General features: G+C 58.0%; 61 protein-coding genes and 5 pseudogenes (1 of these 66 running past the window's edge). 27 read left to right on the top strand and 39 right to left on the bottom strand.

What is annotated here, in order from left to right; all coding sequences use genetic code 11:
• Positions 1 to 295 precede the first annotated feature (295 nt).
• Entirely contained in the window at positions 296 to 877 is a 582-nt protein-coding gene (locus ACA070_RS19010) for a hypothetical protein (protein ID WP_497447879.1), read from the bottom strand.
• A 268-nt stretch (positions 878 to 1145) separates the two neighbouring features.
• On the opposite strand from ACA070_RS19010, the gene ACA070_RS19005 reads away from it, so the two are divergent.
• Positions 1146 to 2072: a Gfo/Idh/MocA family protein gene (locus ACA070_RS19005; protein ID WP_497447878.1), complete on the top strand. Its 927-nt coding sequence runs from the start codon at positions 1146 to 1148 to the stop codon at positions 2070 to 2072.
• A 16-nt stretch (positions 2073 to 2088) separates the two neighbouring features.
• Here the strand turns inward: ACA070_RS19005 and ACA070_RS19000 are convergent, their stop codons facing one another.
• Together ACA070_RS19000 and ACA070_RS18995 are read right to left on the bottom strand one after the other, a co-directional pair.
• Positions 2089 to 2250, bottom strand: coding sequence for a DUF2986 domain-containing protein (locus ACA070_RS19000; RefSeq protein ID WP_461954647.1), 162 nt, complete (start codon positions 2248 to 2250; stop codon positions 2089 to 2091).
• Positions 2251 to 2333: 83 nt separating this feature from the next.
• Positions 2334 to 3029 (bottom strand): tRNA (adenine(22)-N(1))-methyltransferase, encoded by a 696-nt coding sequence (locus ACA070_RS18995; protein WP_497451988.1) that lies wholly within the window; start codon positions 3027 to 3029, stop codon positions 2334 to 2336.
• Between the two features lie 296 nt (positions 3030 to 3325).
• Between ACA070_RS18995 and ACA070_RS18990 the strand changes: the two genes are divergently transcribed.
• The gene (locus ACA070_RS18990) at positions 3326 to 3817 is read left to right on the top strand and encodes a cupin domain-containing protein (protein ID WP_497447877.1); all 492 of its coding nucleotides are present in this window, start codon (positions 3326 to 3328) and stop codon (positions 3815 to 3817) included.
• Between the two features lie 12 nt (positions 3818 to 3829).
• Here the strand turns inward: ACA070_RS18990 and ACA070_RS18985 are convergent, their stop codons facing one another.
• The gene (locus tag ACA070_RS18985) at positions 3830 to 4747 is read right to left on the bottom strand and encodes a LysR substrate-binding domain-containing protein (RefSeq protein WP_497447876.1); all 918 of its coding nucleotides are present in this window, start codon (positions 4745 to 4747) and stop codon (positions 3830 to 3832) included.
• A 355-nt stretch (positions 4748 to 5102) separates the two neighbouring features.
• On the opposite strand from ACA070_RS18985, the gene ACA070_RS18980 reads away from it, so the two are divergent.
• Together ACA070_RS18980 and ACA070_RS18975 are read left to right on the top strand one after the other, a co-directional pair.
• Positions 5103 to 5555, top strand: coding sequence for an Ohr family peroxiredoxin (locus ACA070_RS18980; protein WP_461974581.1), 453 nt, complete (start codon positions 5103 to 5105; stop codon positions 5553 to 5555).
• 251 nt (positions 5556 to 5806) lie between these two features.
• Positions 5807 to 7012: an epoxide hydrolase family protein gene (locus tag ACA070_RS18975; RefSeq protein ID WP_497447875.1), complete on the top strand. Its 1206-nt coding sequence runs from the start codon at positions 5807 to 5809 to the stop codon at positions 7010 to 7012.
• A gap of 145 nt (positions 7013 to 7157) precedes the next feature.
• Here the strand turns inward: ACA070_RS18975 and ACA070_RS18970 are convergent, their stop codons facing one another.
• From ACA070_RS18970 to ACA070_RS18950, 5 genes are all read right to left on the bottom strand, one after another.
• Complete coding sequence (locus tag ACA070_RS18970; RefSeq protein ID WP_497447874.1) at positions 7158 to 7610, bottom strand: hypothetical protein; 453 nt, start codon at positions 7608 to 7610, stop codon at positions 7158 to 7160.
• A 55-nt stretch (positions 7611 to 7665) separates the two neighbouring features.
• A complete protein-coding gene (gene ahr / locus ACA070_RS18965) occupies positions 7666 to 8697 on the bottom strand; it encodes an NADPH-dependent aldehyde reductase Ahr (RefSeq protein ID WP_497447873.1) in 1032 nt (343 codons plus the stop codon).
• 298 nt (positions 8698 to 8995) lie between these two features.
• Complete coding sequence (locus ACA070_RS18960; RefSeq protein WP_497447872.1) at positions 8996 to 9424, bottom strand: nuclear transport factor 2 family protein; 429 nt, start codon at positions 9422 to 9424, stop codon at positions 8996 to 8998.
• A gap of 198 nt (positions 9425 to 9622) precedes the next feature.
• Positions 9623 to 10024 carry a hypothetical protein gene (locus ACA070_RS18955; protein ID WP_154911624.1) on the bottom strand — a complete coding sequence of 134 codons (402 nt, stop codon included), beginning with the start codon at positions 10022 to 10024 and terminating at the stop codon, positions 9623 to 9625.
• 132 nt (positions 10025 to 10156) lie between these two features.
• Positions 10157 to 10729, bottom strand: a complete 573-nt coding sequence (locus ACA070_RS18950; RefSeq protein ID WP_497447871.1) for a chorismate mutase — start codon at positions 10727 to 10729, stop codon at positions 10157 to 10159.
• 188 nt (positions 10730 to 10917) lie between these two features.
• Here ACA070_RS18950 and ACA070_RS18945 point away from each other — a divergent pair, with 188 nt between their 5' ends.
• Positions 10918 to 11823 (top strand): LysR family transcriptional regulator, encoded by a 906-nt coding sequence (locus ACA070_RS18945; protein WP_497447870.1) that lies wholly within the window; start codon positions 10918 to 10920, stop codon positions 11821 to 11823.
• Between the two features lie 2 nt (positions 11824 to 11825).
• On the opposite strand, the gene ACA070_RS18940 is transcribed toward ACA070_RS18945, so the two are convergent.
• Both ACA070_RS18940 and ACA070_RS18935 read right to left on the bottom strand, forming a co-directional pair.
• Positions 11826 to 12227, bottom strand: a complete 402-nt coding sequence (locus tag ACA070_RS18940) for a RidA family protein (RefSeq protein ID WP_497447869.1) — start codon at positions 12225 to 12227, stop codon at positions 11826 to 11828.
• A gap of 196 nt (positions 12228 to 12423) precedes the next feature.
• Entirely contained in the window at positions 12424 to 12747 is a 324-nt protein-coding gene (locus ACA070_RS18935) for a hypothetical protein (protein ID WP_497447868.1), read from the bottom strand.
• A gap of 219 nt (positions 12748 to 12966) precedes the next feature.
• On the opposite strand from ACA070_RS18935, the gene ACA070_RS18930 reads away from it, so the two are divergent.
• The 3 genes from ACA070_RS18930 (at position 12967) to ACA070_RS18920 (ending at position 17068) form a co-directional block, all read left to right on the top strand.
• Positions 12967 to 14511: a T6SS phospholipase effector Tle1-like catalytic domain-containing protein gene (locus tag ACA070_RS18930; protein ID WP_497447867.1), complete on the top strand. Its 1545-nt coding sequence runs from the start codon at positions 12967 to 12969 to the stop codon at positions 14509 to 14511.
• Complete coding sequence (locus ACA070_RS18925; RefSeq protein ID WP_497447866.1) at positions 14511 to 15167, top strand: DUF2931 family protein; 657 nt, start codon at positions 14511 to 14513, stop codon at positions 15165 to 15167. The genes ACA070_RS18930 and ACA070_RS18925 overlap by 1 nt, the downstream gene beginning before the upstream one ends.
• A gap of 227 nt (positions 15168 to 15394) precedes the next feature.
• The gene (locus ACA070_RS18920) at positions 15395 to 17068 is read left to right on the top strand and encodes a tetratricopeptide repeat protein (RefSeq protein WP_497447865.1); all 1674 of its coding nucleotides are present in this window, start codon (positions 15395 to 15397) and stop codon (positions 17066 to 17068) included.
• Between the two features lie 317 nt (positions 17069 to 17385).
• On the opposite strand, the gene ACA070_RS18915 is transcribed toward ACA070_RS18920, so the two are convergent.
• Together ACA070_RS18915 and ACA070_RS18910 are read right to left on the bottom strand one after the other, a co-directional pair.
• Entirely contained in the window at positions 17386 to 17685 is a 300-nt protein-coding gene (locus ACA070_RS18915; RefSeq protein WP_497447864.1) for a hypothetical protein, read from the bottom strand.
• A gap of 120 nt (positions 17686 to 17805) precedes the next feature.
• Positions 17806 to 18480 (bottom strand): NADPH-dependent F420 reductase, encoded by a 675-nt coding sequence (locus ACA070_RS18910; protein WP_497447863.1) that lies wholly within the window; start codon positions 18478 to 18480, stop codon positions 17806 to 17808.
• A gap of 392 nt (positions 18481 to 18872) precedes the next feature.
• On the opposite strand from ACA070_RS18910, the gene ACA070_RS18905 reads away from it, so the two are divergent.
• Positions 18873 to 20249 (top strand): cytochrome ubiquinol oxidase subunit I, encoded by a 1377-nt coding sequence (locus tag ACA070_RS18905; protein WP_497447862.1) that lies wholly within the window; start codon positions 18873 to 18875, stop codon positions 20247 to 20249.
• Between the two features lie 12 nt (positions 20250 to 20261).
• Positions 20262 to 21263, top strand: coding sequence for a cytochrome d ubiquinol oxidase subunit II (locus tag ACA070_RS18900; protein WP_497447861.1), 1002 nt, complete (start codon positions 20262 to 20264; stop codon positions 21261 to 21263).
• Between the two features lie 10 nt (positions 21264 to 21273).
• Here ACA070_RS18900 and ACA070_RS18895 read toward each other — a convergent pair whose 3' ends face one another.
• The 4 genes from ACA070_RS18895 to rclC form a co-directional block, all read right to left on the bottom strand.
• On the bottom strand, positions 21274 to 21804 hold the full coding sequence (locus ACA070_RS18895; protein ID WP_497447860.1) for a cupin domain-containing protein: 531 nt from the start codon (positions 21802 to 21804) through the stop codon (positions 21274 to 21276).
• Positions 21805 to 22023: 219 nt separating this feature from the next.
• Entirely contained in the window at positions 22024 to 22518 is a 495-nt protein-coding gene (locus ACA070_RS18890) for a PaaI family thioesterase (RefSeq protein ID WP_497447859.1), read from the bottom strand.
• 114 nt (positions 22519 to 22632) lie between these two features.
• Entirely contained in the window at positions 22633 to 22866 is a 234-nt protein-coding gene (locus ACA070_RS18885; RefSeq protein ID WP_497447858.1) for a DUF2790 domain-containing protein, read from the bottom strand.
• Positions 22867 to 22892: 26 nt separating this feature from the next.
• Positions 22893 to 23465, bottom strand: a complete 573-nt coding sequence (gene rclC / locus ACA070_RS18880; RefSeq protein ID WP_497447857.1) for a reactive chlorine resistance membrane protein RclC — start codon at positions 23463 to 23465, stop codon at positions 22893 to 22895.
• A gap of 215 nt (positions 23466 to 23680) precedes the next feature.
• Here rclC and ACA070_RS18875 point away from each other — a divergent pair, with 215 nt between their 5' ends.
• Positions 23681 to 24586, top strand: a complete 906-nt coding sequence (locus ACA070_RS18875; protein WP_497447856.1) for an AraC family transcriptional regulator — start codon at positions 23681 to 23683, stop codon at positions 24584 to 24586.
• Between the two features lie 19 nt (positions 24587 to 24605).
• Here ACA070_RS18875 and ACA070_RS18870 read toward each other — a convergent pair whose 3' ends face one another.
• A complete protein-coding gene (locus tag ACA070_RS18870) occupies positions 24606 to 25610 on the bottom strand; it encodes a LacI family DNA-binding transcriptional regulator (protein ID WP_497451987.1) in 1005 nt (334 codons plus the stop codon).
• 227 nt (positions 25611 to 25837) lie between these two features.
• Here ACA070_RS18870 and ACA070_RS18865 point away from each other — a divergent pair, with 227 nt between their 5' ends.
• The 3 genes from ACA070_RS18865 to ACA070_RS18855 are packed head-to-tail and all read left to right on the top strand — an operon-like array spanning position 25838 to position 29360.
• Positions 25838 to 26977, top strand: a complete 1140-nt coding sequence (locus ACA070_RS18865) for a Gfo/Idh/MocA family protein (RefSeq protein WP_497451986.1) — start codon at positions 25838 to 25840, stop codon at positions 26975 to 26977.
• On the top strand, positions 26974 to 28071 hold the full coding sequence (locus ACA070_RS18860; protein ID WP_497451985.1) for a sugar phosphate isomerase/epimerase family protein: 1098 nt from the start codon (positions 26974 to 26976) through the stop codon (positions 28069 to 28071). The genes ACA070_RS18865 and ACA070_RS18860 overlap by 4 nt, the downstream gene beginning before the upstream one ends.
• Before the next feature lie 56 nt (positions 28072 to 28127).
• Entirely contained in the window at positions 28128 to 29360 is a 1233-nt protein-coding gene (locus ACA070_RS18855; protein ID WP_497447855.1) for a nucleoside permease, read from the top strand.
• An 18-nt stretch (positions 29361 to 29378) separates the two neighbouring features.
• Here ACA070_RS18855 and ACA070_RS18850 read toward each other — a convergent pair whose 3' ends face one another.
• From ACA070_RS18850 to ACA070_RS18830, 5 genes are all read right to left on the bottom strand, one after another.
• Positions 29379 to 30050: a class I SAM-dependent methyltransferase gene (locus tag ACA070_RS18850; RefSeq protein ID WP_497451984.1), complete on the bottom strand. Its 672-nt coding sequence runs from the start codon at positions 30048 to 30050 to the stop codon at positions 29379 to 29381.
• 109 nt (positions 30051 to 30159) lie between these two features.
• Complete coding sequence (locus ACA070_RS18845; RefSeq protein WP_497447854.1) at positions 30160 to 30690, bottom strand: glyoxalase superfamily protein; 531 nt, start codon at positions 30688 to 30690, stop codon at positions 30160 to 30162.
• Between the two features lie 246 nt (positions 30691 to 30936).
• Positions 30937 to 31398, bottom strand: coding sequence for an L-alanine exporter AlaE (gene alaE / locus ACA070_RS18840; protein ID WP_497447853.1), 462 nt, complete (start codon positions 31396 to 31398; stop codon positions 30937 to 30939).
• Positions 31399 to 31545: 147 nt separating this feature from the next.
• Positions 31546 to 32496 carry an EamA family transporter gene (locus ACA070_RS18835; RefSeq protein ID WP_497447852.1) on the bottom strand — a complete coding sequence of 317 codons (951 nt, stop codon included), beginning with the start codon at positions 32494 to 32496 and terminating at the stop codon, positions 31546 to 31548.
• Complete coding sequence (locus ACA070_RS18830) at positions 32493 to 33764, bottom strand: MFS transporter (protein WP_497447851.1); 1272 nt, start codon at positions 33762 to 33764, stop codon at positions 32493 to 32495. The genes ACA070_RS18835 and ACA070_RS18830 overlap by 4 nt, the downstream gene beginning before the upstream one ends.
• A 125-nt stretch (positions 33765 to 33889) precedes the next feature.
• Here ACA070_RS18830 and ACA070_RS18825 point away from each other — a divergent pair, with 125 nt between their 5' ends.
• Complete coding sequence (locus tag ACA070_RS18825) at positions 33890 to 34348, top strand: winged helix-turn-helix transcriptional regulator (RefSeq protein ID WP_497447850.1); 459 nt, start codon at positions 33890 to 33892, stop codon at positions 34346 to 34348.
• Between the two features lie 24 nt (positions 34349 to 34372).
• On the opposite strand, the pseudogene ACA070_RS18820 reads toward ACA070_RS18825, so the two are convergent.
• Positions 34373 to 34588: pseudogene (locus tag ACA070_RS18820) on the bottom strand (NapC/NirT family cytochrome c); the annotation flags it as partial.
• A 50-nt stretch (positions 34589 to 34638) separates the two neighbouring features.
• Between ACA070_RS18820 and ACA070_RS18815 the strand changes: the two are divergent.
• The 3 genes from ACA070_RS18815 (at position 34639) to ACA070_RS18805 (ending at position 37023) form a co-directional block, all read left to right on the top strand.
• Positions 34639 to 34791, top strand: coding sequence for a hypothetical protein (locus tag ACA070_RS18815; protein ID WP_497447849.1), 153 nt, complete (start codon positions 34639 to 34641; stop codon positions 34789 to 34791).
• Positions 34792 to 34831: 40 nt separating this feature from the next.
• The gene (locus ACA070_RS18810) at positions 34832 to 35407 is read left to right on the top strand and encodes a response regulator transcription factor (RefSeq protein ID WP_497447848.1); all 576 of its coding nucleotides are present in this window, start codon (positions 34832 to 34834) and stop codon (positions 35405 to 35407) included.
• A 794-nt stretch (positions 35408 to 36201) separates the two neighbouring features.
• Entirely contained in the window at positions 36202 to 37023 is an 822-nt protein-coding gene (locus ACA070_RS18805) for an SDR family oxidoreductase (RefSeq protein ID WP_497447847.1), read from the top strand.
• Positions 37024 to 37066: 43 nt separating this feature from the next.
• Here the strand turns inward: ACA070_RS18805 and ACA070_RS18800 are convergent.
• Both ACA070_RS18800 and ACA070_RS18795 read right to left on the bottom strand, forming a co-directional pair.
• Positions 37067 to 37490, bottom strand: a pseudogene (locus tag ACA070_RS18800) (MAPEG family protein).
• Positions 37491 to 37567: 77 nt separating this feature from the next.
• A pseudogene (locus ACA070_RS18795) lies at positions 37568 to 38521 on the bottom strand (hypothetical protein).
• Between the two features lie 199 nt (positions 38522 to 38720).
• Here ACA070_RS18795 and ACA070_RS18790 point away from each other — a divergent pair.
• Entirely contained in the window at positions 38721 to 39677 is a 957-nt protein-coding gene (locus ACA070_RS18790; RefSeq protein ID WP_497447846.1) for an AraC family transcriptional regulator, read from the top strand.
• A 54-nt stretch (positions 39678 to 39731) separates the two neighbouring features.
• Here ACA070_RS18790 and gfa read toward each other — a convergent pair whose 3' ends face one another.
• Complete coding sequence (gfa, locus tag ACA070_RS18785; RefSeq protein ID WP_497447845.1) at positions 39732 to 40310, bottom strand: S-(hydroxymethyl)glutathione synthase; 579 nt, start codon at positions 40308 to 40310, stop codon at positions 39732 to 39734.
• 64 nt (positions 40311 to 40374) lie between these two features.
• On the opposite strand from gfa, the pseudogene ACA070_RS18780 reads away from it, so the two are divergent.
• Positions 40375 to 40611, top strand: a pseudogene (locus ACA070_RS18780) (hypothetical protein); the annotation flags it as partial.
• 153 nt (positions 40612 to 40764) lie between these two features.
• Positions 40765 to 41094, top strand: a complete 330-nt coding sequence (locus tag ACA070_RS18775) for a DHCW motif cupin fold protein (RefSeq protein WP_497447844.1) — start codon at positions 40765 to 40767, stop codon at positions 41092 to 41094.
• A gap of 82 nt (positions 41095 to 41176) precedes the next feature.
• Here the strand turns inward: ACA070_RS18775 and ACA070_RS18770 are convergent, their stop codons facing one another.
• The 3 genes from ACA070_RS18770 to ACA070_RS18760 form a co-directional block, all read right to left on the bottom strand.
• Entirely contained in the window at positions 41177 to 42502 is a 1326-nt protein-coding gene (locus tag ACA070_RS18770) for an epoxide hydrolase family protein (protein ID WP_497447843.1), read from the bottom strand.
• A gap of 78 nt (positions 42503 to 42580) precedes the next feature.
• Positions 42581 to 43486, bottom strand: coding sequence for an alpha/beta fold hydrolase (locus ACA070_RS18765; protein ID WP_497447842.1), 906 nt, complete (start codon positions 43484 to 43486; stop codon positions 42581 to 42583).
• A gap of 11 nt (positions 43487 to 43497) precedes the next feature.
• Positions 43498 to 44211 (bottom strand): SDR family oxidoreductase, encoded by a 714-nt coding sequence (locus ACA070_RS18760; RefSeq protein WP_497447841.1) that lies wholly within the window; start codon positions 44209 to 44211, stop codon positions 43498 to 43500.
• Positions 44212 to 44404: 193 nt separating this feature from the next.
• On the opposite strand from ACA070_RS18760, the gene ACA070_RS18755 reads away from it, so the two are divergent.
• Positions 44405 to 44995 (top strand): TetR/AcrR family transcriptional regulator, encoded by a 591-nt coding sequence (locus ACA070_RS18755; RefSeq protein ID WP_462027622.1) that lies wholly within the window; start codon positions 44405 to 44407, stop codon positions 44993 to 44995.
• A 119-nt stretch (positions 44996 to 45114) separates the two neighbouring features.
• Here ACA070_RS18755 and ACA070_RS18750 read toward each other — a convergent pair whose 3' ends face one another.
• From ACA070_RS18750 to ACA070_RS18740, 3 genes are all read right to left on the bottom strand, one after another.
• Positions 45115 to 45477 (bottom strand): hypothetical protein, encoded by a 363-nt coding sequence (locus tag ACA070_RS18750; RefSeq protein ID WP_497447840.1) that lies wholly within the window; start codon positions 45475 to 45477, stop codon positions 45115 to 45117.
• 133 nt (positions 45478 to 45610) lie between these two features.
• Entirely contained in the window at positions 45611 to 46303 is a 693-nt protein-coding gene (locus tag ACA070_RS18745) for an RES family NAD+ phosphorylase (protein ID WP_497447839.1), read from the bottom strand.
• Positions 46297 to 46701, bottom strand: coding sequence for an antitoxin Xre-like helix-turn-helix domain-containing protein (locus ACA070_RS18740; protein WP_497447838.1), 405 nt, complete (start codon positions 46699 to 46701; stop codon positions 46297 to 46299). The genes ACA070_RS18745 and ACA070_RS18740 overlap by 7 nt, the downstream gene beginning before the upstream one ends.
• Before the next feature lie 246 nt (positions 46702 to 46947).
• Between ACA070_RS18740 and arsN2 the strand changes: the two genes are divergently transcribed.
• The 3 genes from arsN2 (at position 46948) to ACA070_RS18725 (ending at position 48631) form a co-directional block, all read left to right on the top strand.
• Entirely contained in the window at positions 46948 to 47382 is a 435-nt protein-coding gene (gene arsN2 / locus ACA070_RS18735; protein WP_497447837.1) for an arsenic resistance N-acetyltransferase ArsN2, read from the top strand.
• A gap of 114 nt (positions 47383 to 47496) precedes the next feature.
• Positions 47497 to 47967, top strand: coding sequence for an anti-virulence regulator CigR family protein (locus ACA070_RS18730; protein ID WP_497447836.1), 471 nt, complete (start codon positions 47497 to 47499; stop codon positions 47965 to 47967).
• Positions 47968 to 48139: 172 nt separating this feature from the next.
• The gene (locus ACA070_RS18725; protein ID WP_497447835.1) at positions 48140 to 48631 is read left to right on the top strand and encodes a hypothetical protein; all 492 of its coding nucleotides are present in this window, start codon (positions 48140 to 48142) and stop codon (positions 48629 to 48631) included.
• A 189-nt stretch (positions 48632 to 48820) separates the two neighbouring features.
• Here ACA070_RS18725 and ACA070_RS18720 read toward each other — a convergent pair whose 3' ends face one another.
• Both ACA070_RS18720 and ACA070_RS18715 read right to left on the bottom strand, forming a co-directional pair.
• On the bottom strand, positions 48821 to 49255 hold the full coding sequence (locus tag ACA070_RS18720) for a GFA family protein (protein WP_497447834.1): 435 nt from the start codon (positions 49253 to 49255) through the stop codon (positions 48821 to 48823).
• Positions 49256 to 49303: 48 nt separating this feature from the next.
• Positions 49304 to 50245, bottom strand: coding sequence for a carbon-nitrogen hydrolase family protein (locus tag ACA070_RS18715; protein ID WP_497447833.1), 942 nt, complete (start codon positions 50243 to 50245; stop codon positions 49304 to 49306).
• A 104-nt stretch (positions 50246 to 50349) separates the two neighbouring features.
• Here ACA070_RS18715 and ACA070_RS18710 point away from each other — a divergent pair, with 104 nt between their 5' ends.
• Positions 50350 to 51039: a winged helix-turn-helix transcriptional regulator gene (locus tag ACA070_RS18710; RefSeq protein WP_497447832.1), complete on the top strand. Its 690-nt coding sequence runs from the start codon at positions 50350 to 50352 to the stop codon at positions 51037 to 51039.
• A 58-nt stretch (positions 51040 to 51097) separates the two neighbouring features.
• Here the strand turns inward: ACA070_RS18710 and cls are convergent, their stop codons facing one another.
• From cls to ACA070_RS18695, 3 genes are all read right to left on the bottom strand, one after another.
• Positions 51098 to 52453 carry a cardiolipin synthase gene (gene cls / locus ACA070_RS18705; protein ID WP_497447831.1) on the bottom strand — a complete coding sequence of 452 codons (1356 nt, stop codon included), beginning with the start codon at positions 52451 to 52453 and terminating at the stop codon, positions 51098 to 51100.
• Positions 52454 to 52586: 133 nt separating this feature from the next.
• Positions 52587 to 53147, bottom strand: coding sequence for a lipid-binding SYLF domain-containing protein (locus tag ACA070_RS18700; protein ID WP_497447830.1), 561 nt, complete (start codon positions 53145 to 53147; stop codon positions 52587 to 52589).
• A gap of 292 nt (positions 53148 to 53439) precedes the next feature.
• The gene (locus ACA070_RS18695; RefSeq protein ID WP_497447829.1) at positions 53440 to 53802 is read right to left on the bottom strand and encodes a DUF6463 family protein; all 363 of its coding nucleotides are present in this window, start codon (positions 53800 to 53802) and stop codon (positions 53440 to 53442) included.
• 169 nt (positions 53803 to 53971) lie between these two features.
• Here ACA070_RS18695 and ACA070_RS18690 point away from each other — a divergent pair.
• Positions 53972 to 54064 (top strand): annotated as a pseudogene (locus tag ACA070_RS18690) (LysR family transcriptional regulator); the annotation flags it as partial.
• Positions 54065 to 54139: 75 nt separating this feature from the next.
• Here ACA070_RS18690 and ACA070_RS18685 read toward each other — a convergent pair.
• Positions 54140 to 54392: the 3' portion of a hypothetical protein gene (locus ACA070_RS18685; RefSeq protein WP_497447828.1), read on the bottom strand. The gene runs 110 nt beyond the window's last position; the window shows 253 of its 363 coding nt (coding positions 111-363); its start codon lies beyond the right edge, outside the window; its stop codon occupies positions 54140 to 54142.

The raw sequence follows: 54392 nt of genomic DNA, 5'->3' as shown, positions 1-54392 counted from the left end.
AAAAACGTTTTTGAGCGCGATAGGTACTAAAAATCGGACTGGAAATCGCGTTTCTACGCGAAATCCACATCTGCTGACGAGCCGATAAATTTCAGATTTAACGTAGATGCGCATACGCCTGCTATTGGATGGCGGAACAGAAGGACGTGTGCGCCAGGAATACTGGAGAGGATGACGGGGCAAGCCTTGTTCGGTGACATGGGCGATTTCCTTATCGACGATGAAGCACAGATCTTACGACCTTATCCTTCTTTTTGCTCAAAAAGTACCTCTAGCCAACGTCCCGTTTATCTAACTACGTTAGCTTAAATCGCTCTAACGCATAATCCTTACCTGCCAAGGTAAGTTCAAAAGTGGTGGCGCCAAACGTACCCCGTGTCACTTTTTGCGTCACAAGACGTTTAGCCTGGAGTTGCTTTAGACCGGCTTCAACTTCTAACGTACTGAGTGAGACAAGTTTGCAGACCGAGTTTAAATTTGCAATTTTTCTGAAGTTTGCATGATAGGCCAACGCTTCCATCAGTAGGGTTTGGTTATCCGTCAATCGTGGAAACTGAGGGTTGTTCATTTTGTAAACTTTTCGCTCTATCTCATGTAGCTCGCCGTAAGCTCCATCAACGTTGCGGGTGTAGTAAATCGCTACAGACAGCGTGCTGATTAAAATCGCGATAATCATCAGCAGCGACCAATTTGGCATTGGCGTTTCCAGCAAAAGCCAATCCAGGAAACGTAGCAGCCAGCTCGTGGTATCTGCCAACAATGTCTGGTCGAAGTATGTGTCGAACAGCTTTATGCCAGCCCAGGCGACAAGGAAAATTCCAGCCCAGTAGGTCATCGCCTTGAATGTGAACGGGGAATGCTTGTCTTGTGCTGCCATGCTATTCGTCTCTGGTGCAGAACAGATGTTATCAGCATAGCAGTGGAAAACCGGCCCTCTGGCAGCTGACCTGCAAGGTCAGCAATTGGCCGATTGCTACCCATCACGAAGGGCTGCAATCCACCCAAAGCGTTCGTCAGTCGGGATACCAGTGTTCAAGCTGGCGTGTCAGATGAAACTTAAGCACATCATCAATGACTTCCCCGCCACACAAACGTAATCTTGCCGATTCGCGTATCAAGATAAAACAAAAAATCAGGAGTCATTGATGCAACCGATCCGTCTCGGTCTGGTGGGCTACGGCAAGATTGCCCAGGATCAACACGTCCCTGCTATCAACGCCAACCCCGCGTTCCAGTTGGTGTCTGTCGCCACGCAAGGGCAGCCCTGCGCCGGGGTAGAGAACTTTCAATCCCTGAGCGAACTGCTTGAAAACGGCCCGCACGTCGATGCGATTGCGTTTTGTACGCCGCCGCAGGGACGATTCGCGCTGGTGCAACAAGCGCTGGCCGCTGGTAAACACGTGCTGGTAGAAAAACCGCCGTGTGCCACATTGGGTGAAGCGATGGCGTTGGTGAGTCAGGCACAGGAGCAAGGCGTCAGCGGTTTGTTCGCCTGGCATTCGCGCTACGCGCCCGGCATCGAAGCCGCCCGTGACTGGCTGGCCACCCGCACCCTGCAAAGCGTACAGATCGACTGGAAGGAAGACGTGCGCAAATGGCACCCCGGCCAGGCATGGATCTGGCAACCCGGAGGCCTGGGTGTGTTCGATCCCGGCATCAATGCGTTATCGATTGCAACCCATCTGCTGGCGCTTCCGCTGTTTGTCGAATCTGCGGAACTGCGAGTCCCCAATAACTGCCAGTCGCCTATTGCCGCTTCCATCAAAATGTCTGACGCGCGCCACCTCGATGTTCGCGCGGAGTTCGACTTCGACCACGGTCATGATGAACTCTGGAGCATCGAGATTCGCTGCACCGAAGGCATCCTGCGACTGGATAACGGTGGTGCGTTGCTGAGTATCGACGGCGTGCGTCAGACCGTATCGGAGGAGGGCGAATACGCGGCGGTGTATCGACATTTCCAACAGCTGATTGGCGCCAAGGCCAGTGACCTGGACCTCCAGCCGCTGCGACTGGTTGCCGACAGTTTTTTTGTCGGCAGTCGGGTGTCGGTTGAGCCGTTCTACGATTAGTGGCTGCTCGGGTAGATCAACTCTCAGGGGAAATGATTGAGTCGTCACTGGACTCAGCAGCCAGTTTCAATCGGTCCGCTTTACTGATGTATTTCGACTTGCTAGCCGGTGCCAATTTGGCACTGGCCTTTTTGGCGTGAGCCTTCAATAACTGCTTTATTTTTTTTTGACGATTCATGTTTTTCGCTCAGCTAGAAAATTCTTGAATGATGCTTGCCTGATCGCCGCTCGGCGACTGTTCGTACAAACCCTGGACCCGTTTCAAGCCAGCAACTCGGTGATCCATCGGGCTTGCCGGGCGACGTCCTGCATCTTCTCCTTGGGCACGGCCTGTCGCGCCCGGGCGAAATGGGTCAGGGTCTGCTGCTTGTGGCGCAGTATGCGCTGCCACTTGCCCAGGAACGCCGGGGTGCGTGCCTGCATCTGCAACGGGCCGAAGTACAGCTCCTCGGCGGTGTACATCACCGGGCCGGCGCGCTCGGCGACGATGATTTCGTAGTCGAAGCGGTTTTCCCGCAGCAGTTCCTCGCAGAGGATGCGGTAGTCATTTTCCATCAGCCATTGGCGCAGTGGCTGCTCCCCGCCGTTGGGCTGCAGGATCAGGCGTTCCTGGCCGTTAAGGTGCGCCTTGCCGCTGTCGAGAATGTCGCGGATGGTCTCGCCGCCCATGCCGCAGATGCTGATCGCCGTGATCCCGTCTGCCGGCTCGATCGCCGCCAGGCCATTGGCCAGGCGCACGGTGATCCGCTGCTCCAGGCCGCTCTCGCGCACGGTGCGTTCGGCCGAATGGAACGGCGTCAATGCCACTTCGCCAGCGACCGCCGCCGCGATGGCGCCACGGCGTATCAACGCCACCGGCAGGTAGCCGTGATCCGAGCCGATGTCGGCCAGGCGTGCACCTGCTGGCACATGCGCCGACACGCGCTCCAGGCGCATGGACAATGTCTGTTCGTTCAACTGCAGTTCCTTTTCACCACGAATGTCCCGCACCCTGGACCGGATCGGGGCGCCATTCTGTCGAGCAATGCCGTGCATTTCAAATTCCTGCGACCACGGCCATGACTCGACCCGTATCTACGGCACGAAACGTAAATGAATCCGAGCTCTTTTTGCCTCTGTCCGTGACGTTTGAAACACACGCCTAGCGTAGTGAATTGATTACATTGCGTATCAACTGAAATGCGCTTCAGCGGCATTATCACAACAGGGGTCTACAACTACATTAGAGATAACATTTTTCTCAGGTGCCTCTCATGATTCAGCACATTATGAAAACCGCTTGCCTGACGACCCTTCTTGTCGTTGCAGCAATGTCGTCTGTTCAAGCACAACCATTGCCGCTCGATAAAACCGGTGCTTTGTATAATGAAGACGTGGAATGGCGTAACTTTCCAGCGTTTCCGAAAGAAGTAAAACTGGCTGTTCTAGTCGGTGATCCTGCCAAGCCAGGCCCCTACGTTGTGCGCGTTAAAGTACCGAGCGGCACGAAACTCATGCCTCACACACATCCTGAAGACCGTATATATACCGTTATGTCCGGTGTGTTTTATATTGGTTTTGGGAGTGTGTTCGATCCGGACAAACTGGTTGCTTATGGCCCGGGGAGTGTAATAGTGCTCCCGGCTAATACTCCGCATTTTCATTGGGCCAGATCGGGAGAGTATATCTCTCAGGTTTATGGAACAGGTCCGCTAGGTCTTGAGTACATTGACAGTCGTGACGATCCTCGTCATTCGTCAAAGTAATCGCTGCGGTATTCACCCCTTGGCCCGGTGACGCAAGCGCGAGTAAGAAATCAGCATGCTGGTCAGCTCCTGTGTGACTTGAGTGAAGGGTGACACTCGGCGGCTGATCAAGCACACCTCACCTGACTCCAACGGCTCCCGGATCGAAATGCTGATAAGCGACGAGCAAAACAGCTTCATGCCGGGAAGCATGCTGGGTTCAACGGTCAGGTAATCCGTCTCGGAAATGATGTGCAGGATTTCCAGCAGCGATTCGGTGGTGATCACGATCTTCGGAGGAGGTAAGCCTTGGGCCCTGAACAGCTCGATCAGATGCTTCTCCGCGCTACCGACGACGCCAGCCGGCCGGACGCTGATCCATCCGCAATCAACCAGGTCGCGCACTGATCGAGCCTCCGCCATTGGATGCCCCTTGCGCGCAATCACGCTGGCTTTTGAGCTGTAAAGCCGCTCGATGTGCAGGTCGATATCGCAGACATCGGGGCTCAGTGGACACATCACAAAGTCGAGCCGTCCCGCGCGAATCATCTCGATCAGCATCTTCGATTTTCCGCTGGCGATGTGCAGCTGCACTTTTGGAAATCTGCGGGTAAAACTGCTGAAGACCGGCATCAGACACGCTGCCAATGGTTCCGCGGTAACACCCAATGCGATCTGACCTTCGGGCGTTCCATTCCATTGGCGGACGTCTTGTACCGCGCGGTCGCAATCCAGAATGATCGAGCGTGCCCGGGTCAGGAACACCTTGCCCGCCAGGGTCAGACTGATGCCTTGATTGGAGCGCACCAGCAAGGTGACCCCCAGTTCTCTTTCCAGACTTTGAACCGACTCGGTCAGCGTGCTCTGGGCAGCGTCCAGCTCGCGTGCCGCTGAACGAAAACTGCCCTTGTCGACCACTGAGCAGAAGGCTCGAAGCTGGATCAGTTTCATGAAGCAGTGATCCAGTTGTTGCCGTTGTGGCCATGGGAAGCGTGATCGGCAGTTATAAACAGTGTGTGGCTGCTTCCGGTGTTCATGGCTGAGTCTCCAAGCGGCAAGGTTAGCGGCGATTTGTTGTCGTAATCGATTAGATCGTATGCGATGTATAAATTTTCCCCCAAAGACTCAATGATGTCAAAGCTGACGTTGCGCCTTGGCGACGAGCGGTGGAGGACGGAAAAGCCGAAGGTGATCGGTTTTTCCGTTCTTCTCGGTGCCTTGGTCGTGCCTATAAAATCAATGCTGTCAGATAGTTACGTATCTTTCGTGCTATTTGAAATCTTATAAAAACTTCAAGGAATCACCCATGAGCAACATTGAAAAAGTCCTGGTTACCGGTAAAACTCACACCACCCTGAGCAGCGCCGGCAACACCCCGCGTGGGCACAACGGCAACCTCGACATCGAACTCTCAACGCCCGGAAGCGCCAAAACAGCCCACCTATTCGCCGCCACTCAACCGCACCCGACGGCCGAGCAGTTGTTCGCCGGGGCATGGTCGGCCTGCTACATCGCAGCCGTTGGCCTTGCGGCCAAAGAGTTGAAGGTGACGCTTCCAGCCGACGTGTCCGTTGATATCGAGATCGATCTGGGTCAAACCGGGAACGCTTACCTTCTGCAGGCCCGGTTCGATGTACGGCTGCCAGGTCTGCCGCATGAAGTTGCTTGCGCTGTCGCCCATGCTGCGGATCAGATGTGCCCCTACTCGAAAGCAACGCGGGGGAACATCGACGTTGCGTTTAACGTCCAGACGTCATGATTGAACTGGCTGCTTTGTTACCCGAACTATAAAAAAACAGCGATTACAACTCCCGCTATAAATACCCATTTGTCGTCAGGATCCCATCAATCAAAGAAGGGATCTGCGCGTGGCTTCGCGCCTCAGGAGCCTGTATGTCAAGACACATCAAACAACTTTCTTTAACCAGACGTAAGTTTTGCAGCGCTGCGGCAGTGACATGTGCTGCGGCACCGCTAGGGTTACTCGGTTTATCAATCAGGACTGATGCAATGACTAATAATCCAATAAAAACAAAGAATGTTTCTGCTGAAATACGCCCCTTTCATTTCAGTGCCCAAGAGTCAGAACTTTCAGAGTTGCGCAGGCGTATAGAAGCAACGAGATGGCCGGACAAGGAAACCGTCAATGACTCCTCTCAAGGTGTGCAACTGGCGACGATCCAGAAACTCGCCAAACACTGGGCGACCCAATATGACTGGCGAGTGATTGAATCCAAAATAAACGCAGTTCCAAACTTCATCACCCACATCGATGGCCTGGATATACATTTCATTCATGTCCGCTCAAAACACGAGAATGCGTTACCGCTACTGATGGCGCACGGTTGGCCTGGGTCGATCATCGAATTGATGAAAGTCATCGGCCCACTCACCGATCCTGTGGCACACGGAGGCAGCGCCTCCGATGCGTTCAGCCTGGTGATTCCATCGATGCCGGGTTACGGCTTTTCGGAGAAACCGACCGAGGCCGGCTGGAATCCCGAGCATATCGCCGATGCCTATATCGAGCTGATGAAGCGTCTCGGATACACCCGGTACGGGGCGCAAGGGGGCGATTGGGGTTCTATCGTTGTCGATCTGATGGCTGTAAAGGCGCCACCTGGCCTGATCGGTATTCATTCGAACATGCCTGGCGTCATCCCGCCTGAACTTGATGCCGCGTTGTTCCGCGGTGACCCGGTACCCAGCGGTCTTTCTGCGGAAGAGAAGCAAGCGGCAGATCAACTGGCCAACACCTACAAGCACATTGGCTACGCAATCATGATGGGTGACAGGCCTCAGTCGCTGACAGGTCTTAATGATTCGCCCGTTGGCTTGGCGGCCTTCATGCTTGATCACGATCCTAAAAGCTACGAGATGATCGCTCGTTCCATTGACGGACAACCGGAAGGCCTCACACCCGATGACGTCCTCGACAACATCACGTTGTTCTGGCTGACCCAAACGGCCGTTTCCTCGGGGCGGCTCTATTGGGAGAACAAGTCGACATTCTTCGCCGTCAAGGGCGTCAACATCCCGGTTGCGGTTAGCGTGTTTCCTGATGAGCTGTATGCAGCTCCGAAAAGTTGGTCGCAGAAGGCCTACCCGAAACTTGTGCATTACAACAAGCTTCCCAAGGGTGGGCACTTTGCTGCGTGGGAGCAGCCAGCGCTTTTCTCGGAGGAAGTCCGGGCCGGATTCAAGTCGCTGAGGTAAGTGACAAGCCGGCAGGCATCGGAGACCTGATGTTGTAATGATCGGGGTGGCTCGGTTCGGATCGTTGATCGTCATGCGTGAAAATGATCCGGACCGCGCAACCAGTAGCTTAAACGCGACCCGGAAGAAGAGCACCAGTTTCTGGCTACTTCACTGCGCCTCCTTGCCTGATATCGCCGCAAAAAATATCGACGTTGCCACTCTCCGGAGCCGTTCGCACGACGATGGAATAGTCACCGGCAAGCAGATCCTGAAGTGCGATCGGTGCGCTTCTTGAGAACGACCAACCGCGTATGGCTTCGCGCGTGGTGATGACCTTGTCATTCATTGCAAAGGCGACTGGCCCGGGTTGCTGGCAGATGCCTTTATGGATGAAGGAGTAGAGACGCAAGGGCAGAGTTACTCCGCTTGGAGCGCCACTGATGAAGAAGCTGAGTCCGGTTTGTTTGTCCCAGCTTGTCAGCGTTACATTGCCGATCTGCCCGGTGTTCTGCCGGGTGGCAACCAACGGGACAGACACGCCATGGTCTGATGAAGTGGTGCAGCCGAACAGGCTTGCGCTGATCATGAGGGCTGCAAGTGAGTTTCTGAAGTTCATTTCCAACTCCTGCGTAAGAACTGCAATGAGTGTTATCCATATCAGCGTCAGTCCGTCATTGACTCGCATCCAGCACAACGCGGTAACGTGCCTTGCCGCTGCGCAAGTGATCGATGGCTTCGTTGATCCGACTCATGGGAAAGAGTTCGACCTGCGGCAGGATCTGATGACGTGCGCAGAATTCCAGCATGGTCGCCGTGTTACTCGGCGAGCCGACCGGCGAGGCGGACAAGGTCTTTTGTTGAGGGATCAGGTTGAACACATGCACCGGAATAGCGTCGGGCACGATGCCGACAAAGTGCAGGCGCCCCTTGCCGCGCAGGGTGGCAAGCATGGCCGTCCAGTCGAGGTTGGCGTTGGCGGTCACCAACAGGAAATCCAGGGTGCCGGCAATGGCGTTCAGCGCGTCGCTGTCGGTCGAGGCGATGACGTTGTGCGCGCCGAGGCGTCGGGCTTCGTCGGTCTTGTTCAACGACGAGGTAAACGCCGTGACCTCGCAGCCCCAGGCATTCAGGAAGCGCAGTGCCAGATGACCGAGGCCGCCGATGCCCACCACACCGACCCGGTCAGTGGGTTTGACGTCGAATTCCAACAATGGGTTGAACACCGTCGAGCCGGCGCAGAACAGCGGCCCGGCCATCGACGGGTCGAGTTCGCCCGGTATCGCCAGCGCCCAGGCCCAGTGTGAACGCAGGCGGTCGGCGAAGCCTCCGTTGCTGCCGATAATGGTGGGTTTGGCGGTGCCGCACAGATGGTGAGCGCCGCCGATGCACGAGGAGCAATGCATGCAACTGCCCTTGTACCAGCCAATGCCCACCCGTTGTCCCACTTCGAGCCCGCGTACCTGCGCACCCACTCGCACAATGCTGCCGACCACCTCGTGGCCAGGCATGAAAGGGTAGTTGCTGACGCCCCATTCGTTATCGATCATCGACAGGTCGGAGTGGCAGACGCTGCAATACTCCACGGTGACTTCCACCTCCTCATCCCCCAATGGCCCGGGGTCGTAGCTGTAACGCTCCAGCGGCGCGCCGGCCGCCGTTGCGGCCCAGCCGGTGAAGGACGTGACTTCGGTGCTATCGCTCATGGGATACCTCCAGATCAGGAGACACGGGGTTTGGCTGCTTGGGTGTCGCAGCGCGAGCAAGGCAAGTGCAACGACCGCATGAAAGGATAGTCCGGGATCCGGGAACCAAGGGATAACCCGACTATCAGTTCGCCAGGAGTGGTTCAGTGATGGCGGTCAGTTGTTGTGTGGTCCGAATTCGGCGGGTTATGCGTCTGAGCAAGTTGGCGACATCCTGCTCATCCCTGCTCATAGCGGTGGCCTTGTGAACGAGGTGCTCGGGTTGCCCGTAGCACCTCGCCCAAACGATGCGGTGCAATCAGGCTTTGCTGGCCGCCAGATACGCGCCAAGGCGTTGTCCCATTTGCTCGCCCAAGGCTTGCAAGGCGCTGAATGGGCGGACCATCACTTCGAACTCAACGATTTTTCCCTGTTCGTTGAACCGGATCATGTCGATGCCCTTTAACTCTTTACCGCTGACTTTGGCGCTGAACTCCAGCACGACGCTCAAGCCGTCTGCTGTCGACAGTTCCCGGTGGTAGGCGAAATCCTCAAATACATTGACGACCGTGTTGAGAATCATCGATACCACGGCCGCTCCCGGGTAAGGCTTGTGAGCCATCGGCGAGCGGAATACCGCTTGAGGGTCCAACAAACCGGGCAGGGCGCCCAAGTCACCCTTTTGGATCATGTCGTGCCATTGCTTCAGGGATTGTGCGGCGTTGGGATGCAGGTTCAGTTCAGACATTTTCAACTCCTGTATTTTTGTTGTTCTGTAAAACGCGTCAGTGTTGCGCATGCAGTTTTGCCCGATGGCTTGCCGCAAGTCTTCAATAGTGCCGCCAAGATCGAACGGCGGCTATACGGATGATCTAAAAGTAGCTCACGAAAAAGCCCGGCTGATTAGGCCGGGCTTCTTGTTGGGTACCGCTGTAAAGCCATTCATTCAGGCGACACGGTTTTCGATCAGACGGTCGGAACCACCTTCAGCGACGCGGTTTTCGATCAGGCGGTCAGAGCCACCTTCAGCGACGCGGTTTTCGATCAGGCGGTCGGAACCACCTTCGGCGACGCGGTTTTCGATCAGACGGTCGGAACCACCTTCAGCGACGCGGTTTTCGATCAAACGGTCGGAACCACCTTCAGCGACGCGGTTTTCGATCAGACGATCCGAACCACCTTCAGCAACGCGATTCTCGATCAAACGATCCGAACCACCCTCAGCCACACGACTTTCAATCAGACGATCCGAGCCGCCTTCAGCGACAACCGGGTGAGCAGAGGTAGCGGCGAAAGCGTTAACTGCAAAAACCGAGAAAGCGATGCTGAGAAGGATTTGGCGTTTCATGATGGTGTGCTCCGGGGTGTAGTTGTTTTGGTATGGAGCCAATCTTACGCCGCGGATTTTTTATGAGAACTTCATTGAGTTAATGGTGACTATTGACGCAGTCAATGGCTGCGCGGAACGGGTGTCGCCCTGTCACTGATCAGCGATACACAACTCCCCGGTAGCGCGTATCAACGCCTGGCCGTGCAGTTGATCCTTGATCAGACCGGCTCGCGCCTCGCCCAGCCAGTCCGGGCAGTTCGGGTCTTTGCGATAGGGCGCGAAATCGGCGTATTGCTGAAGCAGACGGCTTTGCAGCTCATCCAGCTGTGGGCGGATCTGCTTGGCAAGGTCCGGCCGCGGGGTGTCAGGCGCCTTACCGGCCGCCCGCCAAACAGCGAGCAGCCCGTACTGCACCAGCTTGTTGGCTTCGATCTGTGCGTCGATCAACTCGGCGACCTGATCCGGGTCCAGTTTTCGTTTGACGGCCATCTTCCTGGCATTCGAGATGACCTGCGCTTCACGGACGCTGTCCTGAATCGGTTTGCCACTGTCCCACTTGGTCAGCGCGACGAGATCACCAATGTTCAGGCGCTCGTTCATCGTCACCAGTAGTGGTTGCAAACTGTCTGGCACCGGGGCGGGTGTGTTCGCCTGTGCGCCGCCAGCCAGTAAACCGACCAGGGCGCAGGTCAGCAGTTGCGGGATGCGTGGGAAGCAGGGCATAAGCAAAACCTCATCAGACTCAGGACTTACAAATTCAGGTGTTGTGTATCACAGATGGACGGCAAGCATACAACGCTGAAGTGCCCGCTGAGTTAGACTGAAATGCAGAACAAACATACTGATTCCAGTCATTACTGTGCAGATTCATCGACAGTGCGGGTGCATGTTCAAGAGGCGGGTAGACTACAGTGAACCAACTTTTAGCAATGCGTGCGTTTGTACGTGTTGTGGAAACAGGCTCTTTCAGCCGGGCTGCAGACCAACTGGCGCTTCCAAGGTCGACGGTCAGCAAGTTGATAACCGACCTCGAAAAGCATCTTGGCATCAAGCTGATGCACCGAACCACCCGTGCGGTCGCCGCCACATCGGACGGGCTGGAATATTACAGTCATGCGATGCGTCTGATTGCCGAACTGGAAGCAGTGGACACCGCCGCGCGGGGTAAAAAGCTCAAGCCTGGCGGGCACCTGAGGATCGATGCGCCGGCCTCATTCGCCAATTGTCTGCTGATACCCGCGTTGCCTGATTTTCATCGCGAGTATCCCGATATCACTCTCGCTTTAGGCATCAGCGACCGGCCAGTGAATATCGTTGGCGAGGGCGTGGATTGCGTCATTCGTGCCGGTGAACTGGATGACATGACGATGATCGGGCGCAAGATCGTCGACCTTCAATACGTCACCTGCGCAACCCCTGCTTATCTCGACCGCATGGGTACGCCTGCTTCTCCCATCGATCTCCAGACAAACCATGTCCAGGCAGGCTACTTCTTTGCCGCGACGGGTAGACCGGAACCCTTGATTTTCGAGAGCGACACTCATCGATACGAAGTCGGTGACTGCGAATTTTCGACCAATGACGGTAACGGACTTAAAGAAATGATGCTCGCGGGCCTGGGTATCGGGCAGCACTTCAGGCGCATTGTTCAGCCCTATCTGGACGCTGGCGAGTTAGTTGCTGTTTTGGAGGACTGGTCTCGGCCCGCCATGCAGTTTCATGTCCTCTATCCACCCAATCGACACCAAAATGCCCGGCTGAAGGTTTTTATCGACTGGGTGATTCAGACATTCAGGGACGAGTCGCCCGCTCATTGAACTCAAGGAACAATGGCGGTAACGCGGATTTCAATACGCATCGTCGGAAGACCCAGCGCCGCGACCCCGAGCTGCGTCCAGATGGGGGCGTGGTTGGGCATGTATTGGCGATACAGCCTGGCCATCGTCTCATTCACTATCGGGGGGAAACCTCCGACATGGTAAGAATTGACGTGGACCACGTGCTCCCAACTGGCACCTGCCGTCGCCAGGGTTCGTTCTAGATTGCGAAATGCCTGAGCAATCTCGTCCTCGATAGATTCGGGAATCTGTAAATCGTCATCCCAACCGCCCTGGCCTGAAGTCTCCACTCGATCGCCCATTTTTAAAGCTTGCGAGTAGTGCAAAGCGTTGAGCAGAGTTTCGCCATAACCGGGCGTGACAAAAAACTCGGGCTTGTTCATTGTGTTCCTCTATTCAGTTCGGTGCTCGGTAGAGCTTCTACCTGCGGTTGATGCTAATAGACTGAATAGCGGATCAATAGCCGTTAAAGCTGTCATGACTATCCACGTGTATGGACAGTTGGTTAAACGTTGTGCACGAAAAAGCCCGGCTGATAAGGCCGGGCTTTTCGTTGAGTATTACGGTGAAGCCAGTCATTTATGCGGCGCGGCTTTCGATCAGACGGTCGGAACCACCTTCAGCAACGCGGTTTTCGATCAGACGATCCGAACCACCTTCAGCCACGCGGTTTTCGATCAGACGGTCGGAACCACCTTCGGCGACGCGGTTTTCGATCAGACGATCGGAGCCACCTTCAGCCACACGATTCTCGATCAGACGGTCGGAACCACCTTCAGCCACACGACTTTCAATCAGACGATCCGAGCCGCCTTCAGCGACAACCGGGTGAGCAGAGGTAGCGGCGAAAGCGTTAACTGCAAAAACCGAGAAAGCGATGCTGAGAAGGATTTGGCGTTTCATGATGGTGTGCTCCGGGGTGTAGTTGTTTTGGTATGGAGCCGATCTTACGCCGCGGATTTTTTATGAGAACTTCATTGAGTTGATGGTGACTATCGACGTCGGCAATGGATGGCCGAAGCCTAATTCCACCGGGTGATGGCCTCTGGCTACGCGTTGCTTGATTGGATCCACAGTGGCACCCTCAGCGCCCGCTGTACCAAGGAGCCAGGTGATCAAGGAATGAGTGGATACGTCCCCAACCCCCCGAAAAACTACCGATACGACGAAGCCAAACCCGTCGACATCCATGCCCGACGCTGGGCGGAATACGAGAAACACGGCAAGGCACCGTTGCCTGCGAAAGAAAAAGTCAGGGTCGCGCTGCGCATTGGGGTGTTCTTTGACGGGACGCTCAACAATGCCGGCAACTCGGCTTCCGGGCTGCTTTGCGGCGCGCATCATCCAATCCAGCCAGCGGATGTTGATGCGAGTTGTAAGCCTTATATGGCAGATCCTGAAGGTAGTTATGGGAATGATGTCAGTAATGTCTTCAAGCTTTATGAGCTTTATCCGACATCGGAAGTAGCCGGCAGCGATGGCTCAGCCAAACTCGTGCTTCGCAGTTTGTATGTCGATGGAATCGGTACGGATGCAGGCGCTGAAGACAGCATGGGTGCCGCGGCCACCGGGCGAGGTGATGCCGGTGTAGCGGGGAAGGTGCAAAAAGCGTTTGTCGCCATGAAAACACTGATCAAGGAGGCAATAGATCGCAATCCCGACAGCGAGATCACATCCCTCACCTTCGACACCTTTGGATTCAGTCGAGGTGCTGCCGCTGCCCGACATTTCGCTAATGAAATCGTACGTTGCAAACAAGGTCCTTTGGGCGAAGTGCTGCGTAGTAATCCCAAGGGCTTCAGTTCCAGTTTTGGTGGTCAGTACAACAGTGAAATCATCATGGGGTTTATCGGTCTATTCGATACGGTCCCATCGGTCGCGGGGTTCACAAACATCGGCAACATCCAGAGCCCGGTAGCGCCAGGGATCAAGCTCTACCTTGATCGAAAGTACTTTACTGATGTTGTCCAGTTGACCGCGCGAGATGAAATTCGAGCCAACTTTGCGTTAAGCACGGTCATTCCCGCACACACAGAAATATCCGTTCCAGGCGTGCATTCGGATATCGGTGGCGGTTATCGGGAGGAAGTGGAGGAGTGCGTGCTGGTCAGCCCTATGCAGGCCCTTACGATCCGAGAGGGAACGGATATTCGAACCACTTCAATTTATCGTGACGCCCAGCAGCAAAAAGCCAAGTGGATCGCCAACGGCTGGCCAGAGACAATGCTGGAAATTGTGATTCCGAAACCGAGCATCTTGCCGAAGGCAGAGCAGACCATCGGGCTCAAGCAGGTCAGGGTGTACGCAGGTTTGCAGCTAAAGCGTCCGGTCAGTGGCAAGCTGTCGGTGGTGTATCTGCATTTGATGCATAAATTGGCGAAAGAGAAGGGTGTGCAGTTCATCGATGTGCCAAAAACCTCCCAATATTCAATTCCGTCAGAGCTAGAGGCTCTCCGCGACAGATTTCTTGGTGGTAACTACGAAATCACTGCCCCAGAAGACAAAATGCTCAAATTACACTACATCCATATGTCCGCTAACTGGAGCAATCCAATAGGATTAAGTCGAGAGCGTGGCGTAAATCTCCGCTACACCAATGCGCCTACTGCGAATGGCGTGCGAGTGCGTCATCCCCACGTGCAAGATTCAAACTGGAGAACATTTTGATGCGTGTCTTGGGAATGTTGTTAGGGATGCTTTTGGTTTCAGGCTGCCAAGCCACGAACCTTGTATCGCCCAAAACGGAACTCACGAGAAAGTGGTGGAGCCTCAGCTTCAACGAGCCTTACTACATGAAAGCTTGGGTCGAAGACAGCGAGGTTGAAGACATCAACGGTAAGCTATTTCACCGTACAGGGGGCGGTACGGCAGCGGGTGGAGAGCCAGAAAACAATGCGGAGTCTGCTCGTGGGTGGGGCGAAATAACCGGAGGCATTCGCGAAGTGGTGGGTGCCGAATTACCCAAACGGATCTTTGTTCGCTGGCAGTCCATAGTCGAACCCCAAACGTACCGAATATGGGTCGACATTCCTGAAGAAGCCCGGCAAATCATGCGCGCTACATGGAAAGAACCTTGCCCGGCATCACCGGATGAGCCCGCAGGCAATGTCGCGTTGGTTTATGTTGGTGTGGCACCCGGTGGAGTTGTCCAAGTGTGGGTAGCGGATAAATGCATGAAAGCCATCAAGGTGGCTCGGGCGCAAGCAGAGATAGAACCGATGGGCCCAGACCAAGGCAAAAGCCAGGGGCAATATGCCTATCCCGTCAGCGACAAGGCGAAGCGCTACATCGGCCAATATGGCATCCCTTACGGCAGTTGGTAGAAAGCAACACATAACGGGCACCACTGGCGCCCGTTTTCATTTACTTCACAGCCCCGGAAAAACGGGCGGCGCAAACCTGTCGTCGGCTGTACCGCTCAACCAGGAGCGCAGGGCTATGCTTTAGCTCCTCAGCAATCAACGGTCTCCAGGAAATCAGACCGCGTCATCCATCCTCGTCTGCAAGCATTTCCTGCGAGGCTTCATGCTCTGATCGAGAGGATAAACCGATGCACGACTATTACGATTTGGGCACCTACAGCCGCCCGGTAACGACCCATTCGCCACAGGCCCAGCTCTGGTTCGATCGCGGTCTGATCTGGTGCTACGGCTACAACCACGACGAATCCATTCGCTGTTTCCACAAGGCCATCGAACACGACAGCGATTGTGCGATGGCTTACTGGGGCATCGCCTACGCCTCGGGCCCCAACTACAACAAGCGCTGGGATGCCTTCATTGAACAAGAGTTGAAAGAAGCCGTGGCACACGCCCGGCTGGCGACGCACACCGCGCTGGCACATCTCGACGGTGCAAAACCGGTGGAGCAGGCGCTGATCCGGGCGCTGGAAAAACGCTATCAGGCTGATGATGCGACCAGTCTTGAGCAACTCTTCGCCTGGAACGACGCCTACGCGGCCGCCATGCGTGATGTCTATCAAGCCTTCCCTGATGATCCCGACGTCGTTGCGCTGTTTGCCGAAGCGCTGATCGACCGCACGCCCTGGCAATTATGGGACCTGAAAACCGGTGCGCCGGCACCGGGCGCCGACACACTGGAGGCTGTGGTCGTGCTGGAGCAGGCGCTGCGGCGGATGGAGCAGCACGGCGATGCGCCGCACCCGGGCGTGCTGCATATGTACGTCCACACGATGGAAATGTCTCCTTATCCGGAGCGAGCGTTGCGAGCCGGCGACGTCCTGCGCGATCTGGTGCCGGACGCCGGACATTTGCGTCATATGCCGTCGCACATCGACGTGCTTTGTGGTGATTACCGGGGGGCCATGATCACCAACAGCCGGGCGATCCAGGCCGACAGTAAATACCTGCAACAGGAAGGGCCCCTCAACTTTTACACCCTGTACCGAAGCCACAACTACCACTTCAAACTCTATTCGGCGATGTTCCTCGGGCAGTACCAACCGGCCCTTGAAGCCGCCGATCAACTGACTGCGACCATCAAGGAAGAACTGCTGCGCGTGGAGCAGCCGCCCATGGCCGACTGGCTGGAAGGCTTCGTGTCGATGAAGGTCCACGTGCAGATCCGCTTCGGCAAATGGCAAGACATACTCGCCACGCCGCTGCCGAACGACCAGGCACTGTACTGCGTAACCACGGCGATGCTGCATTACGCCCGAGGCGTGGCGCACGCCGCCTGCGGGCATGTCGCCGCCGCAGAAACCGAACAGCAGCTCTTCATCAATGCCCTGAGCCGAGTGCCGGAAACCCGTTACCTCTTCAACAACACCTGCCTCGACATCCTGGCGGTCGCCGGCGCCATGCTGCGCGGGGAAATCGAGTACCGCAAAGGCAACCACGACAGCGCGTTTACCCACCTGCGCGAGGCGCTGGCACTGGACGACAATCTGCCTTATGACGAGCCATGGGGCTGGATGCAACCGGTCCGGCATGCACTGGGTGCGCTGCTTCTGGAACAGGGCAGGGTAGAAGAAGCCTTGCAGGCGTACCGGGCCGATCTCGGACTGGATAACACACTCAGCCGTGCGTCCTGGCATCTGGACAATGTGTGGAGCCTCCACGGTTATGTGGAATGCCTGAAACGCCTGGGACGGGACGCTGAAGCCGCGGCGGCCAAGACTCGGCTTGACCTGGCCATGGCGAGGGCTGATGTGGAAATTACGGCATCGTGTTTTTGCCGAGTCGGGGAGCGGTGTTGTAAGTGATGCATAAAACATCGACGGTAGAGGCTAATGCCGTTTCGTTAATTCGTTACGCGATCTTTAGCAGGGTGAACGCAGACAATAAGGGCCGTTAAGCTGATTTCGATGGGGCGCTCTGGCCGAAGATTGCTGATGAGAAAATGAGACTGCGTGTCGCCGAATGGCATTGCAAGCAAAGGTGCACTACCGTGTAGGTGTAATCCCTCGTGCCGCAGTCCTATTCTGGTTGAGAGGTGGGTTTCATGAACAACATCATCTACATCGTCGGGTTAGTAGTGGTCGTCGTGGTAGTCCTGTCGTTCCTCGGATTTGCATAGGTTTCAATTCCTGCACTCCGCCAACACCACCTGGCAGGTATTCGGCGTGCCACCGGATCGGCCGGCATAGCGGATGCAATTATCCAGGGATTTTTGGCGCGCCATGCTCAAGGTGTTGCCCCAGGCAAGGCCACCCTCGCCGGCGGTGGGAAGCGCTTTTGCATAGCAGGCCGAGCCCACACTTGAGGTTGCATAGCGAGCGGTGGACGTTTTGCCTGAACATCCCGCGACCAGCGCCAGGCTGATGGCGAGCAGGGAAGGGATGAGCCATGACGAGCATTGACGTGCTGTTTTAACGGTCATCCCGTTTCCCCTGTATCAAGAGGCGTGTTTGGGTCCTGCTCTATTCAGATTAGACGGTGTTGGGCCGGGGCTTGTATCGGTTTCAAAATGCAACGAGATTAAGTATTGCGGGATTGCTCGCTAAGGGCCCAGCCGTTGCTTGAGTTCGGCTTCACTCCAGACGCCGCTGAGCGGGCCGCTCGGCAAACCTTCATTGGCTCGTGCCAGCGGGAAAAGCACTGGCACAAATCCGGCGTCGCGCACTAACCGGGCACCGACATCCCGGGCTTGGGCATCGTCGGCGAAAACGGGAATCGCCTTGCCTTTGCCTGACAGGTCTTTCATTGATGCGTAGCCGATGGCGTTGAACGCCCGCACCAGGTGCACTCCGGGCAGATATTGCTGGTCCGCCAAGGCGACTCCCTGATCCAGCGCCTTGCGCCCGACGTCACCGTCTCGGCCGCTGAAGGGGTTGCTGGTGCTGAACAGCACTTTGCCGTCCAGCTTGCCTTTCAGCTGTTCGGACAGCACCGGCATTGCGCCGTAGGGAACGCTCAACACGATCACATCGCCCCATGCCGCGGCATCGCCAACCGTGCCCGCCTGAGCGTTGGGGCCAGCCGTCTTGACCAGGTCCGTCAGCTCCTCGGGGTGGCGTGACGAAAACATCACCGAGTGCCCGGCCTTTACCCATAGCGTGCCAAGCGTACCGCCGACCTTACCGGCGCCAATCACGCTGATCTTGAGCGTATCCGCCATCGCCGGGCTGGTGCAGAAGACCAGGGCGGCGAACATCAGAGAGAGGATTCTGGACATGTACTGCGCTCCTCGGTTGGAAAGCGATCGTGGAATAACCGTAGTTGAGCCGACGTATAAACGATGAGCACGAGCAGGGATATTTGATGAGCGGCGTGAGGCAGGTTCAGCAGGGGAAGCTATTGTCTATGTGTCCGCCTTGCCAGTTGCCGCCCAACCAGCTCGTCCCTGAGGAGGCTGGCGAAGTGGACTCTGCTTTGATCATTTTGCGTTTGTGACCTGAAGCTCGCGAGGGAAGCCTTCAAAGATCGACCACGATCGCGGCCTCTTGAATTCGCTTGTGCTGCATCGGACAGGTGCCATGCTGACTCTCGCCAAAGTCTTTGACTGCCTAAGTAACCCTCTTTCGACAGTCCCGTTCTGCGAGACTGCGCAAGCGGTGAGTGGACGGCATGGACGCGCTTGATTCGGCGCTGATGGCGGCGCGTGTCCAGTTTGCGATCACCATCAGCTTTCACATTGTGCTGGCTGCACTCACCATTGGTTTGTCCAATTTTTTATTGGTGCTCGAAGCGCAGTGGCTGTGGCGTGGGCGACAGATCTACCTCGACGTCTATCGATACTGGCTAAAAGTATTTGCCCTCACGGTGGCGGTGGGCACCGCCTCGGGCCTGATTCTGGAGTATCAGTTCGGCCTCAATTGGTCGCGGCTTTCGACTCGGGCCGGTGACATCCTCGGCCCCTTGATGTTTTACGAAGTGCTGGCCGCCTTTTTTCTAGAGGCTGGTTTTCTCGGCATCATGCTCTTCGGAATGAAGAAGGTCGGACCACGGATTCATTTCTTCGCCACCTGCGCGGTGGCCGTCGGATCGCTGATGAGCGCGTTCTGGATCCTGTCGGCCAATTCCTGGATGCAGACACCCGCCGGTTACTCGATTGACGCCGAGGGTCGTTTCATTGCCGAGAATTGGTGGGCGATCATTTTCAATCCATCGTTTCCTTATCGGCTTGCGCACATGACGTTGGCGGCGTTCCTCGGCAGCGCCACGCTGGTGGCCGGCATCAGCGCCTGGCAGTTGTTGCGTGCGCCTGAGAATCCGCGAGCCCGGCTTGTCTATTCCATGGCGCTGTGGACGATTGCCTTGCTCATCCCTGTGCAGATCGTGGTCGGAGATCTTCATGGCCAACACAGCCTCATCGTTCAGCCGCAGAAGGTCGCCGCCATCGAAGGCTCCTGGACTCGCCCGCCTGAGGGGGCGGGTGAACCCTTACGCTTGTTCGCCCTTCCAGACATGATTGAGCGACGCAACCATTGGGAAGTGGCGATTCCACGCCTGGGGTCGCTCTACCTTAAGCACGATCTGAGTGGCACCATCGCCGCGCTGGACGAGTTCCCGCCTCAAGACATCCCGCCGGTGCCAGCGGTCTTCTTCGCTTTTCGGATCATGGTCGGCCTGGGCCTGTTGATGCTGGGGCAGGGCCTGGCCAGCCTGGTATTGCGCTGGCGAAAACGGTTGTACGCAGCGCGCTGGATGCTCCGAGTGTGTGTGTTGATGGCTCCGGCCGGATTTTTGGCGATGTTGAGCGGCTGGGTGGTGACCGAGGTCGGACGCCAACCTTTCACCGTCTATGGTTTGCTGCGCACGGCTGACAGCCTGTCTTCGGTGTCTCGACAGCAGGTGGTAGGCGCGACGTGGACGATCCTGGCGTTTTATGGGGTGATCTTCGGCGTGGGGTTATGGGTGCTGCTGCGATTGCTGCGTGAGCCACCTCACGAGAACGAGCCCGGGCCTCAACCTACGTTGGCTGACGAGACGGGTAAACCGTGAGGGCCTGCATCCATGTTGGGCATTGACTGGATAACCCTGCTGTCCGCTGCGGCCCTGGGTTTCTCGGTGTTGAACTACGTGCTGCTGGACGGCACTGATCTGGGTGTGGGCGTACTGCTTGGCCTTACCCGATGCAGTCGGCACCGTCGTTCCATGGCGGTGACCATCCTGCCGATCTGGGACGCCAATGAAACCTGGCTGGTGCTGGGAGGCGGTGGTCTGCTGGCGTTGTTTCCGCTGGCTTACGCCATCCTGCTGCCGGCGCTGTATCTGCCGTTTGTCGCGATGTTTCTGGCACTGGTTCTTCGCGCGGTGGCGCTGGAATTTCGCGACTACTCGCCCAGCGATCGTATCAAACGCGGGGTCGATGGCTTGCTGCTGGTCGGGTCGCTGCTGGCCGGGGCCACTCAGGGGATTGTGTTGGGTACGCTTGTCCAGGGCGTGCCAAACCAGGGCGGGCAGTACAGCGGGGACGGCTGGGAGTGGTCAGGTCTGTTTCCGCTGTTTTGCGGCGCGGTGCTTGTCGTCGGCTACACGTGGTTAGGCGCCTGCTGGCTGTATTGGCGCACTGTTGAAGACTTGCAACAGCGATCAGGTCGACAGGCGAGGGCGCTGGCCATCATCACCCTGGTGCTGTTGGCCGTGTTGGTGGTCTGGACAACGACACTGGACGCCCGATATGCGAGTCGGCTTTCCAATCGACTTGTCTGGCTGCCAGCCGCAACATCGCTCATTGCGCTGCTGATCGGCTTCACCTTGGGGTTTCGAAGCCGCTGGCACTGTCTGCCGCTGTTCGCTGCATTGGGAATCTTCGTGTTGGCGTTCGCACTGATGATCGCAGCGCTGTTCCCGTTGATTATTCCGCCGAACCTGACCTTGCAGGCAGCCGCCTCAAGTCCCACCAGTCAGATGTTCATGTTGGTCGGTTTCGCCGTGCTGATCCCGGTGACGCTCATCTACAACACTTACGGCTTCAAAGTCTTCAGCGGAAAGGTCCGCGCCGTTCGTGACTGACCGCAGCCTCTCAACGCTGGCCGACCCAATACTGGTGGACGGCGCCCTGCGAGCCTTGCACCGGGTCCTGATCGGGAAACGGCAGCGTGTCGATCCTCGCCAATTGAGCCTTGGTGGGCGCCTCGCGGCAGATATCGGCCTGCTGACCCGGCGGATAAGCCCCGACCACCAGAAAGTCGTCGCTGGCGTCCAGATTGCAGTGGCCGGTGCCAGCCGGCAGTAACAAGACATCGCCCGGACTGACTTCAACTGCCTGTCCATCCGGGCCGCCCAGCATCAACCGGGCGTTACCGCTGACGATCCCGAGAACTTCATGACCTTCGGTATGGTAATGGTGGTAGCCGTATACCCCGTATCGCCATTGTGGTGGCCAGCCATTGGCCCTGAAAGTTTGCTCGAACAGTGCAGCCGGGTCGTCGCCCTGAACGGCAATCGCGTTGGGGTAAATGAGTACCGGCAGGTGCGGGTTGTTGGGCACCCATTCTTGGCGCTCGAACATCAGGGTTTGTACGGTATCTGCCACAGCGTGCGAGTTGTTCATAAAGGCTCTCCGAAACCTGGCTGCGCCATTGTATTTTTCAGACGTCGATCTGCAATTCCAGATTCCCGTTCTCTAATCTGGCCCGCCTCCAAGACACTTTTAAATGAGCGCTATTGTCCTGTTGCCATTCGTCACGACTGGCCCTTATTAGCCAATCTTAGCCCTGCAGGAAGACAAGACATGCGCCTGAACAGACGGTCTCTGGAGCATGCAAACGACCTACCGATTATGCGCAACCGCCGCCAATTGTTCGGTATCCACCCGAACAAACACGGAGTCTCCAACAGCCGTGAGCACGTCCCCGGCGTAGACCTCGCAGATGACGCGCGTTTTGCGCCCGACATCGCCTTCCACTCGTGCACGCAGGGTCAGCGGTACGCCCATTGGTGTCGGTTTGATGAACTTGATGCCAAGGTTGCCGGTGACGCAGTTGATGCGGGGGAGGCTGGCGACTTCGCGGTTTTCTATTCGGTAGTGGTAAGCCATCGCCGTCCAGTTTGAATGACAGTCAACCAGCATCGCGATCAGCCCGCCGTACACCAGATCCGGCCAGCCGCAGTACATGGCATCCGGCACGTGCTCGGCCATGACATGCACGCCGTCCTCATGCCAGAAGCTCTTGATGTGGAGCCCGTGCGGGTTGTCGCTGCCGCAGCCATAACAAACGCCATCAGGCGCGGCGGTATCTTGCAGGGAGGTGTCGAGACTGGACATAGCGGGATCTTCCTCAAACAAATTAACCAAACCTGTCGGATTTTAACGCTGCAATCGGACCGCGGTCACTCGTGCAGCGACGGGCCTACAAGGCGGGTCGTGTCAGGTCAGTCTTCAACCCCCCGCACAGCCATCGCCCATTACCGAGTAAGTCGCGACATGCCGAGTTCCGTGTGAGTCTTCATACACCCATTCCACCGGCACCACGCCGCACTCCCTGCTGGTGTCGGTGACGCTGATGGTTTTCGCCACATCCAGCGCCACACCGGTGCGGGCGGGTTCAGCCGCGGTGGCGGCAAATGCGCTGCCGGTGAAGAGGGTGAGTAACAAAACGGCCAGGGTTTTCAAAATGATTTTCCAGAGTCCAAAAGTGGTCAGGCGTGTTCTTGCAGCAAACGGCGGGCGGAATCGGCCATCACCGGCAGGGCACCGGCGAGCATCAGCACATCCTTGAGCACAAGGCGTCCGCCGCCGGACAGGTAAGGGAAGCCGTGCTGGGCATCACCGGCGGCCGCGACCCAGGCTTCGGGTGTGGTGATCAGGAAACTCAGGGTCACCAGCGGCGTGGCAAAGGCCAGGGCACCGCCGAGCAGGCCGGTTTTGCGTGAGAGCGGGTTGGAAAGCACCAGCACGCCGATCAGGATTTCCACCACACCCAGGCCATGGGAGAAGGTGTAGGTGTTGTTGGCGGTCTGCCAGGCGCGCTTGTCCAGGTTCAGTTCACCTTCATGGGTCAGGTGCGTTTTGTAGTCCTGCGGGTGCTCATAGAAGAACGACAGGAACGGGCTGTTGGCGACAAACGGGGTGATGCTGTCGGCCTCGTACGGGACGAATTTCAGCGCGCCGATCCACAGGAAAACGATGGCGATAGCGAGGCGCATCAGGTGAGTGCCAAGGGTGTCGAACTTGCCGATGAGGCGCAGCCCGGCGGTGAAGGAATGCAGCATGGGACTTCTCCAGCAATTCACGTTGTGTGGGAATGCGGGAAGTCTGCCGGTTGGCTAGGCAGCGCTTTTGTGCGTCGCGCTCAGGTTTTTGCTTGATCGTCTCAAATGTCCGGAGCCACGATCCGCCGCACCGGCGCTCGACGAAATCGCTTAGTCTTGTCCCTCCCCAAGGCTCGACGTGTTCGATCCGCTCATTTCGTCTGCGATGCGCTCCTATGAAGTCGATCGATAAACTCATCTCATTGGCCAACGTGCGCGGCAGCCTGAATTTGCGCTGCCAGTTTCAGGGCGACTGGGCGCTGGAGCACGAGCAGGAAGCCCTGGGAGTGGCGCCTTATCACATTGTGCTGGCGGGGGAGTGCCGGGTGGAGTTGCCTGGCGGTCAGCGCTTGCCGATGCGCGCGGGCGATATCCTGCTGCTGCCGTCAGGCACCGCCCATGTCATTCACAGTCCGGGCAAAACCGTTGCACCTAGCAAACCCCACGTCGAGACCGGCGGCGTGTTACAGGTGCGTCGCATCGGTAATGCCAGCCCTGATCTGGACATGCTCTGCGGGCGCTTTCATTACAACCGCGCCTCGCTGCTGTTTGCCGCGTTGCCCGCGTACCTGGTGATTCCCCGCGATGCGTTACCGGCCAATGGACCGCTGGCGGCATTGGTCGCGATGTTGCGCAGTGAGGCGGACGGTGAGCAGGCGGGCGCACGATTCTTGCTCGACGCACTGTCCCAGGCACTGTTCACCTTGATGCTGCGGGCGCACCTGGCGACCCACGGCCAAACCAGCGGAACCTTGGCATTGTTGGCGGACAAGCGTTTGGGGCTCGCCTGGCAGGCCATCCTCGCCGACCCCGCGCACGGCTGGACCATCGAGGCCCTGGCCGACGCCGCCAGCATGTCGCGAGCCACCTTTATGCGCGCATTTGTGAAGGTAGCCGGCGTGTCGCCCTGGGTGCTGTTGACTCAGATACGGATGGAGCTAGCGTTCAGCTTGTTGAGTCATTCCCATTTGGGGTTGAGCGACATTGCCGCGCAGGTCGGGTATCAATCCCAGGCGGCGTTCAGCAAAAAATTCAAGGAAGTGTATGGCGAGGCGCCGGGGCGGGTGCGCAAAGGGATTTAGTGCTCGCCCGGGAAAAATGTCAGCGCTCCCTGACCACCGCCGTGCTGTTGCGCAAGGTCAATGTGAACGGCAACACCACGTGCCGTTGTGCGAGCGGTTTCTTCTCGATCAGCGCAATCAACATCTCGACGGCTTTCTGGCCGAAGGTTTCGGCCGGTTGCGAGATGGTCGTCAGGGGCGGATCGCAGTACGCCGCGAAAGGGATGTCGTCGAAACCCACCAATGAAATGTCCTCGGGGACTCGCAAGCCCTGTTGCTTGATGCGTTTCAACGCACCGATGGCCATTTCATCGTTTTCGCAAAACAGCGCCGTGGGGCGGTCGGGCAACGCCAGCATCGCGGCGGCGCCGTCATCGCCGGCCTTCAGGCTGAAGTCACCGTGGCAGATCAGCGCGGGATCCGACGCGATACCGGCCTGATGCAAGGCGTCCTGATAACCGGCCACGCGATCGCGGGTCAGCGGGCTGCTTTTCGGGCCTTTGATCAGGCCGATCCGGCGGTGGCCCAGTTCAATCAAATGCTCGGTCATGGCCTTGGCGGCTGCGCGGTTGTCGAGGCTGATGGTGGGATGACGCCCGCCTTGAATCACCTCGCAGGCATTGACGATTGGCGGCAATTCGGCACTGGGGAAGGGCGCTTCGAACGGGTCGTAGGCGCGTAGTTGGATCACGCCATCGGCCTGATGGGCGTATACCAATTCGGCAAACTCCCGTTCGATTTCCTCCCGGCCCTGGGTGTCGCACAGCAACAGCCGATAACCGGCGAGCTGGGCGGCTTGCTGCGCGCCGCTGATCACCTTGGCGAAAAAGGTGTTGGCGATGGTCGGCACCAGAATCACCAGGTTGCCGGTTCTGCGTGAGCGAAATTGCACCGCCATCAGGTTCGGCCGATAACCGGCTTTTTCCACGGCGGCGTTGACCTTGTCGCGCGTGTCGGGGAGCACGCGCTCAGGCGACTTCAGTGTTCGGGACACCGTGGCGACAGAGACGCCGGCCAGCCTGGCTACTTCGCGGATATTGGACAAGACCACCTCGTTATCGAACTGCGCAGCGGCGAGCTTAGCGCAGGTCGGTGCCACCCTGAAATTTTCCTGGCGATTCATTCGGGGTTTGACACCTCGTCAAACAGGGCCTAAATTTCCGCCATGATGTAACCGGTTACATCGGCTTGAGGTTTCATCCCTTTAAAGCCGTCTGAAGCCGCCTCAAACAGAGAAGAATTACGATGAGTGTTCCACTGCAAAAAATAAGAATGGGCTTTGTCGGTGGCGGGGAGGGTGCCTTCATCGGTCAGGCCCACCGCCAGGCCGCCGGGCTCGATGGCCGTTTTGAGCTGGTGTGTGGTGCGTTCAGTCGCGACCCCCGCAACAATCAGGACAGCGGTGCCGCGCTGGGTTTGTCCGCTTCGCGTTGCTACGGCGACTGGCGGCAGATGCTCGAGGCCGAGCGCGCATTGCCCGCCGATCAGCGCATGGAATTGCTGATCATTGTCACCCCCAATCACCTGCACGCCCCGATTGCCAGCCAGGCGCTAAGCGCGGGGTTTCATGTGTTCAGCGAGAAACCGGCGGCGTTGAATCTGGCCGAGTTGCTGCCGCTCAAGGCTGTCCTTGAAAGCAGCGATCGCCTCTATGGCCTGGCCCACACGTACCTCGGTTATCCGATGGTCTGGCAGGCGCGGCAGATGGTTCGCGACGGCGTGATCGGCACCGTGCGCAAGGTAATCGTGGAATACCCCCAGGGCTGGCTGAGCGAGGATGTGGCGGGGCAGGGCAACAAACAGGCAGGGTGGCGCGATCTGCCTGAGCAGTCCGGGCTGGGAGGCTGCATCGGCGATATCGGCACCCATGCCTTTTCATTGGCCGAATTCGTCGCGGACCAACCCATCCAGCACCTGTGCGCGATGTTGAATACCCACATTGCCAGTCGGCAACTGGACGATGACGCGGCGATGCTGTTCAAGATGGCCGACGGTGCGAGCGGTGTGTTGATTGCCAGCCAGGTGTGCGCGGGCGAAGAGAACCCGTTGAAGATCCGCGTCTACGGCGACAAGGGCGGCCTGGAATGGCGTCAGGAGGAACCGTCGAGCCTGATCCATCGTTCCCTTGATCAACCGATGCGCGTGCTGCGTTCCGGTGTCGGCCAGCCGTGGTTGTGCGACGCCGCGACCCGGCGCATGCGTCTGCCGGCCGGGCATCCCGAGGGGTATCTGGAAGCCATGGCCAACCTCTACGCTGATTTCGCCACTGCTATTCGCAGCAACATCGACGGCAACGCAGCCCCCGGCGTACCGGGCATCGACGTCGGGTTGCGCGGCATGGCCTTCATCGAAGCCGTGATTGCCAATCATCGTGGCGACACGAAATGGACCGAACTGGTCTGTCCCCAATGAACCCGGAGCACTCACCCGTGAACCCTACTTCTCAAACAGGCCTGCGCGGTCCGGGGATCTTCCTCGCGCAGTTCATGTCCGCCGAAGCGCCCTTCGACACCCTGGCCAATATCGCCCAGTGGGCGGCGTCCCAAGGCTACAAGGCCATTCAGCTGCCGACCTTGGGCATGCAGTACATCGACCTGGCGCGCGCCGCCGAAAGCCAGGATTACTGCGACGAATTGAAAGCTGTCTGTGCCCAAGCGGGCGTCGAGATCAGTGAGTTGTCGACGCACCTGCAAGGCCAATTGGTGGCGGTGCATCCGGCGTTCGACGCCTTGTTCGACGACTTTGCCCCCGCGCATTTACGCGGCCAGCCGCAGGCGCGCACCGAGTGGGCCATCGAGCAGTTGAAGCTCGCCGCCCGTGCCAGTCAGCGCTTGGGATTGAAGGCCCATGCGACCTTTTCCGGTGCGTTGCTATGGCCCTATGTCTACCCATGGCCGCAACGTCCAAGCGGGTTGGTTGAGCAAGGCTTCGCCGAACTGGCGAAACGCTGGTTGCCGATTCTTGATTGTTTCGAGGAGGCCGGTGTCGACCTGTGCTACGAAATCCACCCCGGCGAAGACCTGCACGACGGCGCCTCGTTCGAGCGTTTTCTGGAGGCGGTGGATCACCATCCGCGCGCGGCGATTTTGTATGACCCCAGCCATCTGCTGCTGCAGCAAATGGACTACCTCGGCTTCATCGATCGCTACCACGAGCGCATTCGCATGTTCCACGTCAAAGACGCCGAATTCCGGCCCGATGCCCGTTCGGGCGTGTACGGCGGTTACCAGGGTTGGGTCGAGCGGCCGGGGCGTTTCCGTTCGCTGGGCGATGGCCAGATCGACTTCAAGTCGATCTTCAGCAAATTGACCCAATACGACTTCAGCGGCTGGGCCGTGCTCGAGTGGGAGTGTTGCCTCAAGCATTCCGCCCAGGGCGCTGCGCAAGGGGCGGCGTTCATCGAGCAGCACATGATCACCAAGACGCAGAAGGCGTTCGATGACTTCGCCAGCGTGCAGTCGGACGAAGGTTTCAATCGACGATTGCTGGGGTTGCCCGACGCCTGATCACAACGTTGTTCGCTCCTCTCTACAACAAGAAAAACAATAAGACGGTGACTGTTATGTCCACGATGACCGCGCGATTGAGCGCCATGATGTTCCTGCAATTCTTTATCTGGGGCGGATGGTTCGTCACCCTCGGTACGTTCCTCGTCAGTAACCTGGGCGCCAGCGGCGGGCAGATCGGCATGGCGTTCTCGACCCAGTCCTGGGGCGCGATCATCGCGCCCTTTGTGATCGGCTTGATTGCCGACCGTTTCTTCAATGCCGAACGCATCCTCGCGGTGCTGCACCTGGTGGGTGCCGTGTTGCTGTATCAGCTGTATCGAGCGCCAGACTTCAGCACCTTTTACCCCTACGTGCTGGCGTACATGATGATCTACATGCCGACCCTGGCTTTGGTGAATTCAGTGGCGTTCCGGCAGATGCGCGACCCGGCCCTCGAGTTCTCGCGCATTCGTGTGTGGGGCACTATCGGTTGGATCGTGGCCGGTGTGGTGATCAGCTTCGTGTTTGCCTGGGATTCCCAGGCCACGATTTCCTCAGGCGGGCTGCGCAATACCTTTCTGATGTCGGCGATTGCCTCTCTGGTCCTCGGCCTCTACAGCTTCACCTTGCCGCGCACCGCGCCTCTGAAGCCTGAAGTGGGTCGCAGCGGCCTCAAGCAAATGCTCGGGCTCGATGCCCTGAGCTTGCTGAAGGACCGCAGTTACCTGGTGTTCTTCATCGCCTCCATTTTGATCTGTATTCCGCTGGCGTTTTATTACCAGAATGCCAACCCGTTTCTGGCGGAGATCGGCGTGACCAACCCGACGGCGAAGATGGCCATCGGGCAAGTTTCCGAAGTGCTGTTCATGTTGCTTCTGCCGCTGTTCATCCACCGCTTCGGCATCAAGATTGCGCTCTTGGTGGGCATGCTGGCGTGGGCCTTGCGCTACTTGCTGTTCGCCTACGGCAACAATGGCGACCTGGCGTTCATGCTGTTTACCGGCATCGCCTTGCACGGCATCTGCTACGACTTCTTCTTTGTGTCCGGCCAGATCTACACCGACGCCAAAGCCCCGGAACGCTTCAGAAGCTCGGCTCAAGGCCTGATTACTTTGGCGACTTATGGCCTGGGCATGCTGATCGGATTCTGGGTCGCAGGGCAGGTGACCGACCACTTTGCGCTGACGGGCAGCCATGACTGGAAGAGCATCTGGCTGTTTCCTGCCGGGTTCGCTCTGGCGATATTTTTCTGCTTTGCGCTGGCATTCAAGGGGCGGCAGGCCGCGGCTGTTCAATCGACCGTCTGAGCAGCGCTTAGCCCACACTTACCGTCGCGGCTCGGCCACCAACAGCAACGACTGCGGCACCTGGCTTTGCGGGTGCTGCGGCTCCTGCAGGCCGGCCAGCCGAAACCCGGCCATGTCCAGCGCATTCAGCCAACTGGACAAGGTGCGGAAATACCACGGCATCGGTTGCCACTGACCCTTGAACCCGACGAAGGACTCTTCCCGCCAACCATCCTGATAGTCGCCCGCCGCCACGGCCCACGGATGCAGCGTCTGGATCACTAGCGCACCGCCCGGGGCGAGCAGGGCGTTCATGGCGGCGAGCAGCGGGATGATGTCCTGGTGCAGCAACGCGAAGTTGGCGCAGATCAGGTTGTAGTCGCGGCCGACGTCCACCTTCGCCTCCACCAATGCTTCATAGCTCGCCAGATGCACCGTTGAAGAGCCCGCCGCCCGCGCCGCCTCGACCAGCGTCCCATCGCCATCCACACCAACCGCCGTGATGCCCCGTTTAGCCAGCGCACGCAACAGCCAGCCTTCGCCGCAGCCCAGGTCGAGCACCCGCTCCGGCTGGCGGCCCAGCACCGCTAGCTGGATGGCCTGGTCGGTCACCGTGAGGCGGCTTTCGATAGCGCCGCTGCGGATGGCTTCGATCCAGGCGTGGGCGTTGTGGTGCCAGCTGTCGAGGAGGGTGGATTCGGGGGCGGGCATGTTGGTGTCTGGCGTTGTGGGTTGGTTAGAAGGATAGGACAAGTATCAGGATTGACTGGCTTATGCAGGTCGTGAAGCGGACTGGGTCACCCCAGCCCGCCAGGCAGAATCAGCTTTGGCAGAACCGGATTCGATTGCCGAATGGGTCATAGACTTCCAGTACTTGCCCCCAGCCTTGCTGAACAATATCTGGCCGTCCATACCCGTAGCGTTTGCCGTGTAGTTCGTCGCGCAGCAGTTCGATATTTTGCATCGGGACAAATATCGTCGATCCCGGGCTCGCATCGCCATGATGTTCGGAAAGATGAAGCTGCAAACCGTTTCGGCTGATTCCCAGGTACAGCGGCAGATCTGCTTCGAAACGGTGCTCGAATTCGACGCTGAACCCTAGAAAATCAAGATAGAACTCGCGGGCCTTGGTTTCGTCAAACATCCGCAATATCGGGATGGCTTTGTCGAATGTAATGGCGGGTTGGGTGGGTGTCTGGGGAAGCATCGCAGACGCGGTGTTCCAGTCCTTGTAGCCCAGTTGGTGCGCTACCAGTTCAAGCGCGGTTGAGTGAGACGCCTCTTGATTGCGCGCCTCTAGCGAGGCACGCAGCCTCTTCGCCATCTGCTTGGCTTGTTCGATTGAAAACATCGTTCCTCCTGTAGCCGAGGCATTCTGGTGCTCGCGTTGCCAAACCTCGACTCTCAAGAGATGCGACAGGATTTGGAGAGAGAAGAAATGCTTTCACCTTTCCTTTCGGAAGCGAGCGGCGGGCAGCATCGGCCCGCGCTGATAATACACAGCCGCTATTGAGTGCGGAAGTTATTACCGGAGGCTCATCACCGGCATGGGGCATGAATCGGTCACGGACGGCCGTTATTGGCCGATAGAGAACACTCAGCTGTTCAGCGACATTGGCCTATCGCCACCCGGAGGCAAGCCAAACAGCTTCCGTACCCCGTTAAGAAACGCCCCATAAGGTCGTCCTAGAAAGAGCATCATCAAGGCCGCGCCGAAAATGCCACGCACCAGCCCGCCTCCTGATGCACCACTGAAGGCAATGATCGCCGCATAGATGGGCACTTGGAAACTGACGAGGGCAATACTGTCCCACAGCAATATGGAAACCGGACTCTGACCGGCTCGCTTCATTAACCAATCCCGCCATATGCCGTAAGGTCTCGCGACTGGAACCATCAGCGCCGCTCCCAGAAGGCGAGCATGAAGGACCTGATCCCACGTCATGCCAGCAATGAAACGTTCATTGATGATGCCGGTGGTCGTGAAAAACAGGATCAGTGCAGTTGTGTCTGCAAAAAATGCAGTCCGACGCATCGGCTGTTGCAGGCGTTGATGCAAATCACCTCTCCTATTATGGCTTGAGCAGAAAGCGAGTCCCGACCGAAAGTGAATATCTGATTTCGCCCAATGCGCAGTTGTCTGCCGGCAGGCAGGGATGATGAATACGGATTTTGCTTGAATCGGAATCTACCAATAACCTTAGCTTCAAAACCGGATGTCAGTTGGTTTTGGGGGACCGGGTCGCCTCCCTGAGAAATCGCTGTTGTCGAGTCTGCCAGAACGCCTGAGCACCGCACCGAGTACACGCTGTCCGTACAAACCAACCCCAAGACCCGACACGATAAGGACGACGGCGACGATTTTGTTGAGTGACAGGCTCTCATTGAAAATCATCACTGAACCGAGCAGTCCGAATACCGGTACCAATAACGACAAGGGCGCGACGGTAGACACGGGATATTGTTTCAGAAGTGAATTCCACACCCAGTAGCCGAACAGTGTGTTGGGGTAGACCTGGAACAGGATCGACAGGCCGGCACGGTAGTCGAGTTGATTCACCAACGCGCTGTAACCGGTCGAGCCGTTGACGGCGTAATCAAGCGCGAACAGCGGGATGGGCGAAAACGCGCTGGACCACACCAGGAAAGCGAAGACCTGAGCGGTCCTGGCTTTTTTGTTGATCACATTGGCCACACTCCAGGCGACCGCTCCCAGCAGCACCAGGATCAACCCGGCCGTCGTGACGGTTCCGTCAACAATCGAGAGGACGCTCAACAAGCCACAGAAGGCGATACCCATACCCGCCAGTTGGTAGCGGGAAATCGCTTCCTTGAAGATCCAGGCGCCCAGCAGAAGGGTGAAAAACGCGCTGAACTGAAGCACCAGCGAAGCAATGCCGGCGGAAAGTCCAGCCTTGATACCAAGGTTGACCACGCCCCAAAGTCCGATACCGAAGACCAAACCGTAGCCAATGATGTAGCGCCACTGCACATCGGGTTTCGGAATGAAAAAGATCGCTGGAAGTGCGCAAAGGGTGAAGCGAATGCCAGCAAGGATCAGCGGGTCAACTGTGGTGAGGCCCAGTTTGATCACCGAGAAATTCAAGCCCCAAATGGCAGTGATCGAGATGGCGAGTAGCAGGTGTCTGGCTTTCATACGGATCTTCCTTGAAGGGTCGTTGAGAAACGGCTGGTAAGAACCCACAGCACTAAAGCTGCGGCGCTGATCAAGGCGCCCAGCAGGCTGGTTGCCATCCAGCCCCAGAGCGCATAAACCTGGGTCGCGGCTGCCGCCCCCAGCGCGCTGCCGACCGAGTAGAAGCACATGTAGGCGCCGACCATGCGACTTTGCGCGTCGGGTCGTGCGGCAAAAATGAGGCTCTGGTTGGTGACGTGTACGGCTTGTACCGCGAAGTCGAGCAAGACCACTCCCAGGACCAGCGCGATCAGGGACGACTCGGCAAAACTGATGGGCAACCAGGACAGCGTCAGGAGCCCCAGCGAAAGGCCGGTAGTTCGTTGTCCCAAACCTTGATCGGCCCAGCGACCGGCTCTTCTGGCAGCCAGGGCACCGGCGACGCCGGCCAGGCCAAACAGGCCGATGGTCGTGTGTGAAAGCGACAGCGGCGGCGCGCTCAACGGCAGCACCATGGAGGTCCACAGCACGGAAAAAGCGGCAAAGATCAGCAAGGCCAGCAGGCCCCTGAGTCGTAAAACCGGCTCGGTCATGAACAGCTTGAAAAGCGACCCGATGAGCGCCGGGTAGGAGTCCTGGTTGCGTGGCGACACGGCGGCAGGCACCACCTTCCAGAACACCGCCGCGAGGATCAGCATCAACCCTGAGGAAACGAAGTAAACAGCGCGCCAGCCCGCCAGATCTGCGATCAGCCCAGAGGTAAAACGCGCCAGAAGAATACCCAGGACAACGCCGCTGGTGACGGTTCCCACGGCCTGCCCACGTTGTGATGGCGTTGCCAGCACGGCGGCATAGGCCACCAGCACCTGAACCACCACGGCCAGTAAGCCCATCACGATCATGGCGCCCAGCAGGGCCAGCCATTGCTGTGAGGCACCGACCGCCGCCAGCGCAATTGCGGACAGCATCACTTGAGTCAAAATCAGCTGTTTACGGTTGACCCTGTCGCCCAGCGGTACGATGAACAGCAACCCCAGCGCGTATCCAGCCTGAGTGGCCGTCACCACGACCCCGATCAATCCTGAGGTGACGCCCAGGCTTTCAGCCATTGAGGCGAGCAAGGGTTGGGCGAAGTAAACATTGGCGACGGCCAGTGCGCAGGTGACGGAAAACAATAACGTGAGCGACGGAGAAAGCCCCGCAGGCCGGTCGATCCTGCTGCGTTCTCCCATATCCGTAGGCGGCAGTTGCGAAGGCTGCCGGGAGAAACGTTGGGCGTCTGCTGTCATGTGCGCCTCCATGGCGTTAAACTGGTTTCAATTGAAAACTGGTTTCGATTATTGCTGAATCAAGTTTTAAATTGCAACCAGATTGCTCGGCAGGCTTGGCAGTCCATATCCAAAAGGTAAATACGATGGTCGAAGGCACTTCACCGCAAAGCAGCGAATGCCCCGTAGCAAGAACACTCGAGGCCATTGGCGATCGCTGGTCGCTCATGATCATCCGCGACGCATTTGACGACATTCGCCGGTTCAGCGAATTTCAAAAGAGCCTGGGCGTAGCCAAGAATATTCTGGCATCGCGACTGAAAGCGCTGGTTGAGGTCGGTGTGTTCGATGTGCGACCGGCGTCAGACGGAAGCGCCTACAAGGAGTACGTCCTTACGGACAAAGGGAGGGAGATCTTTCCGGTGGTGATCAGCATGAGGCAGTGGGGCGAACGTTTTCTGTTCGAGGCGCAGGAGACGCGTTCGGTGCTGCTGGACAACGAATCCGGCCAGCCTCTGATGCCGATGGATGTTCGCTCATCAAGCGGTCAAAAACTTGGACCGTCTGACTGCCACAGGGTGAGAGTTGTTGACGGCGGGTCGTGAATCGATAGCCGACTTGCCGCATTCTTACCAGCCTTTCACTCCGCTCATATCGGGCAGCTTGTGAGCAATGCCTTTGTGGCAGTCGATGCAGGTGGCCTCACCGTTGGCCAGGGACGTCGAATGCATGGCAGAAGCGCGCTTGCTCTGGCGTGTGAAGTCCATGAACTCGAAGTTATGGCAGTTACGACATTCGCGAGAGTCGTTGGCCTTAAGCCTGGCCCACTCATGTTCGGCCCTCGCGGGCCTGCTGCACAAGATGGGCAATCGCAACACCACCTCCACCGTGCTCAGTGCAACGCTTCTCCGATCAGGTTCTGGTGCGTGACCGCGACAAGGCGGGGTTTCTCGCTTACCAGGCTGTCACGGCGCTACCCCGTGCGCTGCTGATCGAAAAACCGGACTACCTGCCCCAGGACGACACCGTCGGATGCTGGCGCGCATAATTCCCTGGATTTCCAGGCCGATATTCCGGCGATCGCGGCCTTGGCGCGAGCGCGTTTGCTGCTGGCCACCAACTACCCGGACAAAGCCCTCGAAGACTTGGCGATCCTCAGCACTTACGCAAGGAAGTTCAGCCGCGGACAATTGCTGGTCACCGGCCAGTTGCTCGAAGCCTGCGCCAGGGCCGACCTGCTGCAGCCGGAACAGGCGCAAACGCACTTGCTTGAAGCATTGACCCAGGGCCGTCGACTGGGACTTGTACGCTCGCTCCTCGACGAAGGCGAAGTGCTGCGCAAGATGCTTGTCGCGCTGGCGAGCAAGCCGCTGGGCAGCGAAGACGAAGTGTACCTGGGGCGGTTGCTGGAGCGCTTCGGCCCTGGAAGCGTCGGTCGCTCCAGCGAATCGTCGGCCAATGGCGCATCTGCAATGCTCACGCCTCGGGAGTTGGCCATCCTGCAATTGATCAGCCAGGCGATGGCAAACAAACGCGTGGCCCTGACGCTGAACATTTCGCTGGAAACGGTGAAGTGGAACCTGAAAAACATCTACGCCAAGCTGGGGGTTTCGAGTCGTTACGACGCCGTGTCCTGGGCCCGCAAGAACGGGTTGATCGAGTAAGCGCGAAGCGCCAGCGCATAGGAGGGAACGCCCATAAAGGCGCAAATCTATCGAAAGATATAGTCAATGTACTTTCTTGCGTAGTTGTCGGACATTGCCTACATCTCAACAGGAGTCACCTGCTATTCAGAAATAGAAGGAAAGGAAATAGTGACAGGGCAGAACAGGGCGGCATCTCCGGCACTGGGCGAGAGCTTTCAAAAGCGTTCATCGGCTAGGGCCGCACATCGGCCACACTTGAGTTTTGTCGTTGCGCAGCCCACATTGCCTGACAAAGGTTCACGCACAAGGATTGACCGTGACCCATAAAGGAAGATGCAGCATGCCCCCAAAACCTACGAATCAAGCCAGCATTGAACAACTACACCGAGATGTAGCTGCTCTGGCGGATGAAATGAGCAGGCCTTCCCCAACGGCGGCCCGTGCTTCTCTGTTGCCTTTCAGCATCGGTGCGGCGTTCGCCCTTACCACCTTTGTCATCGTCGCTCTGCTGGCCAAGTTCATCTGATCTCCGGTCCCTTACTGGCTTGAGTGAGAGGAATCTTTCCCTGTCCATGAACCCGATTTAAGCAAACTGAACGAGGTTACCGAGGGGGGAGCGCGAAACACCAGCGCAGCGCAGGAAGGGACGTTGCGTGGACGTGCCGTGCACTTCGCACGCTGGCGTTTCGCGGAGGCAGTCTATACTCCGGATCGATTTGCCAACCAACCCTGGTAGGGGGGGCAACCGCTTTGCGAGGTTCATCACTTCCACGTTTCATGCATATCAAACCAAGGGAATTACCCCATTACTTATGGCCAATAAACTCACTTCCAAGACTGCGATCGTGACCGGGGCGGCCCAAGGGATCGGGGCCGCGATTGCGCGAGTCTTCGCGCAGGAGGATTGCTTTGTCTACGTCACCGATATCAACGACGAACTTGGCAGAATCGTTGCAGATTCTCTCGGTGATCACGCCAGCTATCTGCACCTTGATGTGCGACGCGAAGAAGACTGGCAGCGAGTAACGGCGCAAATCCTGAAGGAACGCGGCAGGCTGGATGTATTGGTGAACAACGCGGGTATCACCGGATTTGAGCATGGTTTCGTGCAGCACGACCCGGAGCATGCGCGTCTGGAGGACTGGCACGCAGTGCATCAAACCAACCTCGATGGTGTGTTCCTCGGTTGCAAGTACGCCATTCGCTCCATGCGGCAGCATGGGGCAGGCTCCATTATCAACATCTCCTCTCGATCAGGCCTGGTCGGCATCCCGGGCGCAGCGGCTTATGCGTCGTCCAAAGGCGCGGTGCGTAACCACACAAAAACGGTGGCGCTCTACTGCGCCGAGCAAAGTCTGAACGTTCGGTGCAACTCGATTCATCCAGCGGCCATCCTCACACCCATGTGGGAGCCCATGTTGGGCTCCGGCGCGGATCGTCAAGAGCGAATGGCCGCACTGGTTCGAGATACTCCACTCAGAAGGTTCGGGATGCCCGAAGAAGTTGCGGCGCTGGCACTGCTACTCGCCTCGGATGAAGCGACGTACATGACCGGCAGTGAGTTGAACATCGATGGCGGCCTCTTGGCTGGCACGGCTGCGACGCCCACCGTAGTGGGTGACAGCGCAGACTAGTTCAAAGGGATCCGGCCGTGCAGCGATCGTAGAGCGACGCTCGTCATACGCCGTGGTAAGCGGCGATAATAATAAGTGCTAGAAAACACACCAACTGAACGCTGAAAAAAGTAAAACGAACCGCCACGAATCTATCGGTTTGCACATGGCAGACGTGAACCAGAGACTGGCAGACGCGAGCGATCAGGACGATTGTCGACAAGGAGCTCACCGCCGGGCCGTCTACACCCAGGGCTGAAATCACCAACACGATTGCGCCAAAGACTGGCAGGTTTTCCACACAGTTCGCGTGCGCTCTTGTCCCGCGTCGATACCAATCCTCGCCTTCGGGCTGATCGCTTCGGAAAGAAGCAATCGGAACATTCGAGAACAGGATTCTGACCCAGCGATACACCCCCGACGGTTGCCATCAACAGCAGCAACGTCCAGGTCGCAAATCCAAGCAACATCCACATCGGAATCGTCATGGCTGCCATCCTCAAAAATCATTTTCAGCACGTCATTCCACAGCCGCTCGGCCGTGTAGTCGACCGGCGCCTGTCGATCAGCTGCTCATGATGGGTGCCAGTGCGGTCTGAATCCTGGACATCTGTTCGGGTGTGGTCATGCGCGTCAGCAGCCGGCCAAAGTGTGGGTGCTGCACGCCCGAGATAATGTATTGCCAGCGGTAGGCGCTCAGCACGCAGGCTTTGATTTGCGCTGTCTCATCGACACCGAACGATGGTGAAACATTTCGAGTGAAGTAGTCGGCATCGGATGCCGATTGTGCCTGCAGGATCGTATCGACGGCGGCCACCAGCGCGATCAGATCGTCCACGGCCTGGTTGCGCTCGGCCGGGGAAAGTTTCGCGTGCTCCGCCTTCCACTCCAATTCATCGAGTACGACGTACCGGCTTTCATCCTTCCAGTGGAATTTGAAGACGTCCTTGAACAGTGGGCGCAACTCCTCGTGCGGGGCGATGCTTTGCACGTAGTGCGTCTGAACAAACAGTTCGATATGACAGGTCAGCGCCAGTACCGACCAGGTGCTGGCCGCCAGCACCGCACGCGCCACCTCGTTGGGATCGGCAACTTGACGATATCCCGCTGGTAATTGCGTCCCCATCATCGTCTCAATGCGCCGGAACAGCTCCTGATGCTTGATCTCGTCGTTGGAAAAGCGCACCAACGCTTCCAGTGCGAGCTGATCGTCAAACACATGGGCCCGACCTTGATCGAGCATTTTGGCACTGATAAAACGCTCGACCAGGCCAAAGAGATACGCATAGGTTCGGCCCTGAATCTGGCTGAGCAGGCGCGCCTCGTTCGCGGCGAGAAAGGTCAGGCGGTCGATCTGCGATAGTCAGTCGGGCAAGAATTTGCGCGAGAAGTCGAAGCTGCGGTCCTGGAGCAAATCGCGATCGATCTGCCATTCCGCTTTCTTCGATGACCTGACAAGTTGAGCATACCGGGCGGCGTTGGCCGAGTCTGAGCCGGGTAGGGTGACGACGGTGTTCATAGTGATCTCCTGCTTCCCTGGTCGAGTCGGGATAGGGCAATTAGGGTTAACGTCGGAGCCGATGACCATGGGTGAGTCGTCTGGGGATCGTCTCGATCACTGAGTCCACGTTGGTGCTAATCTAGGCCTCGCAGTTCAGGCGGCGAATGACCAGTGCGCCTGATTACATGCTCCGGACTCCGGAAAGGAGGGCTGGCAAGTGTTGGATGCGCTTTCTGATGTCTTGCGGGTGATTCGGCTATCTGGAGGGGTCTTTCTCGAGGCAGAGTTCACTGCGCCCTGGTGCATCAGCGGAAGAATCTCTGCAGACGATTGCAAGCCGTTCCTGGCGGCACCTCGACATATCATTGCCTCGCATTTTGTCGCGGCGGGGCACATGCAATTGCGCATCGACGATGGCGCCACCCTCGACGTGCGGGCAGGCGAACTCATTCTGCTTCCTCGCAATGATGTTCATACGTTTGGCAGTGATCTGAGCATTGCGCCCCTGTCGGCGCGCGACGTCATTCAGCCACCGGAAGTTGGCGGCATTTCACGGATCAAGTACGGCGGGGGCGGCGAGGCCACACAGTTATTGTGCGGATTCCTCGGCTCTGAAACACCGTTCAGTCCGTTGCTTTCGTCGCTGCCATCCTTATTGAAACTGGATGTACGCGCGACGGCTTCGGGAGCCTGGATTGAAAGCTCATTCCGTTTCGCGGTGAGTGAGATTGCTGCGGGGCGCGTCGGCTCGGCAACGGTCATCGCCAAGCTATCCGAATTGCTGTTCGTCGAAGCCGTCAGCCAGTATGTCGCGAGCCTCCCCGCTGAACGGCGCGGGTGGCTGGCGGGGTTGCGCGATCCGCATGTCGGGCGCGCATTGGCGCTGCTCCATGCCCGTCCCACCGAGGGCTGGACTGCAGAAGCCCTGGCGCTTGAAGTGGGCATGTCGCGTTCGGTATTCGCGGAGCGTTTCACGGCGTTGGTCGGACAGCCACCGATGCAATACCTGACGCTCTGGCGTATGCACGTGGCGGCTCAACAGCTGCGCGAAGGTCGCGGTAATGTCGCGCAAATCGGCTTTGCTGTTGGCTACGAGTCCGAAGCCGCGTTCAGTCGCGCATTCAAGCGCCAGTTCGGCACATCGCCCGGGGCTTGGCGCAGACAATCCGAATGAGCTGAAATTGAACCGGGGCCGCGGCCCGGCGGAGAAACCGCGGCGGCCGATCAATCAGGCGGCGGGGAGCACGCCTTTCTGTTTGGCGACATGCGTCGCCATTGCGTCCATCAAGTCCGGGGACAGGCAGTCGTAGGGCTCCAGGCCGATCGAGCGCAGGCGCTCGCGGATAGCCTTCATTTGCGCGGGCGGTGTGCCGGTTTCGATGATGGAGGACACGAACGCCGCAAAGCCCGGCGCCGCCCATCCGCGCTGGGGTGAGAGCTCGGTGTGGACGAAGTCCAGGCCATAAAACGCATGGTCCTTGTTCTCGATGCGCCCGAAGAGATGGGCGTGACACTGCTTGCAAGCGTGGCGCTGGATGGTGGCGGATTCGTCGACAATCGCCAGTTTTTCGCCGTGGGCAGTGATGCTGACCTTATCCCGAGGTACCACGGCAATGACGGCGAATGTCGCGTCTTGCGGTTTCCAGCATTTGCTGCAGCCGCACGCGTGGTTATGCAGGGTTTGTGCGCCGATCTTGACCTCGACCTTGTCGGTCGCACACAGGCATTGCAGGGTGCCACCGGTGAAATTCTCGGCGGCGGGTTGAATACCGTTGTCCAGTGCAGGGTGAAGTTTCAGGGTGCTCATGCTGACGTCTCCTTTTCAGGGTGTCCCCAGGTAAGAATAGCGCGCCGTTAAAAGGCGCATGATGCCTGCTGCGCGTAAACGACAAAAGCAGGCGTTGTCGATAGTGATGGGCACCGAGGCGTTGATCGCCGTGCGCGATATCAGTCGCGCGAGCGTCGAAGAATCACTCGACACCGCCGCATGGGCAGCTAGGGCCCTCGTTCGTCAGGCACTGGCGGAGGATGAAGAGGTGCGACGAAAGCGCAATGCTGCGAGTTCGCGGTCTTCTTCTCGAGATGATACGGCCGACCGGCCGGATTGATGTAAATCCAAGGGCTGTCATAGGCCACCCTTTACGCAGGAAGCTGCCCCTGGCATGGGCGCCTGTATCTCCTAAAAGAGTGGTCTCTGTGTCTGTCGAAAGTATCACTGGATGGGTACGGTCCACAGACACTCTTTTACTGATGAGGCAACCATGGATCTAACGGCTATTCCCTTTGGGACGACCGATTGGTCGACTGTCAAGCGTGTCGAATACGCTGGGCAGACCGGTACCGCCTGGTGGCGAACCTGCCAGTTTGGTTCGACGCGTGTGCGGATGGTTGAGTACAGCCCCGGCTATCTGGCCGATCACTGGTGTTGGAGAGGTCATATCCTGCTGTGCCTGGAAGGCGAGTTGCACACGGAACTGGAGGATGGTCGCCAGTTCACGCTCACCGCCGGGATGAGCTATCAGGTGGGCAACAACGCCGAGGGGCATCGATCATTCAGCACCACAGGGGCCAAGTTGTTCATTGTGGATTAACGCTGGGATTGATTCTTGCGGACCAAAATCGGTGGTGCGGCCTGCCCATCAGAACAATGGGCAGGCCCGTGCAACTTAGCTTTTAGCGCAACGAGCGGAAGGCATCGCGCAGTTCCTTGGCGAACAATTCAGGTTGCTCCCATGCAGCGAAATGGCCGCCCTTGTCCACTTCGTTGAAGTAGATCAGGTTGGGATAGGCGCGTTCGGTCCAGGATTTCGGCGCCTGATAGATTTCACCAGGGAACACGGTCACCGCGACAGGGATCTTGATGTCCTGGGTCTTCTGTTCCACGGCATTGAAGTTGTTGGTGTTGTTTTCCCAATACAAGCGAGCGGACGAGATCGCACTGTTGGTCAGCCAATAGAGAGAAATGCCGTCGAGTATCTCGTCCTTGGTCAGGGATTTTTCCGCATCACCGCCGCTGTAGGTCCACTGGTTGAATTTGTCGAACATCCACGCGGCCAGGCCGACGGGTGAATCCGACAAGCCGTAGCCGACCGTTTGTGGCCGAGTGCTCATCATGGCCCCGTAAGCCGCATTTTTGCCGAAGAAGGTTTTCAGCGACTCATAAGCCGCGGTCTCCTTGGCCGACAGACCAGCGGGAGGCGGGGTGCCGTCGTTGATCGCCTTGGCCACATCGGCAGGCACGGTGGCCGGCATGTTTACGTGGATCCCCAGCAAGCCGGGCGGTGCCTGGCGTCCCATGGCGTCGGCGATCACCGAGCCCCAGTCGCCACCTTGCGACACATAACGCTTGTAGCCCAGGCGCTTGACCAACACATCCCACGCCACGCCGATACGGTCGGGACCCCAGCCGCCGTCGGTGGGTCTCTGCGAGAAACCGTAGCCAGGCATCGAGGGAATGATCACGTCAAAGGCATCTTCGGCACGACCGCCGTAGGCCGTCGGGTCGGTCAGCGGGCCGATGGCTTTGGTCAGCTCCAGAATCGAACCGGGCCAGCCATGGGTGAGCAGCAGCGGCAGGGCGTTCGGATGTTTGGATTTGACATGGATGAACTGGATATCGAGGCCGTCGATTTTGGTCACGAACATCGGCAAGGCATTGAGTTGGGTTTCAACCTTGCGCCAGTCGTATTGGGTGCCCCAGTAGCCCACGAGCGCCTGCAGCTTTTCCAGTTGCACGCCTTGGGATTGATCGTTGACCGTTTCGCGGTCGGGCCAACGGGTCGCCAGTACACGTTTGCGCAGATCGGCCACTGCGTCTTCAGGAATGTTGACCTTGAAAGGACGAATGGCGCTGTCCTTCTCGACAGTGGCGGCGGCCGCAGGCGTTGTAGCGGCCCGGGCGTAAGAGGGCGAGACGAGGGTGACCAGTGCCAGGGCACCAGCAGTGGCTGAAACAGCTAACAGGCAGCGACGGAACGCCGCAAACGATAGTGCTGACATGGTCGTACTCCAGGAGAATTGGGGGCGATAAAATTCAACGACGGACTACATTTGAATTCCGCAACGGCGGGGTTCGAGCTAGTTCAGAAAGGCGTTGGCTTGCGACACGAAATCGTTGGCATATTGAAACAATGCGCCGTGCCCCGAATTTGGATAGATCAGCAACTTGGCGTTCGGAATGTGTTGTTGCAGCGTGTAGGAGTTCTCGGTGGGCACCATCCTGTCCTTGCTGCCGTTGACCACCAGGGTTGGTTGGGTAATCAGGCTCAATTGCGAAAAAGAGCCGTCACCGGGAACGCTCCATTTGCCCAGCGCCGCGCCTTGGGCCGCGATGACCTTCATCGAACTGAGCTTGTCGAGGCCTTCAGTACGTTCGTGACGTCTTTCCCAGAAATCCCGGGCCGCCTGCTGGCTTGACGGTGCTGGATCGAAGAACAGATAGGCGGTCTCTTCCTGTGTGGCGATCGATTCGCGGAGCGCGATCCCGGGAACCCGTGGATCATGTCCCGAGACCCCGCCGCGCGGCGACGTGCCCGCCAGGATCAGCCGGCGCACCAGTTGCGGATGGCGCAACGCGACTTCCTGCGCCACCATGCCGCCGATTGAAAAGCCAAGTACGTCAACTTGCGTCAAGCCGCGGGCGCGGGCAAAGGCGGCAACGTGATCGGCCATGGCTTCGAACGAGTCGGGTGTTTCGCCGCTGCTGAGGCCCACGCCGGCATTGTCGAACAGGTAGACCGGCCGCTGCTGTGCCAGGCCGTCGGTCACTGCCGGGTCCCAGTAATCCATGTTGCCGCGAAAGTGTTGGAGCAAGATGACCGGAACGCCCATCTGCGCCCCGAACTGGCGATAGGCATATCGCACGCCGTCAGCTTCGACGAATTGATTGGGTGCGCTGTTATGCGTTGCCGCCGGCGCCGCAATGGCGCCGCTGACCGCGAAGGCGAAGACAGCTCCGAAGGCCAGCCGCTGGAAGAGGTGCATGGGTGTGCTCCTTACGCGACGGTTTCGGGGTTGAGGTAGGCCGCTTGCCCGGTAGACAGGCTGGCTTTTATGGCGCGTGTCCCTTGGTCTGCGAGCACTTCTTTCAGGCCCGCTTCCACGCCGTCCAGCGACTGGATCACGACGTCGGATGGCTGGACTTTCGGCACGTCAAAACCATGGGTCAGGTCGGTGTCGATAAAGCCCACGTGCAGACCTTGCACGCTGGTGCCCTGGCCTTGGAGTTCGATGCGCAGCGAGTTGGTAAAGCTCCACGCTGCCGCTTTCGATGCCGCGTAGGCGGACAGGAAAGGCGCCGCAATCCAGGCCGCATCCGACAGCACGTTGACGATCGCGCCGCCGCCGTTGGCTTTAAGCACCGGGGCGAAGGCCAGGCTGACGTGCATGACGCCGTAGTAATTGGTTTCGAAGATTTCGCGGGCCATTTCCACCAGGCCAGGTTCCAGCATGGAAGGCAGCAGGCGGGCCATGCCTGCATTGTTGACCAGCAGCGTCACGTCGCCTGCTTGGGCCACTGCCGCGGCAACCGATGCCGGGTCGCTGACGTCAAGACGAATGGCGATCACCCCCGGAATGTTGACGCCTTCAGGGTTGCGCACCCCGGCGTAGACCTTGCTCGCGCCACGCGCCACCAGCTCTTTAGCGAACGCAAGGCCAAGACCACGGTTGGCACCGGTAACGAAGGCAACGGAATTTTTTATTTTCATGATCGTGTGCTCTGGTTGGATGAGGCTTTCGCCCTGTAAGATTGCGTTCGCAATCATTGAATTAATAATGGCGATCGCATTTATTAAAGTCAACACAAATATTCTTGTCGTAATAAAACCTTGCTGGCACTGGATTCTTGTTAATTGTGAGCGCAATCATAGTGTGCAAGAATGAACGCGGAGGAACCTCATCATGAAAATCTCGAAAGAAAAATCAGAAGCCAATCGCGCCGCCCTGGTGGAGACCGCCAGCCGCCTGTTTCGCGAGAAAGGGATCGATGGTGTGGGCGTAGCCGAAATCAGCAAGTCGGCCGGCCTGACGCACGGCGCGCTGTACGCGCATTTCCCGTCCAAGGAAGCGCTGGCCGCCGAGGCGTTGGCGTGGAGCCTGGAGCAGGGCAATGCCAAGCTCTACACGGGCACGGTCGATGGCGAGCCGGACCTGGACCGCTTTCTGTCCGAGTATCTGGCCGTCGACAACCGCGACAACTATGCCGAGCACTGCGCAATGGCGGCGTCCGCCAGCGAAATCGGCCGCCAGGATGCTGCGATCAGCGCGAAGTACACCGAGGGTTACATGGTGCTTGTGCGGGCGTTTGAGCGCCGGGTCGCCGCGAATAATCCCGACGTCGACGCGCTGGCCACCGCCATGGGCATCGTTGCGGCAATGGTCGGCTCCCTTTCGGTTGCGCGTGCCACGGCGAAGGCGCGGCCTGAGGTGTCGGCTCAGGTGCTGCGGGGTGTGCGTCTCATGATCGATGCTGCACTGAGCAAACCGGTGTAGTGGGAGTTTTGTCGCAAGGCTTGCGCGCAAGAGCACCTGGCGGTCGCAAATGGAGGACGTAAAAAAGCCCGGCTGGTTAGGCCGGGCTCATTTTTGAGTACTTCGGTAAAGCCATTCATTTATACAGCGCGGCTTTCGATCAGACGATCCGAGCCACCTTCGGCAACGCGGTTTTCGATCAGACGGTCGGAACCGCCTTCGGCAACGCGGTTTTCGATCAGACGGTCCGAACCACCTTCAGCCACGCGGTTCTCGATCAGACGATCCGAACCACCTTCAGCAACGCGGTTTTCAATCAGACGATCCGAACCACCTTCAGCAACGCGGTTTTCGATCAGACGATCCGAACCACCTTCAGCCACACGACTTTCAATCAAACGATCCGAGCCGCCTTCAGCGACAACCGGGTGAGCAGAGGTGGCGGCGAAAGCGTTAGCTGCAAAAACCGAGAAAGCGATGCTGAGAAGGATTTGGCGTTTCATGATGGTGTGCTCCGGGGTGTAGTTGTTTTGGTATGGAGCCGATCTTACGCCGCGGATTTTTTATGAGAACTTCATTGAGTCGATGGTGACTATCGATGCCGGCAATGGGTTCGAAAAGTCCTGTCTAGACGCTTTAAGCCTCGCTGATCTTGCTGACACTGGTCACCTGACCATTCCAGACCATCTCGTAATGCGCTGCTTGAACGATTGATAAGACCGGTCTCGGCGTCATCAGCGCCCAGCAATAACTGCCCTGCATCCGCACGGAGTGGTAACGAATCCCAGGCCATCGCGCCTCTTTAACGGACCTCCCCAAGCGCCGCGATTCCGTGTAATCGTCAGGATCGTAAACAGGATCAGTGATCGCAATGGCGGCAGCATCCCTCATCGCTGCGTCCACGAAAGAGCAAGACAACCCCCGGAACACAAACCGCTCATAGTTGAGGCCCGGAACATTCGACCAGTACAGACTCTGGTGATGCCGCACCTCGGCCAACGCCGTTTCCATGGAGTCCGCTAGATACAACACCCCGAAACTGCCATCGCTGAACCGAGATCCCGCCGGGTTGACGTGAGTAAAAGGCGCCGTCGCGTAAGAGCAGCCGGGAATGCCGAACGGGATCTGATCCCGCGCAATCAACTCAAGATGACCCACTTCATTCTTCAGCCTGGGATTGGTCAGCGCCTGAATCTGATACAGCACCTCAAACTCGTCCGCATCGGCAACGTCATCAAACATCGCGATCGGTGGAAACTTCGAGTTGACCAGTCGGTAAGCCTGCAGCTGCTCGCCGGCAAGTTCTGCCAGTTCGCTCACCGTCACCATTGCGCACCGCGCAGCACGTCAATGCGCTTGAAGGTTTCATACAAGGAAATCATGTCGCCCTGAGCCATGATCTCCAGCGGGCTACGGCCATTGAAAAACTCGTTGTGGTTGGCCATCGACGGGAAGCCGTAGACGTTTTCCGGGTTATCGAAAATCAGGCGCAATGCGGCGTGGATGTTGAGGACAAAACTGATGCGTTGCATCTGGTCTGCGTCCAGCGCCACGGACCACGAGGGATCGCGCTGGCGGGCGCGAGTGTAGGTGCTGCGGGAAATGCGCAAGATGCGACAGGCCTGATCGCTGGATGCGCTCCATTTTTCGAGGATGCCAACCGCGGCGCGCAGGCCTGTGACGCACTGGGACTTGGTGAGTGCTTGTTCCTTGAGAGGGACGGCCATGGTTATCTCTCTATTAATCTCTAGATTCAAAAGTATAGATATTGAATCTACAGAACAATAGTGTGTCGACCAGTGGACATCAGGGGGTGTTTTCACCAGCCCAACTGGTCGTCAATCATCGGGTGCTACCAACCCATCAAACGGCTCTGGCCACGGTAGCTCATCCGGCCCAGGACATTGCGTACTTGTCTGACCCACGAGGCCTGCTAGCTTTGAGGGCGTAGGAACCTTCAAAGGCGGGTGACAATGCAGATGATTAAAGTAGGCGATAGCGGTCTGGATCAGCTCCGGGATGCGCTCAGCCAGGCGTCATTACCCAACGATGATGTCAATGAGCCAGGGCGGCGGTTCTACCGTTTCGAAGTTCAGGGCCAATGGGTGGCTTTTGGAGGACTGGAGGGGGCGGCCCCCGACATGTTGCTTCGTTCAGTGGTGGTGCGCGAGGGACGCCGGGGAGAGGGGCTGGGCAAAACCGTGTTGCGTGCATTGGAACAGCGTGCAGCCTCCCAGGGCGCGGTCCGACTGCATTTATTGACCCAGGGGGCAGCAGAATTTTTTGCAGCCAATGGGTATGACCTGTTTGACAGGCAGGAGGCGCCCGCCGCCATCTGCCAAACAGCCCAGTTCAAACAATTATGTCCTGCGTCGGCGAGCTATTTACGGAAAACATTGAGGGTATAAGTCGATTGCACCCGGGAGGTGTTTTCACGTCAACGCCGCGTGGACATGGAACTGACAGTGTCAATAGCGTCTACATTTCAGAGGGGATATTTCTCACACTGAAGGAACGACTTAATGTTCAAATCTCGCTCGTTGATCGCTGCAATGACAAGTCTTGCTCTGGTCTGCGGCTCGGCCACTGCACTGGCCGATCCCGGGAATGGAAAAGGCCAGGGGAACGGCAAGGGAAACCCGCAAAACAACCAGATCCATGGCAACCAGGGAGGTCAAGCAGGCAAAGAAAAAAATGCTGGGGGCGCCGATTGGGATCATGGCCCGAGTATCAATCGCGGCAGCGTTCTGGAAATTGTGGGCGGCTACCGGGACTACTGGAGTCCCGGTCCTGCTTTGCCACCCGGCATTCAAAAGAACCTCGCTCGTGGTAAGCCGCTTCCCCCCGGAATAGCCAAAAAACTGGATGGCCGGTTGATCGGCAGACTGCCTCACTACGATGGGTACGAATGGCAACAAGCAGGTACCGATTTGCTCCTGGTCGCGCTGGCCACCGGGCTCATCTATGAAGTGCTGAACGGTGCGTTTGACTAGCGCCTGCGTGACGAATGCGATTGGAATCCACTTACGAAAGGCTCACTTTTTTCAGTTCCAACACACTGCGGATCAGAGGCTGAGTACCTTGCCTTCCGTCTGTCGCAGGGCTTGGAACTGAAACAGGGTTATCGCGTCCTATGGCACGCGATATCAACCTATGGAAGCCACCATGCTTTTAAAGAATAAAAGTCTATTTGCTGTCATGTCCTGCGCCATGATGCTTGCAGCCGCTCCATTACTCCCTGCTGACCTGTCCGTCATGAACTCTGCCTATGCGAAAGAGGGTGGTGGTGGTGGTGGTGGTGGTGGTGGTAACGGAGGCGGTAACGGCGGTGGCAATGGCGGCGGCCATGGCGGTGGCACGGGTGGCGGTCACAGCGGTTCAGGTCACTCCGGCAACGCTGACAGTAATGGCCGTGGTAATGGACTGGCCAGCGATCATGCCGGCAAGGCGGTTCGAGACCGTGGTGAAAGCGGAAACCACTACGGCAATGATCGCGGAGAAAGTCGCGGTCATGGCTCTACGACTTCAGGCATCGCCCAATCCCGAGATACCCGCGGCGTCACAAAGGCCGGTGCCATTTCGACCTCGACCCCAGGCGATCACAACACCAAAGGGTTGAACAACGCTGCCACCTCAGGATCAAAAAAATCGCACTGATCGCGAGATTGAGCATCGGTGTGTGAATTGGCCAGGCGGTGAAACCGCATCGGTTTAACTCAGCGGCGATGATGGAAAAACGGGCGCCTTCAGGATGCCCGTTTTTATTTGTTCCGCTGCTTGAGCGCCGAACAGACAGCAACCGGTATAACCTGGCAAGTCGGGATCCGGACACTTACCTTGCCAGCGCTATTCCTCCACGCTGATCCCCGATCCGCCCAATTCGCCGGGGACATCCTTCAACTTTGGCAATCCATCTTTGATCCTCAGCACCGTTTCCTGATAGTGCACATGTACCCCTGGCGAATACTCAAGATCCGGAATGACCGCAGCATACGCATCGATCAGCCCTATCTCAGGGTGTTCAGTGAACAGATGCCCGCCGCACGTCTTGCACCACTTGCGGAAACTGCGCGGTGTCTTGTTGTAGGTGCCGATGTGGTCGGCGCCCCGTGTAACTTGCACCGCGTCGGGTTTCCACAGCGTGAAGGCGTTGACCGGTCCTGCTGACCAATGCCGACACGACTCGCAATGGCAATAGCCCATTCCCGCCGGCTCGCCGCTGACGGTGAACTCGACCGCGCCGCAAAAACAACTGCCCTTATAAGACCGTTCAATGCTCATGGCATGACTCCTTTATCAATGGCCAGGCGATTACGCCGTTGCCCGTCTTCATTCGTCGATGTAGCGCACCGCTGTGGTCGGCGTGCGCCGCACCTGCAGCTCGAAAATGTCCGGGCGCGCGTAATGCCCGGTGACGTCGAGCGCCCGCCGCGCCGGCGCCACGAGTGCGACGTCGATCTCCGCATACAAAATGCCGGCCTCCCGGTGCAGTGGACCGGCCACGATCCGGCCTTGAGGATTGACCACCACCGAGTCGCCGTCGTTGATCCATTCGTCCGGATCGGGAAACAGCTGCGTACGAGCCGGGAAGTCGTCGGGGATGTCGCTGCCGCGCAGCGCGGTGCCACTGCCAATCACCCAACAGCGGCCTTCGAGTGCAATGTGGCGCATCGTGCAGATCCAGCCATCGCCACTGTCGTACGTGGGTGCGACGTAGATCTCCACCCCTTGGGCATACAGTGAATAGCGTGCCAGCGGCATGTAGCTTTCCCAGCAGATGAGCGTGCCAACGCGGCCGACCGGTGTATCGACCGTACGCAACCCGGTTGCATCACCGAAGCCATGCACCATGCGCTCGGGATTGGTTGGCATCAGCTTGCGGTGGCGGTTTAGCACGGCGCCGTTCGCGCCGATAACGACTACGCTGTTATAGAGCGTGCCGCCACCATTGCACCGGTCGCATTCATTGATGCCGCACACGATCGTCACGGCGTGAACCCTTGCGGCCTCGCACAATTGGCTCAGGTCACCGTTGGTGATATCGACGGCGTTGGCCAGCAGCCGCGTATGCAACTGGCCCATGACAGCCCCGTCCTTTCCCGCCGCCAGCCGCCAGATCCATGACGGGTAACCTGGAATAAACTGTTCGGGCAAAACGATTAGCGAGGCTCCCGCCGCCGCTGCCTCATCGACTGATTGCACGGCCCGGGCGATCGTCGCGCTGCGATCGAGCAGCACGGGCGGGCGCTGAATGATGGCTACCGTTGTCATGGCGTTCTCCTTTGGAGTTTGGCTTTCGAAGTTTCAGCGTGCGCGTGGCGAAGGGGTCGGGCTAGTTCAAAAAGTGAAGCGTTGCAGTAGCGGGAGTCCAGACGATGGAAGAGAGCTACGGTCAGTTCTGCACGGTCGCGCGCGGTGCTGAAGCCCTGTGCGAGCGCTGGACACCCTTGGTGGTGCGCGAACTGCTGTGCGGCAGCAAACGCTTCAACGAACTGCACCGCGGCGTACCCCGGATGTCCACCAACCTGCTGGCACAACGGCTGCGCCATCTGGAAGAAATCGGCGTCATACATCGCACCGCCACCGGCAAAGTCTGGGAGTACAGTCTGACCGAGGCGGGCGAGGAATTGCGCCCCATCATCATGGCGCTGGGGCATTGGGGCGCGCGCTGGATCGGCAGTCGCCTTCGCGATGACGAACTCGACGCGGGCTTGCTGATGTGGGACGTGCGCCGGTTCGTGCGCATCGAAACATTCCCGTCCCGACCGGTGGTCATCCAGTTCACGTTCCGCGATGCGCGACCCGGAGAGCAAGCATGGTGGCTGGTGGTGGAGCAGGGTGTGGCGGATCTATGCCGCGATGACCCTGGCCGCGAACTAACGCTCGTTGTGGATTCAAGCGTGCGGGCGTTGACCGAAGTATGGACGGGCGACCGCACACCGAAAGAGGTGCTTCAGTCGCAGGAGTTGCGTGTGGATGGCGCGGTGAAGGATGCGCAGAGTTTGTGGCGCTGGCTGGGTACGAGTGCGTTTGCGGGGACTCGCAGTGCGGCGGTGACTCGGTAAGTTGACGAAATACCCATCAGGGAGCAGGAGAGCGCATCCCGGCGATGCGCCACTCGACTCAGAGCCAGTATTGCCAGAGTCGCGCCATCTGCTCTTTGGCTTTCACCGTGAGCGAGCGGCGCTGCCACTTTTCCAGCTTGATTTCGTTCGACTTCGCAAGATCAGCCATGAATGCCGCCTGCATCTTTTTTCCGAACCCGGTGCCTAGCACAACTACGTTGACTTCATCGTTGTGCAGAAAGCTGCGCCAGTCGAGGTTGGTGGAGCCGACACTCGACCACACGCCATCGATGACTGCCGTCTTGACGTGGAGCAGCGCGTCACGGCGTTCGTAAAGCTTGACGTTGGCCTTCAGAAGCTCGCTGTAGTAAGCGCGTCCGGCATGAAACACCAGCGACGAATCAGTGCTGCTGGGCAGCACCAGTTTGACGTCGACGCCACGTGCCGCCGCCTCCTTGAGTGCTGCCAGCAACTGCGGATCGGGCACAAAGTAGGCGTTCGTCAGCCATATCTCGGTCTGCGCGCTATGCAGCGCCGAAATCAGCGTCGCGTAGATCAGGCTGAACGGCTCATCTGGCGAGCTGCCGATGGCGCGAACCACCTCGGTGCCTTTGCGCTCCTGTGGCGGAAAGTATTGGCGAGCGGCGAGCGGTTCACCTTTCTGGGTCGTCCATGTTTCGATGAACAGCTTCTGCAGATCCGCAACCACCGGCCCCTCGACGCGCAAGTCGGTATCGCGCCAGGGCAAATCACCAGTGGGGCGAGTCTTCGAGTGAGAGCTGAACGAGCCCCCCGAATAGACGCTGCTGATGTTGATCCCGCCAAGAAAGGCAATACGGCCGTCCACTATCAGCAGCTTTCGGTGGTCGCGCTGGTTCACGTCCCAGCCCGCTTTGGCCGTCGCCGGATTGACCGGGTTGTACTCCAGCACCTTGATGCCCGCTTCGGTCAATCGGGCGAAAAACGCTGAGGGTGTTCCAAGGGTTCCGACGCTGTCACGGATCAGATTGACCTGCACACCTTTGTGTTGCTGAGCGATCAGTGCGGCGGCGAAGCGCTGGCCGACTTCATCATCGTCGAAGATGTAGGTCTCCATGTTGATGTGGTCGCGCGCACCTTCCACGGCTTTGATCATCGACTGGTAGGTGGAGGGGCCGTCCTGCAGCAAGTCGACCTTGTTTCCTTCCGTTAGCGGACTACCGACAACGGATTCTTCGATAGCGAGGTGCACATCAAAGATGTTGGTTTCTGCGCCTGTGGACTTGAGTCGGTCGAGAATGGCTTTGCTGCGCTCGGCTGACAGAGGTCCGTGGACCCCGTCGAGTTGCACTGGCGCAGAAGGCGCGCGAGCCATGTCGGGCACTATCCTCGGCAATGTACTGCAGGAAATCACCATTGTCAGGAACACCGCCACGCACAGCACCAGAAGAATACATACACCCTTGCATCTGGTTAGAAGATTCATCAGGCCACCTCTTGGCGAGGACGGTGATAACGCTCTGTCGGGGCGTCTTGCAGACAACGCAAGGCGCCTTGATAGACGGCTTTCAGCGCTTGATCAGGGAAATCTTCGTGCCCTCGATGCTGACTCCGGCCATTAACCCTTGCTGGTCAAATATGAACGCGTAGGCATCGTCCTTCAACGTCGAACTGGACAGGTTCTTCGAGATCCCTTCATCCACTACAACGACGGTGGGCCCTACGCCGATTTCCCAACCCTTGGTTTCGCGAACATAGTTCACGGCTTTGTCGGTCATGAGGAAAACCACATAGCCATAAGACTGGGCACCGGCCTGCAACCCCCATGACCCGGTGACGGAGTTGTAATAACCCTCAGCTGCCTTGCCTTTGAACAAAACGCCTTCGCCATAGCTGCCACCAAACACAAGGCCGGCCTTGATGATTTTCGGGAAAACCAGTATCGCTTTGGCGTTGCGCGACATGGTCTCGGCAAATGGATGAGTCTTGTAGAGCGTTTGCAACGCTTGCTGAGAGTCGGTATTCAGATCCTCGGCGGTTGCCGCACCGGCAGAGTTCAGGAAACTCGCCGATGCCAGTGAGGCTGTCGCGAGGACCATGGATAGGAAGAACCGCATTGACTGAGTCATTTTCGTACTCCAATACGGGAGCATTGGATGTGAGCAGCAGTCTGCACCTGCCCCCGGCAGAATCCGAGCCTGCTGAAATAATCCGGCGCACCCTACAGTGTGTGGACGACTGGCTTCGTCCTTGGATGAAATAGGCTGGAAGCCTTTGATCATTGGCGATGCCATCAACTGCTTTGACCTCTGGGGGCGGGGCAGGTTCGTCGGTAAATACCGTGAGGTAGGGGAGGCCGGCCAGATGATTCTCGGATTTGTTTTGAAGAGAGTAAGCGAAGCGAACGGTTTGAACCGTTTGTCAGGCGTACAAGCCATACCCTGCCGCGATGATCAGTGGAGAAACCAGCAGCGTTGCCCAGAACCCCGACTTTGGAACAGCAATGACGCAAATGATCGAGATCATAAGCACATAGAGACCAACAATTTTAAGTAGCGCGAGATCGCCAACCGCCACGGCGTGAATCGCTGTATGCCCGGCGAGCATAAAAAGCGGCCCCAGCAGGGTAAACCAGAGGGCGGTACGCCGATCTTCGTGCGCTTTGAACTGGTCAACGAAGCCAGAGCCCACCGCGGCGGCGAATGCTGTTTTGAACTTGATAATACCGAATGGGATGTGTAAGACGCCCAAGGCGAACAGGGTCCATGCGACGATGTTTGACATATCTTCCATGCTCCGTAGCGGTAAGTGTTTGATCGGGTGTTTTGTACCTCAAAGACAGGTGTGGGCGCTTGCTATTTACTTCACTTGAAATGAGCAAACAGCCAATCCTTCGAATGCCCACACGCGGGGTCCTCGGCCTTTTTCTCATTGATCATCAAATACTGCACCGCCGTGCCCTTATCGCGAGGCCGCGCTGACGAGGCTGGCGCAGGCCGGGATTGCCCAGCGCACGGCGATGTTGTGCAGCAGCACTGCCTGGCTGAGTAAAATCAGAGCGTTAAAAAACCCGGCTGATAAGGCCGGGCTTTTCGTTGAGTAGTGCGGTAAAGCCATTCATTTACACAGCGCGGCTTTCGATCAGACGGTCGGAACCACCTTCAGCGACGCGGTTCTCGATCAAACGGTCGGAACCACCTTCAGCGACGCGGTTTTCGATCAAACGGTCGGAGCCACCTTCAGCAACGCGGTTTTCGATCAGACGGTCGGAGCCACCTTCAGCGACGCGGTTTTCGATCAAACGGTCGGAACCACCTTCAGCGACGCGGTTTTCGATCAAACGATCCGAACCACCCTCAGCCACACGACTTTCA

This window comes from Pseudomonas sp. LBUM1678, from assembly GCF_059695575.1.
Note: the sequence above shows the minus strand (reverse complement) of the source record. Positions and strands in the feature narration are given on the sequence as shown.

Coding starts and splice junctions, on each gene's coding strand:
- ACA070_RS18845 (WP_497447854.1), bottom strand. CDS start 30,690: ATGTTTTCAATCGAACAAGCCAAGCAGATGGCGAAGAGGCTGCGTGCC.
- ACA070_RS18710 (WP_497447832.1), top strand. CDS start 50,350: ATGGAAGAGAGCTACGGTCAGTTCTGCACGGTCGCGCGCGGTGCTGAA.
- ACA070_RS19000 (WP_461954647.1), bottom strand. CDS start 2,250: ATGAATCGTCAAAAAAAAATAAAGCAGTTATTGAAGGCTCACGCCAAA.
- ACA070_RS18770 (WP_497447843.1), bottom strand. CDS start 42,502: ATGTCAGCACTATCGTTTGCGGCGTTCCGTCGCTGCCTGTTAGCTGTT.
- ACA070_RS18905 (WP_497447862.1), top strand. CDS start 18,873: ATGGACGCGCTTGATTCGGCGCTGATGGCGGCGCGTGTCCAGTTTGCG.
- ACA070_RS18855 (WP_497447855.1), top strand. CDS start 28,128: ATGTCCACGATGACCGCGCGATTGAGCGCCATGATGTTCCTGCAATTC.
- ACA070_RS18985 (WP_497447876.1), bottom strand. CDS start 4,747: ATGAAACTGATCCAGCTTCGAGCCTTCTGCTCAGTGGTCGACAAGGGC.
- ACA070_RS18950 (WP_497447871.1), bottom strand. CDS start 10,729: ATGCCCTGCTTCCCACGCATCCCGCAACTGCTGACCTGCGCCCTGGTC.
- ACA070_RS18980 (WP_461974581.1), top strand. CDS start 5,103: ATGAGCAACATTGAAAAAGTCCTGGTTACCGGTAAAACTCACACCACC.
- ACA070_RS18930 (WP_497447867.1), top strand. CDS start 12,967: ATGAGTGGATACGTCCCCAACCCCCCGAAAAACTACCGATACGACGAA.
- ACA070_RS18740 (WP_497447838.1), bottom strand. CDS start 46,701: ATGGCCGTCCCTCTCAAGGAACAAGCACTCACCAAGTCCCAGTGCGTC.
- ACA070_RS18805 (WP_497447847.1), top strand. CDS start 36,202: ATGGCCAATAAACTCACTTCCAAGACTGCGATCGTGACCGGGGCGGCC.
- rclC (WP_497447857.1), bottom strand. CDS start 23,465: ATGCTGCATTCCTTCACCGCCGGGCTGCGCCTCATCGGCAAGTTCGAC.
- ACA070_RS18715 (WP_497447833.1), bottom strand. CDS start 50,245: ATGACAACGGTAGCCATCATTCAGCGCCCGCCCGTGCTGCTCGATCGC.
- ACA070_RS18955 (WP_154911624.1), bottom strand. CDS start 10,024: ATGAAACGCCAAATCCTTCTCAGCATCGCTTTCTCGGTTTTTGCAGTT.
- ACA070_RS18835 (WP_497447852.1), bottom strand. CDS start 32,496: ATGAAAGCCAGACACCTGCTACTCGCCATCTCGATCACTGCCATTTGG.
- ACA070_RS18730 (WP_497447836.1), top strand. CDS start 47,497: ATGTTCAAATCTCGCTCGTTGATCGCTGCAATGACAAGTCTTGCTCTG.
- gfa (WP_497447845.1), bottom strand. CDS start 40,310: ATGAGCACCCTGAAACTTCACCCTGCACTGGACAACGGTATTCAACCC.
- ACA070_RS18825 (WP_497447850.1), top strand. CDS start 33,890: ATGGTCGAAGGCACTTCACCGCAAAGCAGCGAATGCCCCGTAGCAAGA.
- ACA070_RS18960 (WP_497447872.1), bottom strand. CDS start 9,424: ATGTCTGAACTGAACCTGCATCCCAACGCCGCACAATCCCTGAAGCAA.
- ACA070_RS18895 (WP_497447860.1), bottom strand. CDS start 21,804: ATGAACAACTCGCACGCTGTGGCAGATACCGTACAAACCCTGATGTTC.
- ACA070_RS18830 (WP_497447851.1), bottom strand. CDS start 33,764: ATGACAGCAGACGCCCAACGTTTCTCCCGGCAGCCTTCGCAACTGCCG.
- ACA070_RS19010 (WP_497447879.1), bottom strand. CDS start 877: ATGGCAGCACAAGACAAGCATTCCCCGTTCACATTCAAGGCGATGACC.
- ahr (WP_497447873.1), bottom strand. CDS start 8,697: ATGAGCGATAGCACCGAAGTCACGTCCTTCACCGGCTGGGCCGCAACG.
- ACA070_RS18720 (WP_497447834.1), bottom strand. CDS start 49,255: ATGAGCATTGAACGGTCTTATAAGGGCAGTTGTTTTTGCGGCGCGGTC.
- ACA070_RS18970 (WP_497447874.1), bottom strand. CDS start 7,610: ATGAACTTCAGAAACTCACTTGCAGCCCTCATGATCAGCGCAAGCCTG.
- ACA070_RS18900 (WP_497447861.1), top strand. CDS start 20,262: ATGTTGGGCATTGACTGGATAACCCTGCTGTCCGCTGCGGCCCTGGGT.
- ACA070_RS18860 (WP_497451985.1), top strand. CDS start 26,974: ATGAACCCGGAGCACTCACCCGTGAACCCTACTTCTCAAACAGGCCTG.
- ACA070_RS18915 (WP_497447864.1), bottom strand. CDS start 17,685: ATGACCGTTAAAACAGCACGTCAATGCTCGTCATGGCTCATCCCTTCC.
- ACA070_RS18975 (WP_497447875.1), top strand. CDS start 5,807: ATGACTAATAATCCAATAAAAACAAAGAATGTTTCTGCTGAAATACGC.
- ACA070_RS18750 (WP_497447840.1), bottom strand. CDS start 45,477: ATGAAACGCCAAATCCTTCTCAGCATCGCTTTCTCGGTTTTTGCAGCT.
- ACA070_RS18875 (WP_497447856.1), top strand. CDS start 23,681: ATGAAGTCGATCGATAAACTCATCTCATTGGCCAACGTGCGCGGCAGC.
- ACA070_RS18850 (WP_497451984.1), bottom strand. CDS start 30,050: ATGCCCGCCCCCGAATCCACCCTCCTCGACAGCTGGCACCACAACGCC.
- ACA070_RS18990 (WP_497447877.1), top strand. CDS start 3,326: ATGATTCAGCACATTATGAAAACCGCTTGCCTGACGACCCTTCTTGTC.
- ACA070_RS18865 (WP_497451986.1), top strand. CDS start 25,838: ATGGGCTTTGTCGGTGGCGGGGAGGGTGCCTTCATCGGTCAGGCCCAC.
- ACA070_RS18760 (WP_497447841.1), bottom strand. CDS start 44,211: ATGAAAATAAAAAATTCCGTTGCCTTCGTTACCGGTGCCAACCGTGGT.
- ACA070_RS18755 (WP_462027622.1), top strand. CDS start 44,405: ATGAAAATCTCGAAAGAAAAATCAGAAGCCAATCGCGCCGCCCTGGTG.
- ACA070_RS18725 (WP_497447835.1), top strand. CDS start 48,140: ATGCTTTTAAAGAATAAAAGTCTATTTGCTGTCATGTCCTGCGCCATG.
- ACA070_RS18695 (WP_497447829.1), bottom strand. CDS start 53,802: ATGTCAAACATCGTCGCATGGACCCTGTTCGCCTTGGGCGTCTTACAC.
- arsN2 (WP_497447837.1), top strand. CDS start 46,948: ATGCAGATGATTAAAGTAGGCGATAGCGGTCTGGATCAGCTCCGGGAT.
- ACA070_RS19005 (WP_497447878.1), top strand. CDS start 1,146: ATGCAACCGATCCGTCTCGGTCTGGTGGGCTACGGCAAGATTGCCCAG.
- ACA070_RS18700 (WP_497447830.1), bottom strand. CDS start 53,147: ATGACTCAGTCAATGCGGTTCTTCCTATCCATGGTCCTCGCGACAGCC.
- ACA070_RS18925 (WP_497447866.1), top strand. CDS start 14,511: ATGCGTGTCTTGGGAATGTTGTTAGGGATGCTTTTGGTTTCAGGCTGC.
- ACA070_RS18765 (WP_497447842.1), bottom strand. CDS start 43,486: ATGCACCTCTTCCAGCGGCTGGCCTTCGGAGCTGTCTTCGCCTTCGCG.
- ACA070_RS18745 (WP_497447839.1), bottom strand. CDS start 46,303: ATGGTGACGGTGAGCGAACTGGCAGAACTTGCCGGCGAGCAGCTGCAG.
- ACA070_RS18935 (WP_497447868.1), bottom strand. CDS start 12,747: ATGAAACGCCAAATCCTTCTCAGCATCGCTTTCTCGGTTTTTGCAGTT.
- ACA070_RS18775 (WP_497447844.1), top strand. CDS start 40,765: ATGGATCTAACGGCTATTCCCTTTGGGACGACCGATTGGTCGACTGTC.
- ACA070_RS18920 (WP_497447865.1), top strand. CDS start 15,395: ATGCACGACTATTACGATTTGGGCACCTACAGCCGCCCGGTAACGACC.
- ACA070_RS18940 (WP_497447869.1), bottom strand. CDS start 12,227: ATGAACAAGCCCGAGTTTTTTGTCACGCCCGGTTATGGCGAAACTCTG.
- ACA070_RS18910 (WP_497447863.1), bottom strand. CDS start 18,480: ATGTCCAGAATCCTCTCTCTGATGTTCGCCGCCCTGGTCTTCTGCACC.
- ACA070_RS18890 (WP_497447859.1), bottom strand. CDS start 22,518: ATGTCCAGTCTCGACACCTCCCTGCAAGATACCGCCGCGCCTGATGGC.